The following is a 57671-nucleotide window of genomic DNA, read 5'->3' as shown; positions in this document are numbered from 1 at the left end:
ATTGTTCTAATTAAAGATGGGTTTATTTGACTAACTTCAGTTCAAGTGATTTCAGCTTTTATTTTATTCTTTTTATTCTTTTTTAATCAACCTTCAAATAATCCAAATTTAGAAGTGGTTTCACCATATCATGATTTTTGAAAGTCTTTATGATTTGCTGTTTTTCATTCTACAAGTGCTGTAAATAATGCTGGGTTTGATATTATTTCACCAAACTCATTACAACCATATAATGTAGATAATCATAGAGTTTATGCTATTCAAGTAATTTTTATGCTTGAGTGAATAATTGGTGGATTAGGTTATCCTACTTTTCATGATATTAAACGTAAACTAAAAGCTAGAAAAACTAAAGAAAAAATTAATTTTAGTTTATTTACAAAAATTAATTTCTGAGTGTATTTAGTATTATTTATCTTTGGTCCTTTAGCTGTTTTTGCAACAGAATATTCAAATTACAATCATTCATTAATTTTTCATTATTATGATGAAAACTTTACTGTTTTAAATGCTAAATCTAATATTGTTGTTTTTATGGATATTTTATTTAATACAACAGCTTCAAGAAATGCTGGGTTTTCAACAATTGATATTTCAACTTTTAATTCAGGATCAAAAGCTATATTATCAATTTTAATGTTTATTGGATCAGCACCAAGTTCAACTGCTGGAGGAATTAGAACTACAACTTTTGGAATACTGCTTTTATCAACCTTTAAAATTATTAAAAACCAAAAATTCACAAGTGCTTTTAGAAAAACTATACCTAGTGAAACTGTTAATAGAAGTTATGCAGCATTCTTTATTTCAACATTTTTAATTTTTGTTGCTTTATTTATTATTTATGTTGATTCAAATAGTGTTTTTCATACTTTAAAAAACCATAACAGTGCTTCAATTAATACTATTTTATTAATTACTAGTGCATTTGGGACTGTTGGATTATCTCCATTAGCTCATTTTCAAATGTATCAATTAGGAGTTGTTACTAAAATATCAATTATTTTAATTATGTTTATTGGTCAATTAGGAGTTTCAAATACTTTATTAATCTTTTTAAAACCTGCAAGAGATAAAGCTTATAAATATCTTGAAGAAGATATAACTATAGGATAGGTGATAGTATGGTTATTTTAGATGGTAAGTTAGTTTCAAAACAAATTAAAGAAGCTTTAAAAAAACAAATTGACACATATTTAAATAAAAACTATAAAAAACCTAAATTAGCTGTAATTTTAATTGGAAATGATCCAGCAAGTGAATTATATGTTTCAAATAAAATAAAAGCTTGTAACTTAGTAGGAATTGAATCAGTGTTATTAAGATTTGATCAAAATATCACTAGTGAAATGTTATCTGATCAAATTAATCAATTAAATAATGATAATAGTGTTGATGCAATTTTATTACAATTACCATTACCAAAACATTTAAATGAACAAGAGTTTTTACAAGCAATTGATCCTTTAAAAGATGTAGATGGGTTTCACTATATTAATCAAGGAAAAATGTTAGAAGGTTATAATACTATTTATCCTTGTACACCAATTGGAATTATTAATTTATTAAAAGCTTATAATATTGATGTTAGATCAAAAGATATAACTATTATTGGAACTTCAAATATTGTTGGAAAACCTTTAGCAATAATGTTATCTAATATGGGTGCAACAATTAGTATGTGTAATAAAAATACAAAGAGTTTAAAAAAATATACTAAAAGATCTGATATAGTAATTTCAGCTACTGGAAAACAAGCGCTTATTAAAAAAGATATGATTAAAAAAAATGCTATTGTAATTGATGTTGGAATTATAAAAGATCCAATTACTAATAAAATAGTTGGTGATGTTGATTTTGAAAATGTTAAAGAACTTTGTTCATATATTACTCCAGTTCCAGGTGGTGTTGGACCTATGACTGTTAGTATGTTATTAGAAAATACATTCAAATTATACAAACTACATATAAAGGAAAATTATGAAAACTAGTTTTAAAAATAATCGTCCTAAAAGACATTATATATATAATGATATTTTTAAAAAAGCTAATTTAATTATTAAAATATCAAGTGCTATATTTATGTTATTAGCAACTATTGGATTTATGTTTGGAATAGTTGGGATTACTTTAGGAACTGTTGTTAATACTACAAATATTAAATTAAATACAATTAGTGGAATTAGTTTAATTACAATTAGTAGTTATGTGTTTTTAATGTGTGCTATTAGTTTGTGTTTATCAGTTATTAGTAATTATCATAAAACAACAATTTATTTAGAAATTCTAGCTATTTTTAGTATAGTTTCAATAGTATGTATGATTGGTGGATTTTTAATTATTTTTAGTAGTAATAAATATAAAGATGAACAAGAAAAAAACACTGATAATCAATTAGAAAATCAAATTGATAATAAACAAAAAACTGAATCTAAAGAACAAGATCAAATTGAAAATCAAACTAATAATCAGTCTAAAGATCAATTTATATCTAATATAAATCAAACTGATAATCCAAACCAACAAATAGTTGGAGATCATTATCATGCAAATATAAGTAGAATAAATAATAATCAAATTAATAATCAAAAATTAGAACAAGATAAAAAAACTGAAAAATACCAACAAGTAAAAAGAACTTATCAACTAGTAAAAGAAGACAAACTAAGTGAAGATAAACTACAATCTATTTTTAACTCTGATCCTGAATTTAAACAAATGTATGATGAGTTAAAAAAAATTTAAATGAAGTTATTTTATTTGATGAAAATCAAAAAGATAAACATTTAGTTTTAGATAATAATGCTAATAAGAACTCTGTTAAGATCAGAGTTTTTGGTAATGTTTTTGAATTTAAGCCAAAAACTGTAAAAGAGTATGTAGAAACTAAATATAGTGATGATACTAAAACTAAAGTAACTTAATTAGGTTATAAAAAGAAACAATAAAAAATGTAGATTATTATGTTTTAAATAGATTAGATAAAAATACAAAAGAAGTTCCAATTGATCTGCCATTAAAAATTAATTCATTAAGTGATTCTTTTTTTGAAAAAAAAAAAAAAATGAAAAAATCACTAATATTGACAAATAAGATACTAAAAACATTATTTCTTTAAAAAACATGTTTTATTCAGCAAAAAGTTTTAATCAAAATATTTCTAGTTGAAATATTTCTAATGTTGTAAATATGTCAGCTATGTTTTTTGAAGCTGAAAAATTTAATCAACCAATAGATAACTGAAATGTTTCAAAGGTTACTGATATGGATTTTTTGTTTGATGGAGCAATAACATTTAATCAAAATATAAATGATTGAAAGACTGATAGTTTAACAGATCTAACTTATACTTTTAGAAGCGCTATAAGTTTTAATCAGCCATTAAATAAATGAGATGTTTCAAAAGTTAAAAGTATGGATGGTATGTTTACTGAAGCTACTAGTTTTAATCAAGATATTAGTTCGTGAAATACAAGTAATGTTTAATCGATGAATGGAATGTTTTATTCAGCAGATAAATTCAATCAAAATTTAAGTTCTTGAGATGTTAAAAAAGTTGGAAATGCTCAAAATTTTGCAAATGCTTTAAAATCAGTTATGACTAAAGATAAACTTTCAAAATCTAATCAAAAGTACTCAGATGATAAATACATTTATGGTAGTTAAAAAATAATTTATAAAAATAAAAAAATATTAAGTAAAATCTTGAAAATGATAATCAGTAATGGTATTATTTTTAGTGTCTTAGATAAATATGACCAATTAAAAGATATGGCTTTTTAGCTCAGCAGGTAGAGCAACCGGCTGTTAACCGGTTTGTCACAGGTTCGAGCCCTGTAAAAGCCGCCATTATCTTGGCCTGTTGGTGAAGCGGTTAACACACACGGTTTTCATCCGTGGACACACGGGTTCGAACCCCGTACAGGCTACCATATTTTCGGAGTGTTAGCTCAGCTGGGAGAGCTCCTGCCTTACAAGCAGGCGGTCATAGGTTCAAGTCCTATACACTCCACCATTTTTTATTTATGCTGACTTAGCTCAGCAGGCAGAGCAACTGACTTGTAATCAGTAGGTCGTAGGTTCGATTCCTATAGTCAGCACCATTAGAAAACTCGAGCACTACTGTGCTCTTTATTTTTAAAATTTAAACAACCAAATATCTTACAAATTGTTCTATTTGACATTCATATTACTAATAAGATAAATTAATTATTTATATAAGAATTTAATTTACATAATTTAAGAAGATCATTTTGATCTTCTTTTTTTGTTTTACAGTAAATAAAAATAAAAAAAGTAAGTTTTAAAACTTACATTGTTATATATTTAATTAAATTATTATGACTTATTTTGTAATTTTTTGAATAATTTCTTCTTTTTGCTCAATTATCTTTTTAATAATTACACCTACTAAAATTAGTATTCCACCAAATGAATTTATAAATATTGGATTAAATAATGGGATTGCTATAGCTACTATAAATATTAAAAGAATATCTTTATTCTTTTTAAGAGTTGATAAACCTACAATACTCATAATTAAAAGTGTAAATAAACCTATTGAATTAAGAGTTGAAAATGACGTTTCGATTATTAATGACCCAAGATATCTATATATCTCACGTCGTCTGGTGTATATGTGTAACTGATTTAAATCAAATGTATAAAAAACATTTATCAAAAATCCGATGACTGCCCCTATTAAACTTAAAATTAATCCAGCTAAAATTAGTTTTTTTATATTTAAATTGTTTTTTAGTAATTTTTAGTGAGTCTAGATTTTGTTCTGATTTTTTAATATGAATATTTTTTTCTTCTATTTCCGGATTTATTATTTCTTTATTCATTGGTTCAGTACTAATTATTTGAGTAGTTGTATTTGTAGTACTTATAACTGCTGAACTTGATATGTTATTAGCTCCAATTATTAATAAAACTCCCCCAGCAATAAATCCAAAAGCAACACCAAACACATTAGTTACCAAAACTAATTTTTTATTATTTTTAAATTTAGGAACAAGACATAAAATACTTAAAATTACAGAACTAATTGCTAATCCTAATCCTATGAAATTAAAAAAAGATTTTAAAAATAGCACCAAAAATTGAAAATAATCATCCAAATAAAATATTTATATAAAACATATAACCAATTAAAAATACTGAAATAACAGAACCGATTATTGAAATAATAGCTCCAGCTAAAATCAGATTATTTGTTTTATTTTGATCCATAATTCACCTATTAAAATTAAAAATTGTTTAAAAAAGTGGTAGTGTTTTGTAATATATCAACTAATAAAAGTATTATTTTTTTAAATGATAAAATAATTTTAGAAACTTAGATTTATGAGACTAAAAGTATGAATGAATTTAATTTAGCAAAAGATAAAACAATGATCTCTAAAATATTTAAAAAAATTCCTTGATTTTATCATTTAATATTTTTTTTGATTGGACTAGTAGTTGGATTATTATTTCAATTTTTACGAGTAAAAACTTTTGCTTTTCCTTATTTTTTTATATTATTTTTTGCTGTTTTACTTACTTATTGTGTTTTATTTATAATTATTAGTCCAATGATTAAACAAAATTGATTTATTAAAAGAGTTAAAAATGAAAAATAAAAAAATTTCAATAAGTACAATAGCAAAAGAATGTAATGTTGGAGTTGGAACAGTTTCACGTTATTGTAATAATGGTTATGTTAGTGATCAAAAAAAAGAACTAATTAAAAAAGTAGTTGAAAAATATAATTTTTCACCTAATTTTGCAGCTCATTCAATTAAAAGAAAAATTCAAGAAGTTTATTTTTTAATTCCAGATTTAACTAAAAGTAATACTTTTGTCATTAAAAAAATCTTAAAGTACCTACAATTAGAATTTTCTGAAACAATGGTATTTGTAATTCAAACTACTTATAATCAAGAAACTTATTTAAAATACTTAAAAAAAGTAGTAGCAAGAAAACCGGCTGCTTTAGTTTTATTTGCTATTAGTGATGATTTAAAAATTAGAGATTATTTAAAAAAAATTACTATTCCTTTTATTAGTTATGGAAAGGATTGAGGAAAGTTTTATTTTATTAATAATGATCAAGAAATGATGATCTCGTTACTAGAAACTATGAATAATCAAAATGAATTTGATCATCAAAAACAAATTTTATATATTGGTGAAAAACCTGAAACTAATAAATCAACTGGATATGATCGTTTTTATAGTTTAAATAATTGATTTAAAAATAAAAATATTAAATTTGATTATTTATTTTTTGAACATAATAGTGAAACTAGTATTTATAATTTAATAAAAGAATTAAATCTAAATAACAAAATCATTATTTGTGGAACTCATACTTGTCATAAAATTTTATTAAAATATATAGTTAATCAAAAGTTTAAAAACATTACTTTAACTGATATTTATCAAAAAAATAGTTTGTTATTACCGATTTTTGAAAAACAATACTGTATAGCTATTGATTATCAAAATCTAGTACAAAGAATAAATGAGAGTATTAATAAAATTTTAAATAACAAACCTATAGATGAACAAAATGAAAAATACTTAAATTATGAAATTAAAGTTTTAGATAGATAAAATTTTTAGTTTCATTTTTTATTATATAATTGTAGTATGGAAACAATTCCATATTATGAGGTCTTTATGGCAAAAAAATCATATACAGAAGAAGTTAAAGAACTAGTTAGTTTACTTGGTGGAGCTGACAACATTATTTCATATACTCACTGTATATCTCGCCTTAGATTAGTTTTAAAAGATAATTCTAAGGCAGATACTAAAGCAATTGAAGCTTTAGATAATGTTAAAGGAGTAGTTAAACCTGTTGGTGTTTATCATATTGTGATTGGTGTTGATGTAATAAATTATTACAAAGAATTTAAAAATTATTTAACTAATCAACAACCACAAACAAGTGATTCAAACTCTCAAAGTATAACTGCAAAACAAAAATCAAATCAAAAATTTTATCAACGTTTATTACGTCATTTTTCAGAAATATTTATTCCTTTAATTCCAGCACTAGTAGCTGGTGGGTTAATTTTAGGATTTAGAAACATTTTAGAAACTGATTGAACTGGTGAAGGTAAATCATTAGTTGCTTTATCAGCATTTGCAAAAGGTTTAAATGAATTTTTATGAATTCCTGCTCAAGCAGTCTTTTGATATTTACCAGTAGCAATTTGCTGGTCAATATTTAAAAAAATGGATGGTTCTCCAGTATTAGGAATTATTATTGGATTAACTTTATTATTACCACCATTAGAAAATATTTATGCTATTTCAGCATTAGCAAAAGATAGCATTTGAATATTTAAAGATGCCCCTGCTTTTGATTTTGGTGTATTTAAATTCCCTTGAAAACTTCAATATACTGCTCAAGTAATACCAGCAATTGGTGTAGCATTTTTTGGAGTTTATTTAGAAAAAGGATTAAATAAAATTATTCCTGCTATTTTAAAACAAATCTTTGTTCCATTATTAGTTATTGTATTATCATATACTGTTGGATTAGCAATTATTGGTCCTATTGGATTTGTAATTGGTTCTGCAATTTCAGTTGCTTCAAGTTGAGCATTAACTCATCCAATTGCAAAATATTTCTTTGCTCCAATATTTGGATTATTATATGCTCCAACTGTTGTTATTGGATTACATACAATGTATAATGCTGTAATGATTCAAAATACAGCTTCAATTGGTGGTTCATTTATTTTTCCAATTTTATGTATGTCAAATATTGCACAAGGTAGTGCGTCATTAATGTTTACTATTTTAAATAGAAAACATCAAAAAGTAAAAGATGCTGGAGCTTCAGCTACTGTTTCAGCTTATCTAGCAGTAACTGAACCAGCAATGTATGGAATTAATTTACGTTTCTTATATCCTTTTATAGCAGCAATTATTGGATCTGCAACAGGTGCTTTATTATTAATAATTTCGGGAGTAACTTCAAATGGTATTGGAGTTGGTGCTTGATTAGGAGTTTTATCAATTCAAGCTACTTCAAAAGTTAATGGAGTTACAACTTGAATTGGGTCTGGATATACTTGATTTATGATAAGTGCAATATTAACAACTATTGTTACTATGATATTAACTTGATTTTTAGGAACTCTACCTAACTTTGTTAAATTACGTAATGATTTATTAGATGTTAAAACCGATCCCATCATTAAAATTAAAAAATAATATTTAAATGAAAAAAATTAATTATAAAGAAGCGATTGTGTATGAAATTCATCCACAATCTTTTTATGATACTAATAATGATGGAATTGGTGATCTACAAGGAATTATTAAAAAACTAGATTATTTAAAAAAACTAGGTGTAAATTTTTTATGATTAAATCCAATTTATTTATCTCCTAAAAAAGATAATGGATATGATGTTAGTGATTATAAAAAAATTGATCCAATGTTTGGTAGTATGACTGATTTTAATAACTTAGTTAAAGAAGCTAAAAAAAGAAATATCTATATTATGATGGATATGATTTTTAATCATTGTTCAACTGAACATGAGTGGTTCAAAAAAGCTTTAATTAATAAAAAGTATCAAAATCGTTTTATATTTGTAGAAAATAAAAATAAACTACCTAATAATTGAAAAAGCAAATTCGGTGGTTCTGCTTGAGAATATAATAAAACATTAGATAAATACTATTTACACTTATTTGATAAAACTCAAATTGATTTAAATTGAAGAAATAAAGATCTAAGAAATGATATTTATGAAATTATTAATTATTGATTAGATAAAGATGTTAAAGGGTTAAGATTTGATGTTATTAATTTAATTTCAAAACCAAAAACTTTTAAAGATGATTTGATTGGTGATGGTAGAAAATATTATACTGATAGACCACTAGTTCATAAATACCTAAAAGAAATGGCTAGTAAAACTTATAGTTTAAAAAATGATGTAATAACAGTTGGAGAATTATCTTCAACTTCATTAAAACAAGCAATTTTATATACTAAAAAAGAATCTAAAGAACTAGATATGGTATTTATGTTTCATCATTTAAAAGTTGATTATTTAAATAATGATAAATGACAACTAGATAAATATGATCCAAAAAAATTAGTTAAAGTTCTTAAAACTCAACAAATAGTTTTTGATAAACATAACGCTTGATGTGCTAATTTTTTAAACAATCATGATCAACCAAGAGCTATTAGCAGGTTTGGTGATTATAAAAATTATTATTATCAATCAGCAACAAGTTTAGCTAGTGTAGTTTTGTTATTAAAAGGTACGCCTTATTTATATCAAGGTGAAGAGTTTGGAATGTTAAATAATAATTATTCAAATATTAATCAATTAAAAGATGTTGAATCAATTAACTATTATAAGATCTTAAAAAATAAAGGTTTAAAAAAAGAAGAAATTTTAAATATTATTAGTAATAGATCAAGAGATAATGCAAGAACTGTTATGCAATGAGATGATAGTTTATATGCCGGATTTTCTTCTCATAAACCTTGAATAGATGTAAATAATAATTATTTAGATATTAACTTTAAAAAAGATTATTCAAAGTCTCAATCAATTTTTAAAGCTTATCAAAAACTAATTAGATTACGTAAAAAACATTTAGCTTTTAGTTATGGAGATATTGAATTTATTAATTTGAACCCTAATGTTTTAAGTTTTTATAGAACTTATTTAAACGAAAAATATTTAGTAATTATTAATTTATCTGATTTAAAAATTAGTTCTAATAAATTAAATCAATTTTTAAATTTAAAAGTTATTTTTAATAATTATAAAAGCTTTAAACAAATTAAACCTTATCAAGTAGTAGTTTTAAAGTGCAATTAGTTAAAACATATTTCAGTATGTGAAATTTGTAAAATTCATATCAATTTTATTAAATAGTATAATTTAAGTAAGTCTAATAAACAAAATTCAAAAATGAAAGGTAGATATGAAAAAGTTAATAAATAGTCCCGAAACATTAGTTAATGAAATGTTAGAAGGTTTAGTTAAAGCTTATCCAAATAAATTAAAAAGAGTTGAAGGTTTTGATGTAATTATTAGAAATGATGATATTAAAAAAGATAAAGTAGCTTTAGTTAGTGGTGGAGGTTCTGGTCATGAACCAGCACATGCTGGTTATGTTGGATATGGAATGTTAGATGCAGCTGTTGCTGGAGCTGTATTTACTTCACCAACTCCAGATCAAGTTTATCAAGCAATTAAAAGTTGTAATGCTAATAAAGGAGTATTATTAATTATTAAAAACTATACTGGAGATATTTTAAACTTTGAAATGGCTCAAGATATGGCAAGTATGGAAGGAATTGAAGTTGATAGTGTAGTTGTTAATGATGATGTAGCTGTTGAAGATAGTTTATATACTGCTGGAAGAAGAGGAGTAGCTGGTACTGTTTTTGTTCATAAAATAGCTGGAGCAAAAGCTGAAATGGGAGCTAGTTTACAAGAAGTAAAAAATACAGCTTTAAAAGTTATTAAAAACGTTAGAACTATGGGAATGGCAATTTCTCCATGTATTGTTCCTGCTGCTGGTAAATCTAATTTCTCATTAAATGAAGATGAAATGGAAATTGGAATTGGAATTCATGGTGAACCTGGAGTTTATAGGGATAAATTAAAACCAGTAGATCAAATTGTAGATACTTTAACTGATAAAATTTTAAATGATATACAAATTAATAAAGATGAACAAGTAGCAGTTATGATTAATGGAATGGGTGCTACTCCTGAAATGGAATTACTTCTTATTAATAATCATTTAAATGATTTACTAGTACAAAAAGATATTAAGATTTATAAAACTTTTGTTGGAAATTTTATGACTTCTATTGAAATGGGTGGGTTTTCAATTTCAATTTTAAAATTAGATCAAGAACTAAAAGCATTATTAGATAAAAAAGCTGATACTCCAGGTTTTAAAGTTTTTTAATAAATGTTTAAAATAATTAATTAGTGTTAATTAAAAAATATAAATTAAAGGATATATAATGTTAGAATTACATCAAATTGATGTAATTTTTTTGTTTTTTAGTTAAAATTTTAGTCTTTAGATTATTAAAAGTAATTAAAGTATTTAGCTTATTAAATAATTAAAAAATAATTGAAGTCTATCTAGTATTTTTATATAAAAAAGTATAGAATATTAATTGCATGTATATTTTGTGTGCTTTTTTACAACACACCCATAGGGGTTGTTGATTAAATTAGTAAATTTAGGAGGTTAGTATGGCAGAAAACAAGATGAGAATTAAGTTAAAAGGTTATGATCACGCTATTGTTGATCAAAGCATTACTAAAATCATTCAAGCTGCTGAAGGTACTGGAGCTAAAGTTAGAGGACCAATCCCACTACCAACAGAAAAACAAGTTATTACCATTTTAAGAGCTGTTCATAAATACAAAGACTCTCGTGAACAATTTGAAATGAGAACACATAAAAGATTATTAGAAATTTTAAATCCAACTGCAGCAACAATGGATGTTCTAAAAAGAGTTCAATTGCCAAGTGGTGTTGATATTGAAATTAAATTATAATCTTCTATTTATTTAAAAAACAACAAAATATCAAATAGCAGAATATACGTGATTATCAATTAGGAGGAAATAAAATGAAAGGAATCTTAGGTCGTAAGGTAGAAATGACTCAAGTATTTACTAATTCTGGTCAATTAGTTCCAGTAACAGTAGTTGAAGTTCTACCAAACACAGTTTTACAAGTTAAAACTATTGACAGTGATGGTTATGTTGCTGTGCAATTAGGTACTACTGATAAAAGAGTTAACTTAGTAAATAAACCTGAATTAGGACACTTTAAAAAAGCTAATTCAAATCCTAAGCGCTTCGTAAAAGAAATCAGAAATATGCAAGGATATGAAATTGGACAAGTTATTAATGTTAGTGATATCTTTGTTTCTGGTGAATACGTTGATGTTACAGGAATTTCAAAAGGTAAAGGATTTGCTGGAGGAATTAAAAGACATAATTACTCAAGAGGACCAATGGCTCATGGTTCAGGATATCATAGAGGAATTGGTTCAATGGGAGCAATCATTAACCGTATTTTTAAATCAAAAAAAATGCCAGGGCACATGGGTAATGCAAAAAGAACTATTCAAAATTTAGAAATTATTGCCATTGATCAAACTAATAATATTATGTTGATCAAAGGATCAATTCCTGGACCTAAAAATAGTTTTGTACAAATTAAGCAAAATGTAAAAGGTATGAGTTCTAAACAAGCAGTTGAATTATTAAATAGAAATGCATCAGTTCAAGCATAGTTGAGGTAAGAAATGAAATTACAAGTTTTAGACACTAAAGGTAATGAAATTAAAGAAATTGCCTTAAATGATTATGTGTGGGGAATTGAACCTCATCAACAAGCTATTTATGATACTGTAATAAGTCAACAAGCTGCTTTAAGACAAGGAACTAAAAAAGTTAAAACCCGTGCTGAAGTATCTGGAGGAGGACGTAAACCTTGAAAACAAAAAGGAACAGGTCGTGCTCGTCAAGGATCAATTAGAGCTCCACAATGAAAAGGTGGGGGAGTTACATTTGGACCAACACCAGATATTAACTATAAAAAATCTGTTAATAAAAAAGTAAGAGCTTTAGCTTTTAGATCAGTTTTATCTTTAAAAGTTAAAGAAAATAATCTTGTAATCGTTGACAAATTTGACTTTGCTAAGCCATCAACAAAAGAAATGGTTTTAGTAATGAAAAATTTAAAAATTGATGATCAAAAAACATTAATTGTTACAAAAGAAAAAGAAGAATTAGTAGTTAAATCTTCAAATAATATTACTGGAGTTAAAACAATTTCTGCTAACCAACTAAATGTGTTTGATTTATTAAATGCTACTAAATTACTAATTACAGAAGAAGCTGCTGTTGCAGTTGAGGAGGTATACGCATAATGCACATAACTGAAGTATTAAAAAAACCAGTATTGACTGAAAAAACATTTGCTGGTCATAAAGATAATGTGTATACATTCTTAGTTGACAAAAAAGCTAATAAAGTTCAAATTAAAAAAACTTTTGAAGAAATCTTTGAAGTAAAAGTTGAATCAGTTAGAACTATTAATTATGATGCTAAAGAAAAAAGATTAGGAAAATATGTTGGTAAAAAACCATCATATAAAAAAGCAATCATTACATTAAAAGAAGGTCAAAAATTAGACGTGCTAAGCGACTTATAGAAAAATCGACCCGGATAAATTATTATAAGCGCATCAAAACAGAAAGGGAAAAATATGGCAATTAAAAAGTATAAGTCAACAACTAATGGTCGTAGAAATATGACTACAATTGACTATTCAGCTGTTTTAACAACAAAAAATAATCCTGAAAAGTCATTAGTTGTTTCTAAAAGCTCTAAAGCCGGAAGAAATAATCGCGGATTAATTACTACTCGCCATAAAGGTGGAGGACACAAACAAAAATACCGTATTATTGATTTTAAAAGAAATAAAAGAGATATTTTTGGAACAATTTCAACAATTGAATATGATCCAAATAGAAATGCATTTATTTGTTTAGTAAATTATGTAGATGGAGAAAAACGTTATATCTTATTTGCAAAAGGAATGCAAGTAGGAATGAAAGTGGTTGCTAGTGAAAATGCTGATATTAAAGTTGGTAATTCAGCACCATTAAAAAATATTCCTGAAGGAACTTTACTTCATAATGTAGAACTAAAACCTGGAAAAGGTGGACAAATTGCAAGAAGTGCTGGTTCATCAGTTCAACTTTTAGGAAAAGATGATGATGGAAGATATGTAACTTTACGTTTATCATCTGGAGAAGTTAGAAAAGTTTTATCTGAATGTTATGCAACAATCGGTGAAGTAGGAAACGAAGAATACAATTTAGTTAACTGAGGAAAAGCAGGACGTAATAGATGAAGAGGTATTCGTCCAACTGTTAGAGGTTCTGTAATGAATCCAAACGATCACCCACATGGTGGAGGAGAAGGACGTGCTCCAATTGGTCGTAAGTCTCCAGTTACTCCATGAGGTAAGAAAGCTTTAGGTGTAAAAACAAGAAACACTAAAAAAACTTCAGAAAAACTAATTGTAAGAAAACGTAGTAATAAAAAATAAGAAAGGAGAATAGAAGATAATATGGCAAGATCATTAAAAAAAGGACCTTTTGTTGATGAAAGTTTGTTTAAAAAAGTTACAGCAGCAAAAGATGGTGAAGTAATTAAAACTTGATCACGTAGATCAACTATTTTCCCTGAATTCATCGGTAAAACATTTGGTGTTTATAATGGAAAAGAATTTATTCCAGTTTATATTACTGAAGATATGGTTGGAAATAAATTAGGTGAATTTGCTCCAACTCGTAAATTCGGTGGTCATGGTGATGACAAAGGTAAGAAAAAATAATAGGAAGGATAAGAATTAAACAATGGAAGCAAAAGCAAAATTAAGTATGATTCGTATCTCTCCTAGAAAAATGAGATTAGTTGCAGATACAATCAGAAACAAAGCTGTATCAGTTGCAGTTGCTACTTTAAAAAATCTAAACAAAGATGCTGCTGAACCAATTTTAAAATTATTAAATTCAGCAGTTGCTAATGCTGTTAATAATAATGGTATGGAAGCAGATAAGTTATATGTTAAAACAATTTTTGTTAATGAAGGACCAACTTTAAAACGTTTTAGACCTAGAGCTCATGGTAGAGCATATGAAATTTTTAAAAGAACTAGTCATGTTGTGATTGTAGTTAGTGATGAAAAATAAGAAAGGATAGTTAGGAAATGGGACAAAAAGTATCACCAAACGTTTTACGTTTAGGAATCGTTAGAGATTGAGAAAACAGATGATATGCTGAAAAAGATCAATATGTTAAATGATTAGATCAAGATATCAAAATTCGTACTGCTTTATTTAAATTATTAAAAGATGCAGCTGTTTCAAAAATTGATATTGAGAGAACTACAAAAGATCTAACCTTATTTATCAAAACTGCTCGTCCAGCTATCGTTTTAGGTCAAGAAGGTAAAAACATCGAAAAAATTGTTTTAGCTGTTAGAAAAACTGTTAAAAATAAAAAATTAATTGTTAATGTTAGAGTTATTGAAATTAAAAGTCCTGATGCAGATGCAACTTTAGTTGCTAGATGAATTGGTGAACAAATTTCAAACCGTGCTTCATTTAGAACAGTTCAAAAATTAGCTATTAAAAAAGCTTTAAAAGCTGGAGTTAAAGGAATTAAAACTGCTGTAAGTGGAAGATTAGGTGGAGTTGAAATGGCTCGTACTGAAGGATATTTAGAAGGTTCAGTACCACTTTCAACTTTAAGAAATAATATTGATTATGCTTTATATGAAGCTCCAACAACATATGGTCAAATTGGAGTTAAAGTATGAATTAATCATGGTGAAGTATTTAAAAAAGAAAGAATGAATAATTCACAAATAATGGCAAAACCAAGAACTAATAAAGGAGGAAAAAGATAGTTATGTTACAACCAAAAAGAACAAAATATCGTAAACCTCATAGAGTTAGTTATGAAGGAAAAGCAAAAGGAGCTAAAGAAATTAACTTTGGTGAATTTGGTTTAATGGCTTTAGATGGTGCGTGAATTGATAATCATCAAATAGAAGCCGCACGTATTGCTATGACACGTTATATGAAACGTGATGGAAAAATTTGAATGAGAATTTTCCCACATATGGCAATGACTAAAAAACCTGCTGAAGTTCGTATGGGATCAGGAAAAGGAAATCCTGAAAAGTGAGTAGCAGTAGTTAAAAAAGGAACAATTATGTTTGAAATTGCTCAAGTTAATGAGCAAGTAGCTAGAGAAGCTTTAAGACTAGCAATGCATAAATTACCAATTCGTTGTAAATTTGTTAAAAGAGGTGAAAATTAATGTCTAAATCAAAAATGTTAGATCTAAGAAATCTATCTGTTGATGAGTTAATTAAAACAAATGAATCAAAAAGAGCTGAATTATTTGCTTTAAAATTCCAAGCAGCAGTTGGAAGTTTAGAACAAACTCACCGTATTAAAGAAATTAAAAAAGAAATTGCAAGAATTGAATTAGCATTATCAGAAAAACGTTTAAGTGGAGAAAACACTAATAAAGTTATTAAAGCAGATTACAACAAAGCTGTTGAAGAAGCAGAAAAAGCTGGAAAAGAAGTTAGAGCAAAACAAAGAAAATTCTTAGAAGAGCAATATGGTCAACAAAACCAAACTGAGTTAAATGAAGCTGATATTCAAAAAGCAATGCAAGCAGCTGAACAAGAAACTGTTGAACCTGATACTAAAGGAGAAACTAAATAATGCAAAGAAATAGTAGAAGAGTACTAATTGGTAAGGTTGTATCAGATAAAATGGATAAAACTATTACTGTATTAGTTGAAACTTACAAAAACCACCCAATTTATAAAAAAAGAGTTAAATATTCTAAAAAATATAAAGCACATGATGAAAACCAAGTTGCTCAAATGGGTGATAAAGTTGAAATTATGGAAACACGTCCTTTATCAAAAACTAAAAACTTTAGATTAGTTAGAGTTATTGAAAAAGCAACTTTATAATAGGAGATAAAAAATATGATTCAAACATTATCTAAATTAAAAGTAGCAGATAACTCAGGTGCTAAAGAAGTTCGTGTTATTCGTAATCTAGGTGGTTCAGTTAGAAAATTTTCAGGCATTGGTGATATTATTATTTGCTCAGTAATTTCTGCAACTCCAGGTGCAATTATTAAAAAAGGTCAAGTTGTAAAAGCAGTAATTGTTAGAACTACTCGTGAATTAAGAAGAGAAGATGGTACTTATATTAAATTCTCAGAAAATGCAGCAGTATTAATTAAAGAAGATAAAACACCACGTGGAACTCGTATTTTTGGTCCAATTGCACGTGAAATTAAAGAAGCTGGATTTGCAAAAATTGCATCTTTAGCTCCAGAAGTATTATAGGAGGAACCAGTTTATGGCAAAGTCAAGAATTTTAAAAGGTGATGTAGTTAAAGTAATCGCTGGTTCACACAAAGGACAAATTGGACCAATTACTTCAATTACAAAAGATAAACAATGAGTTTCAGTTCAAGGTATAACAGTTAAAAAACACGTTAAGCCAACTAATGAAGATAGTGAAGGTGGAATAAAAGATATTCCTGCAAAACTTCATATATCAAATGTTGCATTACAAGACCCAAAAAATAAAGATCAAGTTACAAAAGTCGGATTTGAAATTATTGATGGTAAAAAAGTTCGTATAGCTAGAAAATCTAAAACTCAAATTAAAACAGCTAAATAAGAAAGGAAATAAATTAGTATGAAATCAAGATTAGAAATTAAATACAAAGATCAAATTGTTCCTGAATTATTTAAAGAATTAAATTACAAATCAATAATGCAAGTTCCAAAAATCCAAAAAATTGTAATTAACATGGGAATAGGAGATGCTACAACAGATCCTAAAAAATTAGATGCAGCTATATCTGAACTAGAAAAATTATCTGGACAAAAACCAATTGTTACAAAAGCTAAAAAATCATTAGCTGTATTTAAATTAAGAGAAGGTATGGCAATTGGTGCTAAAGTTACTTTAAGAGGTAAAAAGATGTATGACTTTTTAGATAAGTTAATTAATGTTGCTTTACCAAGAGTACGTGACTTTAGAGGAGTTTCAAAAACTTCATTTGATGGGTTTGGAAACTTTACAACTGGAATTAAAGAACAAATTATTTTTCCAGAAGTAGATTATGATAAAGTTATTAGATTACGTGGTATGGATATTACTATTGTAACTTCTGCTAAAACAAATAAAGAAGCATTTGCATTACTACAAAAAATAGGAATGCCATTTGAAAAATAGAACAAGGGAGATATTATAATGGCTAAAAAATCATTAAAAGTTAAACAAGCTAAACATCAAAAGTTTAATGTTAGAAATTATACACGTTGTAATCATTGTGGAAGACCTCATGCTGTGTTAAAGAAATTTGGAATCTGCCGTTTATGTTTTAGAAAATTTGCTTATGAAGGACAAATTCCTGGTATTAAAAAAGCTTCATGATAGAAAGAGAGAAGATTCAAAAGTATGACAACAGATGTTATTGCAGATATGCTAACTAGAATTAGAAATGCTAATCAAAGATACTTAAAAACTGTAAGTGTTCCATCTAGCAAAGTAAAATTAGAAATAGCAAGAATTTTAAAAGAAGAAGGATTTATCTCAGACTTCACTGTTGAAGGTGATGTTAAAAAAACTATTAATATTGAATTAAAGTACCAAGGAAAAACTAGAGTAATTCAAGGATTAAAGAAAATTTCTAAACCAGGTTTAAGAGTTTATGCACAAGCTAATGAAATTCCACAAGTATTAAACGGATTAGGTATCTCAATTGTTTCAACATCACAAGGAATAATGACTGGTAAAAAAGCTCGACTAGCTAATGCTGGTGGAGAAGTTCTAGCATTCATTTGATAATAGGAGTTTAATATGTCTCGTATAGGTAATAGATTATTGCAAATTCCAAATGGTGTTGAAGTTAAAATAGCAGAAAACAATTTAGTAACAATTACAGGATCTAAAGGAACTTTATCAAAACAATTTTCACCTTTAATCAAAATTGAAGTTGAAGAAAACAAATTAATCACTAAAAGATTAAATGAACAAAAACATACAAAACAATTACACGGAACTACTAATTCATTACTACAAGGTATGTTGACTGGAGTTAGTGAAGGATTTAAAAAAGAATTACAAATTACTGGGGTTGGGTATAAAGCTGCAGTTAATGGTTCTAAATTAAATTTAAGTTTAGGTTATTCACATCCTGTTGAATTTGAAATTCCTGATGGTGTAGTGATTCAAGCAGTTAAACCAACTGAATTAGCTATTACTGGAATCGATAAACAATTAGTTGGTCAAGTAGCAGCAAATATTAGAGCATATAGAAAACCTGAACCATACAAAGGTAAAGGAATTAAATACAAAAATGAAACTATTATTAGAAAAGAAGGGAAAGCAGCTGGTAAATAGTACCAGAGCTTAGGGATTACTAAGTATGAAATTTACTAAAACTGAAGCTAGAAAACGTAGACATTTCAGAGTAAGACATAAAGTTGTTGGTACTGCTGAAAGACCTAGATTAAATGTATTTAAATCAAATACTAATTTCTATGCTCAAATTATTGATGATACTAAAGGAGTTACATTAGTATCTGCTTCTACATTAAAAATGGATTTAAAGAGTAAATCTAATATTCAAGCTGCTGAAAAAGTTGCTGAAGAATTAACTAAAAAAGCTTTAGCAGCTAACATTAATCAAGTAGTATTTGACCGTAATGGTTATTTATATCATGGAAAAATAAAAGCTTTTGCTCAAAAAGCAAGAGAAAATGGGTTAAAATTTTAAGAAAGGGTAGAAGAGATTATGACTGAAGAAATGAATGTAGTAGAAACATCATCAGAAATGAATTCTAATGTTGAAAAAGCTTCTACTCCAAAACAAGAAAATAATAAAAGATTTGAAAGAAAATCAAGACCTTCATCTAGACAAAAAGTAGTAAAAGATGAATTTGAAGAAAAAGTTGTAACAATTAGACGTGTTACAAAGGTAACTAAAGGTGGTCGTCACTTTAGATTTGCAGCAGTTGTAGTTGTTGGAAATAAAAAAGGTTTAGTTGGAATGGGAACTGGAAAAGCTAATGAAGTTCCAGAAGCAATTAAAAAAGCAATTAAAGAAGCTAAGAAAAACTTAGTAAGTGTAACTTTAAGAAATACAACTGTTCCACATGAAGTTTTAGGAACTTTTGGAGCAGGTAAGATTTTAATTAAACCAGCTAAAGTTGGTACTGGTATTATTGCTGGTGGACCAGCTCGTGCAGTTATTGAATTATCAGGAATTTCAGATGTTTATGCTAAATCATTAGGAAGCAATAATGCAATTAATATGATTAGAGCTACTTTTGAAGGACTAAGTTCAATGCAAACTTTAAAAAGAGTTCAAGAGTTAAGATATGGTAAAACTTTTGATAAACAAAAAGTTGTGTTAGTTGAAAAAACTGCTGAAACTAAAAATTTTGAAAAAAAACCAGCTAAATCAACAACTAAAAAAATGGCTTCTAAAAAAATTGAAAAAGAAGATGTAATAGCTGAACCGATGGTTAAAAATGAAGCTGAAAATTCAGCTGAGTAGTAGAAAGGAGTCATAATTAATGAAATTAAATGAATTAAAATACACACCAGGTAGTAAAAAAGAAGCTACTAGAGTGGGTAGAGGTATGGCTTCTGGAAAAGGAAAAACAGCTACTAGAGGACATAAAGGTCAAAATTCTCGTTCAGGTGGAGGGGTTCGCCCTGGATTTGAAGGTGGTCAAACACCATTATTTAGAAGACTTCCAAAAGTTGGATTTACTTCATTAAATCAAAAACAATATACAATTTTAAATTTAAGTGATTTAGAAACTTTAGGATTAGAAGTAATTAATCATGAAAGTTTAATTGATCATAAAATTATTAAAAATAGTTCAGTATTAGTTAAAATATTAGCTAATGGTACATTAACTAAAAAAGTTGATGTAAAAGTTAACAAAATCTCAAAGGCAGCTAAAAGTGCAATTGAGAAATTGGGAGGAAAAGTAGAGGTGATTTAATGGTTATTAAAAAACCTGCTAATAAAGTTGATAAAAAAAGTACTTTTAAATCATCTAATAAAAAGAAAAATCCTTTTAAATCAAGTTTTCTTACAAAAAATAAAGACTTAATTTACAGAATTCTTTTTACATTATTAGCTCTTATTATTATTAGACTTGGTGTTTATATAACTGTTCCTGGAGTAACTTTAGATAAAAGATTTGCAACTGATTCTAGCAGAATTCAATTTTTTCAATTACTTTCAACATTAGGTGGAGGAAGTATTGGTAGATTTTCAATATTAGCTTTAGGAGTTTCTCCTTATATTACTGCTTCAATTATTGTGCAACTTTTATCAACAGATGTCATTCCTGTTTTAACAAGATGATCAAAATCTGGTGAAAGAGGAAGAAAAAAACTTGATAAATTAACAAAAATTATTATGATCCCATTTGCATTAATGCAAGCTGAAGCAACAATTTTTACTTTATCAAGTCAAGGATTAATTATTCCTGGTTGAGATAATACGAATGCTATAGCAAATTCAGCATTTTATTACATTTTAATTCCTTTAGTAATGTTAGGTGGTTCATTTTTTATGCTATGAATTGCTGATCAGATAACTATAAAGGGTATTGGTAATGGAATTTCAATAGTAATTTTTATAGGTATTATTATTTCAATGCCATCAAATTTAAAATCTACATTTGAATATTGAGTATCAAATTCTGGTGAAGAAGCAAATATCTTTTTTTCAGGATTATTGAACTTTATGATTTATATTAGTGTGTTTTTATTAGTAATTCTATCAGTTGTAATTATGAATGAAGCTGAAAGAAAAATTCCAATTCAACAAACTGGATCAGGATTAACAGATTCTAGTGAACACACCCCATATTTACCATTAAAGTTAAATAATGCTGGAGTTATTCCTGTTATTTTTGCATCAGCAATTATCTCAACTCCAATTACAATTTCTCAAATTATAGAAGCAGTTAACCCAGATAGTGGATTTGTTATATTTACAAGAGATTATTTATCATTTAATACTTGGTGAGGTATTTCAATATTTGGAATCCTAATCGTTTTATTTACATTTTTATATTCTCAAGTGCAAATTAACCCAGAAAAAATTGCTGAAAACTTCCAAAAATCTGGAACATTTATTCCAGGTATTAAACCAGGAAAAGATACTACAAAATATTTAACTGGTATTATTAATAGGTTATCAGTTGTTGGGTCAGTATTTTTAGCAATAATTGCACTATTACCTTATGTAATTTCAAAATTAACTCAACTTCCATCAAATCTTGCGATTGGTGGAACTGGATTAATTATTTGTATTTCAGTTGCTATTCAAACTGTTCAACAATTAAAAGGAAGAATTATTCAGCAAAACTTTATTGAGAAGAAAAAAGAAAAATTCACTAATAATATTAATAAGAATAAAACATCTCATATTTGATAAAAAGGCAATATGCCTTTTTTACTTTATTGTTATTTTATATAAACTAAAGTATTTTATTATCTTATTTTGTTTAGAATATAGATTATTATAAAATACATTTATAGTGCTATTAAAAAGGAATTTTATATATGAACATTATGTTATTAGGAGCACCTGGTTGTGGGAAAGGAACACAAGCAGAACAATTAGTCAATAAATTAAATTTTATTCAAGTGTCAACTGGTGATTTAATGAGAAAAGAGATTTCATTAAACACTACATTGGGTTTAAAGTGTCAAGAATATATGAATGCTGGTAAATATGTTCCAGATCAAATTGTTAATCAAATTGTTAATCAATTTTTACAATATAATAATGACAAGTTGATATTTGATGGATATCCAAGAACTTTAGAACAAGCTAAATCATTAGAAAAAATGTTAGATTTATATAATAAAAAAATTGATTATGTATTTTATATAGATGTAAATGAACAAATTTTAATTAAAAGAATTACAAATAGATTAGTTTGCCCATTATGTAAGGCTAGTTTTAATTTAGAAACTAGAAAACCAAAACAAGAAGGTCTTTGTGATTTTGATAATACTAAATTAGTTAAAAGAAGTGATGATAGTTTAGATAAAGTTAAAATAAGACTACAAACTTATAAAGAACAAACTTTACCTTTAATTGATTATTTTAAAACTAATTCTAAATTTATTGAAATTAAAGCAGATAATTTATCAGCAGAACAAGTTTTTAATCAAATTAAAGGAGAATTAAAAATTTAATGATAACAATTAAAAATCAAGAACAAATTCAAAAGATGAAAATAGCAGGCCAAGTTTTAGCAAAAGGTTTAAATTTGTTAAAATCAATGATTAAGCCTGGTGTTAATTGTTTAGATCTAGATAAAGCTTTTGAAGAATTTATTAAACAAAACGGATGTGAATCTAATTTTAAAAATTATCAAGGATTTCCAAAAACTATTTGCATTTCAATTAATGATCAACTGATTCATGGTATTCCAAGAGATCGAGTATTACTTGATGGAGATGTTGTAAGTATTGATGCTGGTTGCATGTATCAAAAATGACATGCAGATAGTGCTTTTACTATGGTTTGTGGAATTGCAAAAAATAAAAAAAATGATATACTTATAAGGGTCACTGAACAGGCACTAGAATTAGCAATAGCTGAATTAAAACCAGGAATAAGAGTTGGAACAATTGGTTCGATTATTCAAAATTATGTTGAATCGTTTAATTTTAGTGTTCCTAGAGATTATACTGGTCATGGAATTGGTTTAGCTTTGCATGAAGATCCTTATATTCCAAATTATGGAATACCAAATACAGGAATTAGATTGCAAGAAGGTATGGTTATTTGTATTGAACCAATGGTTCAAATAGGTACTTATAAAACTAAAATTGCAGATGATAAATGAACAGTGTATTCAGCTGATCATAGTACAACAGCTCATTTTGAACATACAATTTTAATTACAAAAGATGGTTGTGAAGTACTAACTAAAACAGAAAGATAGGTGCATTATCGATGGCTAAAGAAACAGAAATGGAATTTGAAGGCACTGTTGTTGAAGTATTGCCTAATGCCCAATTTAAAGTGAAATTAGAAAATGGTGTAGTTATTAATGCCCACGTGTCAGGTAAAATCCGCATGCATTACATCCGCATTTTACCTGGAGATAAAGTAACTATTGTAATTTCACCATATGATATGACACGTGGAAGAATTACTTATAGAAAAATTGGTAAGTAATTATTTTAAAACAATTGAAGTCATTTAAATGATTATTGTTTTATTTTAAAAAATACGGAGGTTTTAAAGATGAAAGTTAGATCATCAGTCAAGCAAATTTGTGACAAATGCCGTGTAATTAGACGTAAAGGCCGTGTAATGATCATTTGTGTTACACCAAAACACAAACAAAGACAAGGATAATTGTTTAATTAATAAATTAGAAAGGATACCCTAGAATATGGCTCGTATTAGTGGAGTAGAAATCCCAAATAATAAAAGAGTTGTTGTTTCTTTAACTTATATTTATGGAATAGGGCTACCAACTGCTCAAAGTGTTTTAAAAACTTTAAACATTTCTGAAGATATCAGAGTAAAAGATTTAACAGAAGAACAAATCAAAAATATCTCTATTGAAATTTCAAAATACAAAACTGAAGGTGAATTACGTAGAGAAGTATCATTAAACATTAAACGTTTAATGGAAATTGGAAGTTACAGAGGACTAAGACACCGTAAAGGTTTACCTGTTAGAGGACAATCTTCAAAAACTAATGCAAGAACTGTTAAAGGTCCAAGAAAAACTGTAGCTAATAAGAAAAAATAGAAAGTAGAAAGAAGGGAAAATAATCATGGCAAATCCAAAATCACAAGCTAAGAAAAAAATTAAAAAAAATATTCCTAAAGGTATTGCGCATATTCATTCTACTTTTAACAACACAATTGTTACAGTTAGTGATGAAAAAGGAAATGTTCTTTCTTGATCTAGTGCAGGAGCAATAGGATTTAAAGGTTCTAAAAAATCTACACCTTATGCAGCTCAATTAATTTCAGAAGCAGCAGCTAAAGGTGCTATGGATAACGGTGTTAAAACTGTATCTGTTGAAGTTAAAGGCCCAGGCCCAGGACGTGATGCTGCAATTAGAGCATTACAAATGGCTGGTTTAGAAATTACATCAATTAAAGACACAACACCAATTCCACATAACGGAGTGCGTCCAAGAAAACGCCCAAGAGGTTAATTTATGAAACAATTTGTGAGACCAGAATTTATTCTTTTAAAAGAAGGACAAGATAAAAATTACGGAAAATTTAGTGTATCGCCTCTAGAAAGAGGATTTGGTATAACTTTAGGTAATGCGATTAGAAGAACTTTATTAGCAGCAACTCCCGGAGCAAGTGTTTATGCGATAAAAATTGCTGGGGCAACTCATGAATTTACTTCAATTCCAGGAATTATTGAAAATGTTACTAAAATTATTTTAAATATTAAACAATTAGTTTTAAGAATTGATACTTCTATATATGGTGATGATGAAGTTGTACAATTAAAAATTCGCTCTGATATTCAAGGTCCTGTATATGCTGGTGATTTAGAATTACCAGCTGGTGTAGAAGTTTTAAATCAAGATTTATTAATAGCAACTATTAGTGAGGGTGGAATTTTAGATTTAGTTTTATATGCTAAAAATTCACGTGGTTATAAGACTTTTAAAGATAATAAAAATGAAAAAAATATTGAACCAGGAATGATTACAATTGATTCAAACTACTCACCAATTATTAAAGTTGCATATAGTGTAGATTCAGCAAAAATTGGAAGAGCTATTGATCTTGAAAAATTAGAATTAGAAGTTACAACTGATGGTTCAATTACTGCAATTGATGCAATTAGTATTGCTTCTAAAATTTTAGTTGCTCATCTAGAATTCTTTATTGATCTAAATCGCGAAATCAGTGTATTAGAAGTTATTGGTGTAAATCAAACTGATGATAAAGAATTAGATAGAACAGTTGAAGAATTAGATTTTACACAAAGAAGTTTAAATTGTTTAAAACGTGCTGGAATAAATACATTAAGAGAATTAGTTACTAAAAATGAAGACGAAATAGGTTCAATAAGAAATCTAGGACGTAAATCATTAAAAGAAATTAAAGATAAAGTTGCTTCATTAGGATTAGCATTTAGACAATCATAATTATAGGAGGTAAAAACTTATGTCATACATTCAAAAACGTGGCCAAAATACTGCTTGAAGAACTGCTTTAATGCGTAATTTAACTACTGAATTAATCATTAATGAAAGTTTAGAAGTTACTCAAACAAGAGCAAAAAAATTAAGAAGACATTTTGATCATATGATTACATTAGCTAAACGTGGTGATTTACATTCAAGACGTCAAGCTGCTAGTTGATTAAGAGATATTGACGCTGATAAAAAAGAAACAGCATTACAAAAATTGTTTAATAAATTAGCAAAAAAATATGAAAATCGAAATGGTGGTTACACAAGTATTTTAAAATTAGATAACCGTAAAGGTGATAATGCACCTATGGTTATTATTAAATTAATCTAGTCTCAAAATTATAAGGTCTTTTTGTACCTTATTTTTTTATTTCTATTATTTTTTTAGATACTTTTTAATTTATAATTATTATAATGAACAAATAGAATCGGGGCTTTTAAATGGATAATTTAGCAATATTTGAAGAATTTAATTCTAAAAAAATATCTCAAGATGATCTAGAAGCAACTATTATTTCTCTTAATAATTATTTTGTTAAATTAAACGATTTAAATAACCAATATTTGAATTTAATTCGTCAAGATAATATTGATAAATCAAAAAAACAAAATATTAAAATTCAAAGAAAAAATACAAAAATTGAAATTAATAAAATAATAGCAACTACTAAGCTTTTTAAACAAAATATCAAACTAGCTGAGAGTATGTATAAAAAAATTAAATCATCTAATAATCAAGACGATATTAAAAAAGCCCAACTTGAAGTTGAGAATGCTAAAAGTATGTTAATACAATTTAAAGAAGCTATTAATGGTCAAGGTAAAAGTATTAAACTTAAAAAACTTAATGATATTGCTATTGAAATAAAAAATTTATCTTTTAAGTATGGACCTGAATTTCCTAATGCAATAGATGATGTTTCATTTACTATTAACCAAGGTGAGTATGTAACTATTATTGGTCATAATGGTTCTGGAAAATCAACTATTTCTAAAATTTTAATTGGTGTTTTAAATGCTCAACAAGGTGAAATTAGAATTTTTGGAAATATTGTTCATGATCATAACATTGAACAGGCTAGAAAATTTTTAGGGATTGTTTTTCAAAATCCTGACAATCAATTTATTGGTTCAACTGTTGAAGCTGATATTGCATTTGGATTAGAAAATAAAAGAGTAGATCCTAAAAAAATGCCAGATATTATTTTAGATTCAGCAAAAAAAGTTGGTATGGAGTGAGCTTTAAAAAAAGAGCCACTAAATTTAAGTGGTGGTCAAAAACAAAGAGTGGCAATTGCTTCAACTTTGGCTTTAGATCCAGATATTATGATTTTTGATGAAGCTACTAGTATGTTAGATCCAAAAGGAAAAAGAGAAATTAAAGAAATTATGGTTCAATTAAGAGAAACTAGAACTAAAACTATTCTTTCAATTACTCATGATATGGATGAAATTTTAAATGCTGATAAAGTAATTGTTTTAGATCATGGAAAACTAGTTAGAGTTGCTAAACCATTAGATATAGTTGAAGATAAAGAATTTTTAAGAAATATTCAATTAGATGTGCCTTTTGTTGGTTTGGTTAGAGAAGAGTTAGAAAAAAAAGGAATTAAAATTGCAAGTACACAAAATATAGATGAGCTGGTAGAACAAATATGCAAAAAATAAATAATAAAAATCAAAAGCAACAAAAAATGGATTTTTCAAAAGATATTATTTTAGATAATGTTTCATATACTTATGCAAAAAAAACTCCTTTTGAATTTAAAGCTTTAAATAATACTAGTTTAAAATTTAAAAAAAATAAAGTTACTTGTGTAATTGGAACTACTGGTTCTGGTAAATCAACAATGATCCAATTAACAAACGGACTAATAATTACTGAAACTGGACAAACAATCGTTGGTGATTATGCTATTCCTGCAAATATTAAAAAAATTAAAGAAGTTAAGCGTTTAAGAAAAGAAATAGGTTTAGTTTTTCAGTTTCCTGAATATCAATTATTTCAAGAAACTATTGAAAAAGATATCGCTTTTGGTCCTGTTAATTTAGGTGAAAATAAGCAAGAAGCCTATAAAAAGGTTCCTGAACTTTTAAAACTAGTTCAACTACCTGAAGATTATGTTAAACGTTCTCCTTTTGAATTATCTGGTGGTCAAAAAAGACGTGTAGCTTTAGCTGGAATTATTGCTATGGATGGTAACACACTTGTTTTAGATGAACCAACTGGAGGTTTAGATCCTAAAGGTGAAGAAGACTTTATTAATTTATTTGAAAGATTAAATAAAGAATATAAAAAACGTATTATTATGGTTACTCATAATATGGATCAAGTACTAAGAATCGCTGATGAAGTAATTGTTATGCACGAGGGAAAAGTAATTGATATTGGTTCACCATTTGAGATTTTTTCAAACATTGAACTATTAACAAAAATTGAAATAGATCCACCAAAGCTTTATCAATTAATGTATAAATTAAAGAACAAAGGGATTGACTTATTAAACAAAAATATTAGAACAATTGAAGAATTTGCTAGTGAATTAGCTAAAGTATTAAAATAGAAAGGCCAAATTATGAGAATTACTTTTGGTAGATATATTCCTAAAAACTCAGTCATTCATAAAATGGATCCTAGAATGAAACTATTTATGATTATAGTTTTAATTGTTTCTGTTTTTTTTCCTATTGGTCTTACTGGATATTTGATTATTAGTGTAGTTATTATTAGTGTTTTTGCATTAAGTCAATTAAGTTTTAAAATGTTAATTAGATTATTTGTTCCTGTTAGTTTTATTTTTGTAATTATTGTAATTATGAACTTTTTTTTCATTCACCCTTCAAATCAAACAATTGAAGAAATTTCAAAATGAACTACAAGTAATACTAATAAGATTTTTTGAACAAAAACTAGTAATTCATTAATTGGACAATTAGATGTTAATGCTGTTAATATTTTACAAAACGATAAGTTAGAAAATATTAAAAACTTGCAACCTATTGGATATTTTTTTAATTGAAAAGTTTTTTGATTTAGTGAAAAAGCTTTATATAGTGCTTTAGTAATGGGAATGAGAATTTATTTAATGATTACATTAACTTGTATTTTAACAGGTACAACTCCTTCATTACAATTAACATTAGCTATTGAAGATTTGCTATCACCACTAAGATTAATTAAAGCTCCAGTTTATATTTTGTCAATGATTATTTCAATTGCTTTACGTATGATTCCAACTTTAATTGATGAAGCAGGAAGAATTATGAAAGCTCAAGCAAGTAGAGGAATTGATATTAAAAATGGAAAATTTAAAGATAAAGTTAAGAGTTTAACCTCATTAATTATTCCTTTATTAGTTTCATCATTTCAAAAAGCTGAAGATTTAGCTTATGCAATGGATGCTAGAGGTTATGATCCAAACGCTTCAAGAACTAGATTTGTTCAATTTAAACCAAGACTAATTGATTTTATTTTATTTGTATTAGGTATTAGTTTTGCTGTTTTTATGATGGTTTATGGTTTGAATCCAAGTGGAGTATTTACTAACTGACATATTAATCACATTGATTCACTAGTAACATATTAAAATGAAAATAGGTATTTTATTAACTTTGTGCTATGATGGAAGTAATTATCATGGATGAATTAATCAAATTAATTCTATAAGTATTCAAACTGTTTTAAATAAAGCTATTAAAAAAGTAATTAAAACTAGTGAGTTTAAAACAATTGGAGCTAGCAAAACTGATGCTAATGTTCATGCTTTAGATCAAAAAGTTTTATTAATAATTTATTTTACTCCAATTTTAGAAAAGTTTATTAAAGCTATAAATAAAGCTTTACCTAAAGATATTAGAATTTTAAATGCTAAATTTGTAAATTCTGATTTTAATATAAGAGAAGTTGAGTATAAAATTTATAATTATTATATTAATGATTATAAATTTGATATTTTTACTAATCGATATGAATATTTTTGAAAACACTCAAAAATAGATATTTTAAAATTGCAAGAAATCTTTAACCTTTTTGTTGGTGAACATGAATTTAAATTATTTTCTGGTTTAAAAGAAAATGAGTGAGATAATTATCAAACAAAAAGAATTATTGATGATATTAAAGTATTAAGAATTAATAATAAAGTTGTGATTCAATTTAAAGCAACAGGTTTTATTAGATATCAAATAAGAATTATTATTGCAAATTGTTTAAATGCTTATTTAAATTATAAAATTAATGTTAATACTTTGATTGAAATGTTGCAAGGCATTGGTAAAAAAACACCTTTTATTATTGAAGCAAAGGGTTTAGTTTTGCAACAAATTAAATTTAAATAAATGTTTTTATAAATCACCTAATTTGTTACTTGTAACAAAAATGGTGTTTTTTTACTATATTGATATAATAAAAAAGAACGACTGTTTAAATTATCATATTAAAAAATCAGATTAAAAAGGAATAATTATGAAAACTAAATATCAAAAAAGAGATAAATGACTGGGTCTTATTTTAAAAAACTCTTTAAAAAACTCTTTTAAATATAAATCGCAATTACTTGGTTTAGTTTTATTAGTAATGATTATGAGTTTAATTATGTCTTTAATATCAGCAATTAACTCAAGAGTTTTAAATAGATATGATAATTTGATTACTAATTCTAATCAACATAATTTAGTTTTAAAATTAGATCCATATGAAAATTTACCAACTAGTTTAATTACTTCTAATAATCAAATTCAAGCTCAACAACAATATATTAATCGTTTAAATGAAAAACTATATTCTAGATACAATTTTAAATTTGATTGATCAAGAACTGAATCACGTGAATTTAAACAAGTTAAATCTTTAAATAATTTACAAACATTAAAAGCTATTTCAAAACAATATTTAACTAATAATAAAGTTGATCAAATAGTAATTGTTAAAGGTAGAAATATTAATTCAAACAAAGAAGTTGTAATTGATCCAATTTATGCTAAAAAACATAATATAAAAATTAATGATATTATTAGATTTCAAAAAGATGTTTTAGGCGATCAATTATTAGTAAATTCATTAAATAATAAACAAACTAGTCAAGAACAATTTAATGATATTAATAAAATTACAAAACAAGGATTAACTGATGTTAATGGTGTTTATCAGATTAAATATGCAAGTAGTTTTGATTGATACCAAGTAGTTGGATTTGCAAATTCTGCTGATTTTATTTTTCCAACAATTAATGCTTATTCACCAATTCCTAATCGTTTAAATGAAGGAATTATTTATGTTGATCCATCAAGATTTGGCTTAATTAAACAAGATGATGGTTTTTATAGGTATGATTCGACTAGTTCTAAGTTAGTTGTGAGTTCAAATAATGAATGAGAATCATTTTATTCATTAAAAACAGAACATAAATTAAATGATCAGATTATTGATTGAATGAATCAATATTTTAATGAATTAATTAATAAAAGAACACAAAGCAAATGAATTTATAAATTAGAAGATTCAAATTATAGATTTAATTCAAGAACTAGTGTTATTAAAAAAACTATTAGTGCTTATAATATTTATTCTGCTGCTGTTTTACTAGCTGTTATTAGTGTTGTTTTATATACTACTTTTTTAATCACTAAAAAACAAATTTTAAATTCTCGTGGTCAAATAGGAACAATGAGAGCAATTGGGTATAAAAAGCGTCAAATGGTATTTAATTATGTGATGATGCCATTTTTTACAAGCATTGTAGGTGGAATTTTAGGATATATTTTATCTTGTTTAATTTCAATTATTATTATTAATAAATTTGCTAATTACTTTAGTTTAGATTATGGGGTTTTTAGCTTTGATTGAATTGGATTTTTAAATAATTTAATTTTTATGTGATTAATTATTTCAGCAATTTCATTTTTAATTGCTTATTTAATTATGAAAAAAGGAGCAATTAATTTATTAGAAAATAGAAGTGCTAAAAAAATTACAAAACTAGGTAGTTTAGTTAAAAGTTTATCTAATAAAAGAAAGTTTAATCATCGTTTAAGAGCTGCTTTATTAGTTGATTCTGGTTCTAAACTAACTGGAGTTGGGTTTGTTGTTTTAATTGCTACAATTTTATTTACTATTTCTTTTGTTTCACCAAATTTATTAAAAAATAACAAGATTTATTCTTATAATGGAGTTAAGTATAATCAAGTTGTTGAATATAGCCAACCAACTTATAATAATCCTTTTTCTTTTATAAGAGTATTTAATCCAGATATCAAATCTAAAAATTCTTATGATATTATTAAAAACAACGATTCTTATTTAGCCACTTCTTTACCTAGTAAAAATCAAAGTTATGATTTAGAAACTATTATTAAAGATTATTTAGATCAAACTTTTAATAATGCTTATTATAGTTTAGATATTGATTTAAAATATAAACAAGAAGTTGATTCAATTAACTTGGCTTTAGCAAATATGAAATTATTACAAGCTCAAGACATTGCTTTAACAAAACAATATTTTAAATATATTGCTAGTTTATCAGCTTCTCCTAGTTCAATAAACTTTATTTTATTAAAAAACTGACCTGATTATATTAATTTAATTAGTAATTTAAAACAAACAAAATCAAGTGAATTTGAAACATTATTAAATCAATTTAAATATTTACAACAATTTTATGCAACTTATACTAATAGTATTGGTTTAGCTATTAATAAAAACTATGTTAATAGTTTTGATTTAAAAGACAATGAAAATTTAAAAATTAATAAGTTTAATCAAATTAAAAATGAGCAAATTACTTTAAAAACTAAAGCTTATGAAGATATTTTGAATTCTGATTTATTATCAATAAGCAAATCTAGTTTATCAAATGATAGTTTTAAAGCTAACATATTAAAAGAGTTTAAACTAACAGATAGTAAATCTAGATTGGGGCTTTATCATATTTTAGATAATAAGTGAAATAAATCTAATTCTATATCAGATCAATTTTTAGATATTTCAGCTTCTGATTTTATTAATAAAAAATATAAATTAGATGATTTAAAAGATTTGGTTGCAAAACTATTTTTATGATTTAGTATAATGTTTTATAAAAGAGATGATCAAGCTTTAATTCAAGCAGCTTATTCACGTGCTCCTTATTTTGTAAAACAAAACTTAAAGATTTCATACAATAGTAATAAAGATTACACTTTAGGATTTAACTTAGCTCCTTTTAATAAAAATTATGAGCAACTAGGAACTTTATTAAATGTAAAAACATTAGATAATAAACATTCATTTAAAATTTATGGAATTTTAAACAATCATGATTATATTGATTTATATGATGAAAATAAAAATGATTTAATTAAAAAATTATTTGATTCAGATAAAAATAGTATTATCATTAATCAAACTATAGCAAAAAGATTGAACTTAAATACTAATGATAAAATTTCACTAAATGTTTTACAAAATGAACTACAATATGTAGAAAATAATAAAACTACTGTTTTTAAAACTAGTGATTGATCTATGAAACAAGATAATAAATTTAATAGTTTTGTTCAAAGATCTCAAATTACTACAGATAATTTAAAAGTTAAAACTAATGATAATTATTTGTCTTTAAATAATTTTTCAGATATTACTAGTTATTATCAAAGTTATTTAGAAAATAAACTTAAAATTGCAAATAAAAGTCAAACTAAAGAATTTAAAATAGTTGGTATTCATAATGGTTATAATGAAAGCATGGCTTGAATTAAAGAAGATGATGCTCAAAATATTTTAAATTATAAACAAAATAAACAAATTTGATGAAGAGATATTTTTGCTCCTCAGTGAAATAAGACTTTTTCAACAACTCAAGCAAAACAAGTTTTAAAAAATACTTTAGATTTAAATAATAAGTCTTTAACTGATTATAGTTATGATCAATTTGTTGAACAATTTATTAATGATTCTAAAAACCCTAATCATAATGTAGCTAAAAAAGTTTTACAAATCTTTGATAATCAATTTCCGATTTTTAATTATAAATATTCAAAAAGTAATGATATTGGTAATTTAGATACAATAGTTTCAACTTATTCAAAAATTGCTGATTATAATCCTATTAGTTTAAATGGACAACATTTAGAAAATAAAATTGTTTATGATGGAATTGGACAAGGAGTTATTAAAACTATTACTCCAATTCAAATTACAAAACAAATTCTAGATCAAATTTCTAGTTTAGTAATGTTAACGTTAGTTTTAGCAATTATTACAATATTAATGATTGTATTTATAATTATTTTATTAACTACTTCTTTAATTATTTCAGACAATGTTAGGTTTATTGCTACTTTAAAAGTTTTAGGTTATTCAAATAAATATATTACAGAAAACATTTTAGGAATGTATTTTATAGTTATTGCTAATATGTTAGTAATTGGATTTGTTAGTGGTTGGTTTATTTTTGATTCAACTATTAAATCATTATATTCATTTATAGTTCTTCCGATTATTTTTCCAATTTGACTACCTTTTGTTGTAATTTTTGCAGTTAGTGGAATTTATTTAATTACTTTAATTGTTGGATTTAATTCAATTTATAAAACTGATGCAACTTTAACTTTAAAAGATAATGATATTTAAAATAATTAATTGCTTGTATTTTAGGTTGTTATGTTGATAAACACTATAAGTTTATATATAATAAATTAATGCTTATCACACTTTAAAGACCCCGGACAAGTCAATTAAAGGAAGTTAGCAAAAATGAAACAAACTACTATGATTTCTGCAAAAGACATTAATAAAAAATGATACATTGTTGATGCAGAAAATAAAACTGTGGGTAGATTAGCAACTCAAGTTGCTCTTATTTTAAGAGGAAAACATAAAGTTGATTTTACTCCACATATTAATAATGGAGATCACGTTATTGTAATTAATGCTGAAAAAGCAATTTTTTCTGGTAAAAAAGAATCTAATAAATTTTACTACCATCATTCAATGCATCCTGGTGGATTGAAAAAAAGAAGTGTTTCAGTTCAAAGAGAACTAGATCCTACTAAGATTTTAGAAAGAGCTATTAGATTAATGCTTCCAAAAAATGTTCAAGGTTCAAATCAATATAGAGCTTTACATGTATTTAAAGGATCTGAACATCCATATGCTGCACAAAAACCTGAAGTTTTAGAAATTTCAACTAAAAAAGGAGATGTTAAATAATGTTTAAAGATAAAGTTATTTACAGAGGAACTGGTAGAAGAAAATCTTCAATTGCTCAAGTTATTTTAACTCCTGGTTCAGGTTTGATTACAGTAAATGGAAAACCAGCATTAGAATTTTTCCCATATGCTACTTTAGTTCAAGATTTAGAACAACCATTAGTAGCAACTAATACTTTAAAAGATTTTGATATTATTGTTAAAGTAATTGGTGGTGGGTTTACAGGTCAAGCAGGTGCAACTAGATTAGGTATTGCTAGAGCTTTATTACAAGCTAGTGAAGATTATAGAAAATTATTAAGAGATCAAGGGTTATTAACTCGTGATGCTCGTATTAAAGAACGTAAAAAATATGGTTTACGTGGAGCACGTAGAGCACCTCAATACTCAAAACGTTAATCTCTTTTAAGCAACATAAAAATGTTGCTTTTTATTTTTTTAAGATAAAATTAATATGTCATAGAACTTATAGTTATTTTGCCAAGAATATACTATCACAAGTAAGATATTTCTAATATGTTATAATTTTTATAATTGTCAATATTAAATAAGGAGTTTTTATGAGAAAAATACTTGCTATTTTTAGTTCGTTAACTTTAGTAAGTACTGGTGTATTTTCTACAGTTTTAGCTTGTAAAAAAACTATAACTCCATCTATAAATACAAATAATAACAATAATAATAAGGTTACAATTACAAATAATTCATTAAATAATATTAAAACAGTTTCAGCAACACTTTTAAAACAAGTTGCTATAGCTGATTATTATGGCTATAATTTTGAGTTTTTAAAATCTTATTTTAATAATAAAAACTTTTTTCAACAAGCAAAAAACTATAATATAAACGCTGAAGTTAAAGACAAAATTACTTTATCAACTGATTTTGAAGATGCTCTTGAAAATTATTTTGGCAAATCTTTAATTATTAAAAAAAATGAAAATATTAATTTAGATGGCATTAAAGGAACTGACACTGATTTTTTAACTTCTGTATTACCAAAAACTTTATTTGGATTAACTAGTGAACAAATTAGTGGTGCTATTTCTCTTATTTTAGAAAATTTAAGTAGTGCTGGTATTGTTGGTATACTTGATTTAGGTAAAAATTTTGATATTAACAATAAGTTTGCTGATATTATTAACAATTTAAAAATAAGTAAAGACATTATAACAACTATTTTAAATGCTATTTTTTCTAATCCTAAATTTTTAGAAGAGTTAAATAAAGAAATTGAAACATTTGATGCTTTAACTTTATATAAAGATTTTGAATTATCTGAGTTAAATAACTTAGCTCTTTTAAATATTTTAGATGGTATTAATGGTATTTTAGATAAAGATTATAATTTAGTGTCTGCAGAAGTTAAACCTAATAATGGTTTGAATGTTAAGTTATGAGAAACATCAAAAACATTTATAAGAAAAATAAGAAAATTTGATAATAAAACAAGTGTAATTCCATCAGTAAATATAATTTCTAATAATACTAATAATAATCAACCAATTATTCCAGATAATATTAAAAGACATATTAAAGTAGCTGCAAGTTTAATTAGAGGATTAGAATTATTCCAATATCTTTTTAGTTTGTTTGATGAAACTAGAAAAGAAAAATTTAATATATCAAGTGATAATATATTTAATAAAAGCAAAAAAAATACTGATTTTATTAAAGAACTATATGGAATAAATAATATTAATGGTTCTAGTTCATCTGCAAGTTCTACTTCTAGTAAAAAAATATCTAGTCTTAATAATAACGGATCATCTGGTTCTAATTCTAAAACAACTTTAAATTTAAAATATTTAATAGATACACTAAATTATTATCTAGGTAGTGTAAACAAAAAAGGAAATGCGTACAGATTAAGACAATTTGCTGCTATTTTATTTTCTGGAAAATATATAGAAAACAAATATAAAAATGAAAATAGTACTACTAGTTCTGGAAGCGAAAATAGTGGAACAAATGTTGGTCAAAATTATAATAGTTTATTTTTTGAGTTTAATGGAAGTCAAAATAATACTATAAAAGAAATTAAATTAAATGGATTTCAAACATTTTTAGTTGCTATATTATTTGAATCACTTTCAAATATTAAGCTTAAAAATCTGAAATTTGATAGTCCAATTTTTAGTATTGCTAAAACATATATAGAAAAAATAGATCTTAAAAATTTCTTTGAAAGCGAATTATTTTTAAAAAAAGGACTTGCAGATGTTTTTATTTCATTATTAAATTTAATCATTGATTCTTTTGTATCAAATAAACCAATTATTGATGATAACTTTGTTAAAGTTATAGAAAATATTTCTATAATATTAAAAAATTTAAAGCTAGATGAACTATTAAAAAGTTTACTTAAAGATAATAATGAAACAATCAATTTTATTAAGACATTATTAGAAAAATTTGTTAAATTTGATGATATTTCAACAAAAATAGATAATTTTATTAAAAATGAACCTACTTTTTCTTTAGTCAAATCAGGTATTAAAAGTTTAATTCCAATTCTTGGTGAAAATTTCTTTGAGTATATATATGATAAAAATGTTGAACAAACATTTGATACTATTGCAGCACTAACAAATGATTCTGTAACAAAACTAGTTTTAGAAAAATTTAATATTAAAATTCCAGCAGCCTTAAATTTTATATTCCCCTATTTTAAAAAAGTTGCCATTAGTTTAAGAAATATATTTCCAAATAATATTCACTTAAATCTTCAAAATTTATTTAGTATAAAATTATCAGATTTTATTAGAGTAGATACTTATCCTAATTTTGGTAGTTATTATCTAGATAAATCTATAACTGAAATTTTAAATGAAATTTCTAACTCAGATTCATCTGATTTAAAACTAAAAGATCTTGACAAAGCTTATGGGTTTAGTATAATTTCTTTAAAGAATTTTGTAAAAGGTATTTTTGAGTACAAATATAAATGAAATAATGGAAAAGAAGGCAAAAAAAATTTATTTTCTATTATTTTAGAAAATCCCAATAAATTTAAAGAAGTTATAGGTTTAACTGATGAAGGGATGAAAGAAAATTCAAATTCATTAATAGATCTTTTATTTAATAAGCTAATTCCAAGTGATAAAGCAAAAAATCAAGATAGCTTGAAATGATTTGCTGGACTTTTAAACAATGTTATTATAAACTTAAATAAGAAACCAAACTTTACAACTAGTCTAGAAAAACATTTTAGTGATCAAAGATTTAATAAATTTGAATTTAGTGAAACTAAAAAAGAAAATTCAGGTTTAATTATTTCTCAAAGTGTTTCAATTACTATAAACGATCAAAAATATGCTATAATTGTTAGAAGAGATTTAAAGCAATCGACATTTATAGTTGAAACTATTAAAAAAGAAACAATACAAAATAATATTTAAAAATTTAAATAACATCTTGAATTTATAACAAAAAAAATATAATATTATCTTGTTATCCGGAATATAGCTCAGCTGGTTAGAGCACTCCGCTGATAACGGAGAGGTCGTTGGTTCAAGTCCAATTATTCCGACCATATGAATATTAATTTTGACACCAATTGGTGTTTTTTTTTTTTTACTTTTTTATATAATTAATAAATAGTTATTCATTTTCTTACTTAAACATTTTAATAACAATTTTAATTAATTATAGTAAAGGAGTTAACATATGGATTTTTCACACAAAGCCATTGAAAAAAAATGACAAAAATATTGAAAAGAAAATAATGTTTATAAAACTACTGATAGTAATCACAAAAAAGCTTATGTCTTAGATATGTTTCCTTATCCAAGTGGAGCTGGATTACATGTTGGTCACATTAAAGGATATACAGCAACTGATGTTTATAGTAGATTTAAAAGAATGCAAGGTTATGATGTTTTACACCCAATTGGTTGAGATGCATTTGGTTTGCCAGCTGAACAATATGCTTTAAAAACAGGAAATGACCCAAGAGACTTTACTTTAAAAAATATTGAAAATTTTAAAGCTCAACTTGTTAAAATGGGTTTTAGTTATGATTATGATAAAGAAATTAACACAGCTGATCCAAATTACTATAAAGTTACACAATGAATATTTAAAGAACTTTATAAAAAGGGTTTAGCTGAAAATAGAAATATTGATGTTAATTGATGTCAAGAACTAGGGACTGTTTTAGCAAATGATGAAATTATTGAAAAAGACGGTTTAATGGTTAGTGAAAGAGGAGAACATCCTGTAGTTAAGAGAAAAATGCGTCAGTGAGTTTTAAAAATTACTGATTATGCAGACAAACTTTTAAAAGGTCTAGATAATTTAGATTGACCAAATTCTGTAAAAGAATTGCAAAGAAATTGAATTGGTAAATCTGAAGGATGTGAAATAAACTTTAAATCAAATGATATAAACATTCCAGTTTTTACTACTAGAGCTGATACTGTTTTTGGAGCAACTTATATTGTTTTAGCTCCAGAAAATGAACTTGTTTTAAAACTAACAACACCAAATAAATTAAATGAAGTTAAAAAATATATTGAACTAACTGCAAATAAATCTGAAATTGAAAGAAAAGATGAATCAAAAACTAAAACAGGTGTATTTATTGGTAGTTATGCTATTAATCCATTAACTAAAGAACAAATTCAAATTTGAATTAGTGACTATGTTTTAAATGATTATGGTTCAGGAGCTATTATGGCTGTTCCTGCTCATGATAAAAGAGATTGGGATTTTGCTACTAAGTTTAACTTACCAATTAGATTTGTAATTAGTACAAAAGATCAATCTAAAGCTTTTGTTGGTGAAGGAAAACACATTAATTCAGACTTTTTAAATGATCTTGATAGAATTCAAAGTTTGCAAGTAATTCATAATTATATTGAAAAAAATAATTTAGGTAAGAAAAAAACTAATTACAAATTAAGAGATTGGTTATTTTCAAGACAAAGATTTTATGGTGAACCATTCCCAGTTTTATATGATAAAGATAACAATATTATCTTAGTTGAAGATAACAATTTACCAATTACTTTACCAAAGACTGATTATATAAAACCAACTAATACTGGTGAAAGTCCTTTAGCTAATGTTAAAAATTGAGTAAATGTAAAAATTGGTGATAGAGAATATAAAAGAGAAACTAATACTATGCCTCAATCAGCAGGATCAAGTTGATACTTTATTGCTTATGTTTTAGCTAATTCAAAAAATAACTTAATTGATTTAATTGGTGATGAATCTAAAAAAAGACTAGAAAAATGATTACCAGTTGATTTGTATATTGGTGGTCAAGAACATGCTGTTGGTCACTTGCTATATTCTAGATTTTGAACCCATTTTTTATATGATTTAGGATTATTACCAACAAGTGAACCATTTCAACGATTATTCAACCAAGGAATGATATTAGGGTCTGATAATAGAAAAATGTCTAAATCTTGAGGAAATGTTATTAATCCAGATGATGTAATAGATACACATGGTGCTGATGCTTTAAGATTGTATGAAATGTTTATGGGTCCATTAGATGCTAGCTTACCTTGAAGTTTTGACGGATTAGATGCTAGTTTGAAATGATTAAATCGTTGTTATAGAATGATTAATAAAGTTGAGTTTAGTAATACTAATAATCATAAGTTAGATTATGTTTATAATGATGTAGTTAAAAAAGTAACTCAAATGATTAAAGAATTGAAATTTAATACAGCAATTAGTCAGTTAATGGTTTTAGTAAATGCAATTTATAAAGAAGAATTATCTACAGTTTATAAACCATATATTGAAGGTTTTGTAAAAATGTTAAGTTTATTTTCTCCACATTTAGCTGAAGAATTATGAGAAAAATTAGGAAATAGAACTAGTGTAACTTTACAAACTTGACCAGAATTTGATGAAACTAAAATAGTTAAAAATACTGTTGTTATTGCTTTACAAGTTAATGGAAAATTAAGATCAACAATTGAAGTTGAAAAAGGAACAGATAAAGAAATTTTAATAAAATTAGCACAAGAAAACGAAAATATTATCAGATTTATTAAAGATCATAAAAATTTAAAATATATAGCAGTTGTTGATCGAATTGTCAATATTGTAATTGAGTAAAAAGGTAGAAAATACCTTTTTTATTTTACAAAATTATATAATCATTTTTGTAGAAAAGGAGTTTAAATGAAAAAAACCGTTAAATTAACAATCATTTTATTAGTTGTTGCAGTAATTTATTTTGGTTATTCAGCTTGACTTGACGGGGTTGCTATTTATGCAATTAGAGGTGTAAAAAATGATGGTAAAGATTCATTTTTCTCACTAATGACTTCAACTTCTGCATGAGTTAATAATTGAAAGACTATTTTAATTGAAAAATTAGGTGAAAGTAGTGAATGAGGAAAAAAAGTAGCTGCTTTTAATGGATCAACATCATGAACAGATTGAGTTAACGCCATTAATCAGTCTGGTTATAAATTAACTGGATTTATGGCTCCAGACTCATTATTATATACATTACTAAGTCCTTTTAAACTTATTTTAGTTGGAGGGGTTTTTGCAATGTTTATACCTTTATTAAAACAATTATTATTTAATACAATTATTGGCATTAAATCATATTTAAAAAATAGAAATATGAATGTTTTATTTAACTATAGTAAAACTATTGAATTTGTTGAAAATTTAAAAACAAAAATTAGTGAAGGTGATTTTGAAGGAGTTAAAACAGCTTACTCATCATATTCATCACTAGCATTTAAACCTGTATTTTTAACTAATTTAATGAATGAAATTTATAAAACACTAATTAAATTTGGTGATGTCACAGTATTTAAAAATGGTTGTATTTCAGTACTAGAATCAATTCAAGAAATGTATCTTAAAGAAAAAAGACGTGCAATGAATAATGGAAGAGGAGATGAAATGTTTTATGACATAAAACGTGGATTTGAATACTCTTCTTATAGTTCAAGATATTTTGTTAAATATTATGAAGCAATGTCTAAAGATTCTAAGAAGTTGGGATGAAAAATCTTTAGTATAGAGATTTCCCGTTTTTCATTATTCTTACTATTTGCTTTACTTCCAAGTATCTTATTATCTGGAATAATTAGTGGTATTTTATTACAACTAATTACTGAAAACTCTTCAAACATTACTGCTTTAGTTACAATTGGTTCATTTATTATGTTGTGAGTAATTTTTGCAATCATTTTTCATGGATTTTATATTTTCTTTAAAAAAGATTACAAAATTAATAAACATATATTAATTAAGCCTGCAATTACTTATTATTCATTATTATTATTAGCATTTATGACATTAACTGCTGGTTGTGTTGGAATTGCTCAAGTTGGAAATATTGCTCAACCTTTTACAGCCCCATTAATGACTAAATGATTTGGTGCTTTAGCTTATTTAGTGTTAACAACTTGTTTAGTAATGTATGCGTTAGCAACTTTAGTTGATAACTATAGATCAGGAAAACAACTATCAGTAAAACTAATAGTTAATAACATAGTTTTACCTGGATTTATTTGAACAATTACAACTGGAGCTAATTTTGTTGCATTATTTGCTAAATCTGAACAAGTAATAGAATATAGTAGTTTAATTTCTGGTATTAACACTTTAGTAATGGTAATATTTTGAATTTATTTATTTACAGCTCAATTTTTAATTAATAATTTAATTACTTCAAAAACATCAAAAATTTTAAAGCAAACTAAAGTAATTCAAAAATAAAATAACCTTAAAATATAAATTGATTTTCTATAGTTTGTGAATATAAAATAATAATTAAGAAAATTATTTTAAAAATAGAGGTGATTTTTTGAAAAAAATATTAAGTTTTCTAGCTATCTTAGTATCAATTTCTACTAGTATGTTTTTAAGTTCTAGTTTGATTATTAATAATGATATTAATAGTATTGTTTTAAAATCTGAAGCTAAAAAAGAAGAAAAAAACAATTCTAAAACACTAGCTAATTTAATAAAAAATACAAAACTTGGTAGTTTTAATAAAACACCAACAGCTAGTGAAATTATTAAAAGAGTTAATGAAGTTAATAAACTAGAAAATGATAAAAAACTTAAAGAAACTGATGTTGATATTAAAATTGGAAGTAAAAAAGCAACAATTATTTTAAAAACAAATAAAAGTGATACTGTTGTTATAGAATACAAAAATACTCATAAAATTGCTGAAACAGTTGGAGGAGTTCTAGCTGGAGTTGTAGTTTTAATTGGAGCTGGTTTTTTATCTTATAAACTTATTAAAAAACAAAAAGCATCTAGAAAACAAGATTGATAAAAAAAGAGAAGATGACAAATTCTCCCGAACCCCATATTCCGGACTAAAATCCAGGAAATGGGGTTTTTATATGTCTAAATTAAATTTAGAAAAAAAGTTAAAAATTGTTAAAGAAGCTAAAAAACTTAATATAAAAAAGAGTATTTATTTAGCAAATAAATATGATGTTTCAGTTTGGACTGTAGAAAGTTTAGTTAATAGATTTGAAACGTTTGGAATAGAAGGACTAATTAATAAGGAAAAAAAGCCTTATTATAGTGCAAAGCTAAAACTAGAAGTTGTATTATATAAACTTGAAACTAATCACTCATATGATGAGGTCGCAAAAAAGTTTAATATTATTTATTCATCAACTATAGCTGGTTGAGTTAAAAAATATAGAGAATATGGATTTTTAGGGTTAAATAATAATATAGGAAGACCTAAGAAAATTATGAAAAACCCTAATAAAAAACCAGCTAAAATAAAGAAATCACAAGTAAAAATCAATAATGAACAACAAATTAAAGAATTAAAAGAAAAAGTGGAATACTATAAGTTGGAGGCTGAATTCTGAAAAAAGTTCCACACCTTGTTGACAAAAGAAAAATCAACAAGGAAAAAACAAAAGTAGTTTTAGAATTACTAAAAACACATAAAAAAGTTAAAATTTCTATTCTCTTAAAAATAGCCGAGCTGCCTAAATCTTCTTTTTATGAATGAAAATATAAGTTAGAAAACACAATAGATAAAGACAAAGAATTAAAGGAAATGATTGTTGATATTTTTAGCAAATCATTTGAAACATATGGGTATAGAAGGCTAAAAATAGCTTTAGAATCAAAAGGATATATTGTTAATCACAAAAAAATTTTAAGGTTAACTAAAGAGCTTGGTGTTCAGTGTATCAAATTTAGAACAAAAAATGGAAGATATAGTTCTTATAAAGGAACTGTTGGAAAAATTGCAGATAATGTTTTAAAAAGAAATTTTCATTCTTTACAAGCAAACAAACTTTGATGCACTGATGTAACAGAGTTTAAAGTTAATGGTCAAAAGTTATATTTATCACCAATTATTGATCTTTACAATGATGAAATTATTTCATATTCAATTCAAACTAATCCTAACTTAAACCTAACAAATTTAATGCTAGACAAAGCACTTAAAAAGGTTAAAAATACAAATGGTTTGTTGATTCATTCTGATCAGGGATTTCATTATCAGCACATTAGTTGAGCTAAAAAACTAGAAGAAAATAACATAACACAAAGTATGTCTAGAAAAGGTAATTGCTTAGATAATGCTATTATAGAAAACTTCTTTGGTTTATTAAAGCAAGAAATTTATTATGGTGAAAAATATAATTCAGTAGAAGAGTTAACTAAAAGAATTCATAAATATATTTATTGATATAACAACATAAGAATAAAGGAAAAATTAAAAGGATTGTCTCCTGTACAATTCAGAAAACAATCCTGTTATAATATTGAAAAATTTTAGTCCGTGTTTATGGTAGCGGGGGGGGGAATCTTCTCTTTTTTTATAATGTTAAATCTTTTTTAGTAAAGCTAGTAATTCCAATACTAGAAGATAAAAATATAATTCCTATTAATATTGCATAACTAATATAAAATTCAGAAACAGTTTTAATAGAAAGCCTATTAAAATCTATCAAACTTAATATAGTAAAATTTTTAAAATCAATTAGAAATTGTTTATCTAAAACTTTACCAACTTGACTAATTACATCACTACCAACAAAGATTGTAAAAATAGCTCCATTAAAAATTAATACTCAAGTTCCTTTATTAAAAATACAACTAAACATAAAACAAATTGAACCAATTGCACATACCATTATTCAAAATGAAAAACATTGTAAAGCTCAGTTTTTTAAATTAATTTCTTCTGTATTTATATGATTAATTTTCATAAAAACTGCATTTATTAAAAAAACAATAAAAACATAAATTGTAATACTAAATAAAAAATATAACAATCTACTTAAAACAATATTAGTTCTAGATAAATTAGATGAAAGTATATAAGTTAAATGACCTTTTTCAATTGGTCTTGTCATTAAAGAAATAGTTCCTGAAATTAAAAAAGTAGAAATAATTAAAATACCATATTGATCAAAAAGAATTCTTAAAATAGTTTGATAAGCAGTGACACTTATTGAATTATCATTTGATTTTATAGAAATTAATAAAATAATAGATATAAAACTAAAAAAAGGAATACAAAACAATCAAACTATTAAAGTATTTTTAAAGGAGTTCTTTCATAATTGAAAATTAAACATACTATTCAGTTTCCCCTTCTTTTTTATAAAATTTTAAAAAGTAGTTTTCTAATGAAAAAGGAACCTCTTCAAGTAGATTAATTTCATATAATTTTAATTGATTAAAAAAGTAATTCACTTTATCAATAGGAACTTTATAAGTTGCTAGTAAACCAGTTGTACTTATTAAAAATTCGTCTCTATAAATATTTTGATCTTTAAAAGTAACTTTATATTCTCTATCATTAGTGTTTTTTATTTGGTCTAAATCTAATTTATTAATTATTCTACCATTTTTAATTATTGCTACTTTGTTACATAATTTTTCAACTTCTTCAAAAACATGAGAACTTAAAAAAATAGTAGTGTTATTTTGTTTTAATTTTAAAATTAAATGAATAAATTTATTTTTAATTAAAGGATCTAATCCAGTTGTTGGTTCATCTAAAATTAAAACTTTTGGCTGATGCATTAAACATAAAACTAAACCTAGTTTTTGTTTCATTCCTTTAGACATTTTTTTTATTTTAATATTTGGATTAAATTCTCAATACTTAATTAGTCTTTCAACATAATCTCAATTATTTTGTTTTCTTAATTTATAAATAAATTTAATATAGCTTAAACCATTTTCTTGTTCTGGAAAATTGATTTCTCCAGGTAAATAACCAATACTTGGTTGAATCTTATGAGATTGTTTTCAACAATCTTTATTAAAAATTAAAGCTTTACCTTTGCTTTGTTTAATATAGCCCATTAAGTGTCTAATTGTTGTAGATTTACCTGCTCCATTTGGCCCTAAATAACCATAGATTTCACCTTTATTAACTTCTAAGTTAATATCAAAAATCCCATAACCATTATTATATTGTTTAGTTAAATTTTTAATTTCTATAATTTTTTCTTGCATACTTTTCCTTTTACTATAGGTTAATTATAAAGATAAATTTAATTATAAAAAGACTTAAATCCTAAAAGATTAATTAAAATAGCAATTAATAATTTATAAAATATTAAAATTTTAATATAAATCAAGCTTATTTTTTAAGTAGTTTTTAAAAGGACTTAAATCTTTTGTAATTTAAAAAAAAAAAAAAAAAACAATAGTGCTAAAATAAATATTAAGAAAGGAATTTTTATATGAATAAAGTTAGACATTTTATAGATACTCAAGATTTGAGTAAAAAAGAAATTTTTGAAATATTTCGATTAATGAAAATGTTAAAAGAAGCTCGTTATTGTGGTGCAGTACCTGAATTGTTAAAAAACAAAACTCTAGCCATGATATTTGAAGAACCTTCAACTAGAACTCGTGTTTCATTTGAAGCAGCTATGACACTTTTAGGAGGTCATGCTCAATATTTAAAACCAGGTGAATTACATCTTGGAGTTCGTGAAAGTTTATATGATACAACTAAAGTTTTATCACATATGTGTGATGGAATTATGTGTAGAGCTTTAAAACATGAAACAGTTTTAAACTTAGCAAAATATGCTGATGTTCCAGTTTTAAATGGTCTAACAGATTATAATCATCCAACCCAAGCAATTTGTGATGTATTTACAATGTTAGAATATATGCCGGCAACTAAAAACTTGGAATATGAAGACATTAAATTTGAAGATATTAAAGTTGTATTTATTGGAGATAGAACTAATGTGTGTTCGTCAACAATGCATATTACTACAAAGCTAGGTATGAATTTTGTACATATTTCACCAAAAAGATACCAAAGTCCACAAGAATGAGTTGATATTGCTAATGAAAACATCAAACAAGCTAATAGTGGATCTGTATTAGTAACTGATGATTTAGAACAAGTTAAAGATGCTGATATTGTTTATACTGACTTATGATGATGAGTAGATCAAGAAGATGAAGCTGAAGAAAGAGTAAAAGCCTTTAAACCAACTTATCAAGTTACTCCTGAACTAATGAAAAAAGCAGGACAACAAGCATTATTTATGCACTGTCTACCTGCTTCAAGAAATGTAGAAGTTTATGATGAAGTAATAGATTCAGATCAATCAATTGCTTTTGAACAAGCAGAAAACAGATTAACAGCTCAAATGGGTCTGTTAGTTTACTATTTATACCCACAAATTGATAAATCATCAAATGCTGTTAAAGATTATTATAGAGGTAAAGTTGAAGCTTTTATGGAACATCAAGATCGTTCATGAAAACAACGCTACACATATAATAATGATTATGCTGAAACAAAAAACAAAAAATAAAATAAAAAATAATTTTTAAATATGTCTAAAACAAAAAAAGGTCTAAGACTGTTTGACATAATTGCTTTTACATTTAGTGCAGTTTTTGTCTTAGACTCATTTGCTTCAGCAGCAGCAATTGGTTGACAATCAATAATTTATTGAATTTTATTAGCTTTCTTATACTTTTTACCTTATGGATTAATTACAGCTGAACTAGGTGCAGCATATAGTGATAATGGTGGGATTTATACATGAGTTAAAAATGCTTGTGGTAACAAGTGAGCAGCTAGAAGTAATTGATTTTATTGATTAAATGTTGGTTTATGAATGTCTTCAGTTTATATTGCATTCTCATCAACATTATCAAAAATCTTTTTTCCAAGTGCTCCACTATCATTATGAACTCAAATAGGTATAGCTATTGGTATAACTTGAGTAACTGTTTTAGTTGGATTATTAAATTTTAAATATACTAAGTGATTACCTAACTTTTCTTCTATTTCAAAACTTGTTGTAACTATTGGTTTAATTGCAGCAGCAATTACTTGATTAGCTCAAGGAAATGTAGTATCTACAAAAATAGATGATGCTGAATATGGTATTCTTCCATCATTTAGCAAAGGTGTTATATTTTTACCAGTAATTATTTATAACCTTTCTGGTTTTGAATTGGGTTCAAATACTGCAAGCGAAATGAAAAACCCTAAACGCGACATTCCATTATCAACTATTTTAGCTGGAGTGACAATTGTGATTTCTTATATCATTGGAACTATTGCAGTTAATGTAATATTAGATGTTAAAACTTTAGATGTTTCTAATGGTATTATTCAAACAATTGAAAAAGTCTTTCCACAATGGCTAACTAAAATTTTAGGTGTATTTTTACTATTTACTTTTTTTGGAAATATGATTACTTGAAGTACAGGTGCTAATAAAGCAATTCAAGAAGCAGCAAGTGATGGAGAATTTCCAAAAATCTTTGGTACAGTTTTAAAAAATGACTCTCCATTATGAGCAACTATTATTACTGGAAGTGTATGTACAGTGTTATTAATTATTGCAGGTTTATTATCTCCAAGTGGAGAAATTTCTGAAATCTTTTGACAATTATATGCATTTTCATCAATTATATTTTTATTACCTTACTTATTAATATTTCCAAGTTTTATCATTATTAGATACAAATATCCAGATTTAAAAAGACCATTTAAAATCCCAGGACCTAAGTGATTCCAATGAGTTGTTGTAATTACTCCTATGATAATTTTATGTTTAAGTATAATCTTATTCTTATTTGGTGAAATTATGGTAGGTGCAAAAACTTGAGAATTAAATTCTGGTGGAGGATATGTATTATTTGCTTTAGTTGGAACTGTGATTTGTATTGGTATTGGTGAACTATTAATATGATGATCTAGTTATAAAAATAAAAAAAACTTAGTCAAAGGAGAATAAATTAATATGAGCAAAAAAATGAATTCAACTCCTAAAAAAGATGGTTTTTGAATGCCAGGTGAATGAGAAAAACATGATCAATGTTGAATGATTTGACCAGAACGTTCTGATAATTGAAGACTTGGTGCAAAACCAGCTCAACGTGTATTTGCAAATGTAGCTAATGCTATTGCAAAATATGAAAAAGTAACAATGCTAGTTTCTCATCAACAGTTTGAAAATGCTCGCAACCTTTTAGATCAAAATGTTAGAGTAATTGAATGTTCAAATGATGATTCTTGAATGAGAGATGTAGGACCAACTATTGTTAAAAATAAAGATGGTGAAATTCGTGGTGTTGACTGAGTCTTTAATGCTTGAGGAGGATTTAAAGGCGGATTATATTTTCCTTGAGATAAAGATGATGCTATTGCTAGAAAAGTTTGTGAAATTTCTAATATAGATTATTATAGAACTGATTTTGTTTTAGAAGGCGGAAGTATTCATACTGATGGAGATGGAACATTATATACAACTGAAGAGTGTTTATTAAATGAAAACCGTAATCCAGATTTAAGTAAAGAACAAATTGAAGAAAATCTAAAAGAATATTGTGGTGTTGAAAAAGTAATTTGATTACCACTAGGAGTTTATAATGATGAAACTAATGGACATGTTGATAACTTATTACATGTTGTTAGTCCAGGTCATGTTGTTTTAACTTGAACAGATGATACAACTGACCCTCAATATGAACGTTCTAAATTGGCTTATGATATTTTAACAAATACTTTAGATGCTAAAGGTCGTAAAATTAAAGTAACTAAATTACATCAACCAGGACCATTATTTATTACAAAAGAAGAAGCAGAAGGTATAGATGTTTGTGATACTATGTCAAGAGAACCAGAACAAAGAATGCCAGCAAGTTATGCTAATTTCTATATTGCAAATAATGCTATTATTCTACCTATTTTTGGTGATAAATATGATGATTTAGCAGTTAAAACACTTCAATCAGTTTATCCAAATCATAAAATTGAAACTGTAATGGCTCGTGAAATTCTATTAGGTGGTGGTAATATTCACTGTATTACTCAACAACAACCAACAACTAAATAAAACTATCTTATATACAAATTTTATTAATAAACTACCACTCATTAAAATAAAAACATTTTATAATGAGTGGTTATTTTTTAAAAAATGAAAAAAATTCTTAGAGAAAGGAGAAGTTAAAATGTCAAAAATTGTAATTGCAATTGGTGGAAATGCTTTAGGTAATTCACCAAGCGAACAATTAGAAATTGTTAAAAAAACAGCTAAGTCATTAGTTGATTTTATTCAACAAGGAAATGATATTGTAATTGTTCATGGTAATGGTCCTCAAGTTGGAATGATTAATAATGCTTTTGATATTGCTAATAAAAATGAATCAAAATCTCCAATTTTAGACTTTCCTGAATGTGGGTCTATGAGTCAAGGTTATATTGGATATCACTTACAACAAGCTATTGATAATGAGTTAAAACTAAGAAAAATAGATAAACAAACAGCTACAATTGTTACTCAAACTCTAGTTGATAAAAATGATCCAGCGTTTTTAAAACCAACTAAACCAATTGGTTCTTTTATGAGTGAAGATGAAGCTAAAAAAATGGCTAAAGAAAATAATTGAAATGTTGCTGAAGATGCAGGTCGTGGTTGAAGAAGAGTAATTGCCTCACCAAAACCTATTGATATTGTTGAAAAACAAGCAGTTTTACAATTAGTAAATAATTCATTTATTGTTATTGCTGGAGGTGGTGGTGGAATTCCAGTTTATCAAGAAAATGATAAATTAGTAGGAATTGCTGCTGTTATTGACAAAGATTTTGCCGCTGCAAAAATAGCTGAAATTATTGGCGCAGAAAGTTTAATTATTTTAACAGCTGTTGATAAAGTGATGATTAATTATAAAAAAGAAAATGAACAAGCTTTAGATCAGCTAACTTTAGATAAAGCTCAAGAATATATTGATCAAAATCAATTTGCATCAGGTTCAATGCTTCCAAAAATTCAAGCTGTAATGTCATTTGTTAAAAAGACAAACGGTAAACCAGCTTATATTGGCTCATTAGAACAAGCTGAAAAAGTTTTACAAAATTTAAGTGGAACTAAATTTGTTAAATAAAAATATTTTAATAAATTATTTAAATACAATAATTAAAAGTAGTTAAGTTTAACTACTTTTTTAGATTAAAAAGTTTAATTATATTGACTTTAGGTGATAAATTTTAGATAATAAAATAGTTAATGGCGTAGGTGGTGAAGTGGTTAACACATCAGGTTGTGGCTCTGACATACGCGGGTTCGATCCCCGTTCTACGCCCCATTTTGAAAAAAACAAACAACACTTAGGTGTTGTTTTTTTTATTTTTCTAATCAATAATAAATATTTTCTATTTTTTTCTAATACTTATATGAGGTGTAATCATGAATGCTGAGTTTAAAGAAATAGAAATTAAAAACACTAGAGTAACACAAAAACCTAAATATTTAGTTGATGTAATTTTTTCAAAACAAAAGTATCAAGAAGATAAAAAAGAATTTTATAAACTTTATTTAATAGTTTCTAAGAATTTACGCTATTTTAATCAAGAAAAACTTTCAAGCTATTTAAGTGATTTTGTTTATTCTATTAGTTATAAAAATGAAAATAAACTAGTTAATTTATTTAGTAATACAAAAGAAGCCATTGATTATAAAATTAGTAACACTAATGAAAAACAGCTTATTTTAATAAATTTACCTACTAATTTATTTAATGATAATAAATTAGAATTAATTTTTAATGCTAAATTTAAAGCAAATAATTTAAACGAAGAATTTAGTAATATTATTTTATTAAACAACAAGGCTATTAAAACTAAAAATAGTTATTTAAACAATCTAGTTACTTATTATAAAAACTTTGAACAAAATAAAACTAATATTTTATATAATCTTTTAACTTATGAATTAAATTACAAACCACTAGAATTTACAATCAATCAAAAATATCAAAAAATTATGGATTTTGATCATAATTTCAAAGTTAGTTTACATAAAGATTTTGATAGAAATTGAGAAATAAACTATTTAATTAATAACTTTTTAAATCTAAAAGCTAATAATTTTATTCAAATAAATAAATTACAAATTAATGATTATTTAAAAACTAATAAATTTTATAAAGATTTACCTAAAGGTCAAATAAAAGATGATGGTATTTATTTTAATAATAATTCAATAATTAAAGATAAAACTGTTATAAATAATTCTAATGAAAAAGGTTTTATTTTTAATGGATTAGTTGAAAATACATTTTATTATGATTTGAAGATTTTTAATGATCTGTTAAATTTTCAAACTAAGGTTAATAGTATTAAATTTATAGATTGTAATGATTGTAAATTTATAAATCCAATAATTTCTAAATATCTTTTATCAAAAGAGTTTTTTCAATCATTAGAAATTAATCCTAATTTAGAAAGTGATTTAAATAAATATGAAGTGAAGTAAAAATATTAAACTTTTTATTATGTTTGTTTTAATAGCTTCTTGTATTTTATCAACAATAGCTTCGATTTATTTTTCAAATATTTTTTCATTAGATAAAAATAATTTATTAAAACAATCTATAAAAATTAATAAACCTATAATTGATAGTGAAAAATATCTAAATAAATTATTAACATCAGATAATAAATTAAATATTACTCAGTTTAAAACTATCTTTTTAAAAGAGTTAAAAAAACAAAATAAAGATCTTTTAACACTAGATGAACTAATTACCTTTCAACATGACAATACTAGTGTTAGTGTTGCTTATCAAAACTATAAATGGTCATATAAAATTGTATATAATAATAAATAGAAGAAAGCTTAGGTGAAATAATGACTATTTATAATCAAATTATTAAAGAGTTAAAAAGCAAGGGTGCTAAGGGTAATATTACTAAAGATAGCGAATTTAAATCTCTAGGCTTAGATTCTTTAGATTTAATGGATATGGTAGTTACATTAGAAGAAAAATTAAATATTAGAATTAATGATGATCAACTACTAAGTCTACGTACTATTGATGATTTGTTAAAAGTAATAGAGGAATTAAAATAAAATGATTGTTTTATCTAAAACTCAAAAACAAAAATACAATCAAATAGTTCAAAGGTTAAAAGATAAAAAAATCAGATTAACTGATATAAGAAATATTGTAATTAAAATGCTAATTATTTCTGATCATTTAACTATTCAAGAAATTATTAATAATTTAGAATCTGAAATTAATAATATTAATGTAATGAGTGTTTATAATACCATTGATTTACTATTAAAAGAGCATATTGTCTTTGCTAATACTTTTAATGGCAAAGATATTTCTTATGAAATAGCAGCTGATAAGTCTGTTCATTTAAAATGTGATGAATGCTTAAAAGTCATTCATTTAGATGACAAGAATATAAAAAATTATCATTTCTTAGAATTATTAGATTTATGTGAAAAAAATAATATTAAGCTAACCCATTTTAAAATTGAAGGACATGGATATTGTTTAAAGTGTTCAAATAAAGAAATAAATAAGTAGATGAGTTGGCTAATGATATGTATTTGCCTTGAAAAACTCATTAATTGATTTTATAATTATAGGTGAGTTTTATAGGGGCATAGTTCAGTAGGTAGAACATCGGTCTTCAAAACCGAGTGTCACGAGTTCGAGTCTTGTTGCCCCTGCCATTTTGAAAGTAAATCACACCTCGTGTGATTTTTTTATAGGAGAGTAGTTCAATGGTAGAACGTCGGTCTCCAAAACCGAGCGTTGAGGGTTCGATTCCTTTCTCTCCTGCCATAAGAAATAAAAAAAACTGGAAATCCAGTTTTTTTATTCTTCAATTGCAACAAAACCTATAGTCTCAATCCCTGCATGAATAGTGTAAATATTTGGCACATATCCGTGAATAAATTTTACTTTTCCATCATTAAGAATTTGTTTAATAATTTCAACAGTTTTGCTTGAGGTTAGTGGAGTTGATAAAAAGTATAGTTTATATTTATTCTTTTTAAACTTTTTAGAAAGATTTTTTATTAATTTTTCAATAAGACCATTATAAGTTCTTCCAATGGCCTCTTTTTTAGGTTCTTTTGCTCAAACAATTAGTAATTTAGTTTTTAAAAGATTTAAAACAGTTGTAATAACTCCTTTAGCTCTGCCACCACTTGATAGTTTTTTTAGATCTCCTGGAATTATAGCTATTAGAACTTTTTCTTTAAAGTTGTCTATAAATTTAATAGCTTGTTCTACAGTTTTAACTTTATTACTTTTAATAGCTTTTGCAAGACTTAAGGCAGTATAAGCAATAGCTTGAGCAGCTAAATCATTGTTTTGATAAACTGTTACTTTATCTTTGTATTTTTCATCTTGACTAACTAAAGTAGCTGTTTGTAACATAGAAGATAAGTTATTAGTAATTGGAATATGAATAATATGATCATATTTTTCTAATAATTCATCATATTTTTGTTCTAATTCTCCAGGACTTGCCTGGCTAGTTTTTATGTTAATTCCTTCTGAAACTTTTTCTAAAATTTTTTCTTGGATTACAGTACTATTGATGTCTAAGTACTCATCATTGTTTGGAAAAACTATATGAAGTGGAATTACATCAATAATTGTATCTTTAAATTCAATGGGATCATAAATAGCAGCACTATCAACTAATATACCAAATTTCATAATTGTCACCTCTATTTTTTTCAAGCTACTAATGCAATAGTATCAATTCCAGTATGTGATGCTATTACATTTGTTAATTCTGATTCTAGTCTTATTTCTAATTGTTCTTCTTTAATAATATTTTTAATCATTTCTAAAGTTTTTTCATCAGTTCTAGAATATGAAATATCTATGGTTTTTAAACCTTGAACTTGTTCTTTTAATAAGCTTAAAGCTTCTTTTAAAGCTTTTTTAAAAGTTCTAGCTGTTGATTGTTTATCAATGCTTCCATCATATTTTAGAATTGGAGTTATTTTTAAAATTTTAGCTAAAGCTGCTGCGGCTGGAGAAATTCTTCCACCTTGTTTTAAAGTATCTAAGTTTTTTGGAATAATATAAGTTACAAAATCATCTGCTATTTTTTCAATTAATTTTGAAATTTCTTGTGCAGTTTTATTTTCTTTTATTCACATAAATACTTTATTGACAACTTCTTGCATAACAACACTAACTGCATTAGTATCACATACAAAAACTTTATTTTCATATTTTTCTTCAGTTTGTTGAAGCATTTTAAAAGTGTTGTATTGCCCACTCAATCCTTTTGAAATTGGTAAAAAAATGACTTGATCATATTTAGTTAATAGTTCATCTCATATTTTCAACATATCTCCAGGAGTTGTTTGACTAGTTTTTAAAACCTGTGTGTTTAAGAGATTATAAAATTTATCTTTTGATAAATTTTCATCATCATAATATGTTTGATTGTCTTGAGTTACGATCATTAAAGGAATCACGTAAAGGTCTTGATAATCACTAACTTTTCCATCAAAAGATGAATCAGTAAGAACTGCTATTTTTATATTAACCACCCATTTCTATTTCTTTAATTAGATTATATAAATTGATATAATATAATACAATGGTAACAAGGGGGATATTGACTGTGAATAACATAAAATTTGGAATTTTTTATAGTAAACAGTTCAATAGTTTGTTGGTAAGTTTTTATAATAAAAAAGTTACATCAATCCAACAAATAAATAATATAACAATATTGAAAAATAATGATCAAATAATCGGTGCAAATATTTTTAATGTTGATCAAAATTTAGATTTGAAATCAAGATTTTGTTCTGAAGATCCAAAAGTAGTAAATTATGTTATTCAAACTTTAAAAGATATTATTTTAATTAATCAAGAACAACAATTTTTAATAGGAAGAATTATTGATTGTGAACCTATTGAGGGAACTCATCTAAATATTTGTAAAGTAGATATTAAAGATGAAATTTTGCAAATAATTTGTGGTGCAAGTAATGTTAGAAAAAAAATGATTTCTGTTGTAGCAACTTTAAATAGTTGATTACCAAATGGAACTCAAATCATTCAAAGTAAAATTAGAGGTGTTGACTCATTTGGAATGTTGTGTAGTTATAAGGAATTAAATATTGAAAATGAACAACAAGGAATTATTGATTTAGGTAGTGAATATAATAATAAAATTGGTGAAAGTTTCTGAAAGGAATATTATGCAAAATAAAATCAAGTTTAAATTTGATCCTAGAATAAAAGATGGTTATTTTATAGCTGATTACTTTAAAAAGACTGTAGAAATTCTAAAAAAATTTAAACCTGATCAAAAAGTTACGATGCAATTTTTTCAAAGAAATGATAACGTAGTTTTATGTGGAGTTAATGAAGTTATAGATCTTTTAAAATTTGCTTCTCCTAATTTTGATGATTTAGAGATATATGCATTAAATGATGGAGATATAATTAATAGTAAAGAACCAGTTTTAAAAATAACTGGAAGATATCAAGATTTTGGTTGATTAGAAGGAATGATTGATGGGATTTTGTCAAGAAATACTTCTATAGCTACTAATTCAAAACAAATTATCGATGCTGCTAATAATAAAAATGTTTTAAATATGTTAGATAGAGCAGATAATTATTTAACACTAGCAAGTGATGGTTATGCTTCTTATATTGGTGGATTTAGATTATTTGTAACTCAAGCTAGTTTAGAATATATTGATGATAAAACTGTTCCAATTCCATCAGGTACAATGCCTCATGCATTGATTCAAGCTTTTAATGGAGATACTTTAAAAGCAGCTGATGCATTTTATAAAACATATTCAAATAATAATTTAGTTGTTTTAATAGATTATGATAATGATTGTGTAAATATGGCAACTAAAATTGCAAAACATTTTAAAGATAAATTGTTTGCAGTTAGATTAGATACTTCTGAAAATTTAGTAGATAAATTTTTTATTAAAAATAAAGAATATGAAAATAAAACTAATTTAAATGGAGTAAGTGAACAATTAGTTAGAGAAGTAAGAAAAGCTTTAGATAATGCTGAATGTAATCATACAAAAATTATTGTTTCATCAGGTTTTTCAGCAAAAAAAATTAAAGAATTTGAAAACAACAAAGTTCCAGTAGATATTTATGGAGTTGGATCTGCTTTAGCCAAAATAAATATTCACTTTACAGGTGATGCTGTTTTAATCAACAATAAAAAACAAGCAAAATTTGGAAGAGAAAATATTAAAAATCTTAGATTAAAAAAAGTTAAATAGGAAGTTTTATGAAAAATAGTATATTAGAAGAATTGAAATGAAGAGGGTTAATTAAACAAATTACAAATGAATCTA

At 25.4% G+C, this 57671-nt stretch carries 69 protein-coding genes and 8 tRNA genes (2 of these 77 cut by a window edge); 70 read left to right on the top strand and 7 right to left on the bottom strand.

The annotated features are described in order from the left end of the window. From MSB_RS03565 to MSB_RS03530, 9 genes are all read left to right on the top strand, one after another. Nucleotides 1-1116: the 3' portion of a potassium transporter TrkG gene (locus MSB_RS03565; RefSeq protein WP_013447978.1), read on the top strand. The gene continues 486 nt to the left of window position 1, outside the view; the window shows 1116 of its 1602 coding nt (coding positions 487-1602); its start codon lies off the left edge, out of view; it ends in the stop codon at nucleotides 1114-1116. Between the two features lie 8 nt (nucleotides 1117-1124). Next, a complete protein-coding gene (gene folD, locus MSB_RS03560; RefSeq protein ID WP_013447977.1) occupies nucleotides 1125-1991 on the top strand; it encodes a bifunctional methylenetetrahydrofolate dehydrogenase/methenyltetrahydrofolate cyclohydrolase FolD in 867 nt (288 codons plus the stop codon). Beyond that, a complete protein-coding gene (locus MSB_RS03555) occupies nucleotides 1981-2745 on the top strand; it encodes a G protein-coupled receptor family protein (protein WP_013447976.1) in 765 nt (254 codons plus the stop codon). The genes folD and MSB_RS03555 overlap by 11 nt, the downstream gene beginning before the upstream one ends. A gap of 360 nt (nucleotides 2746-3105) precedes the next feature. Further along, complete coding sequence (locus MSB_RS03550) at nucleotides 3106-3486, top strand: BspA family leucine-rich repeat surface protein (RefSeq protein ID WP_408632430.1); 381 nt, start codon at nucleotides 3106-3108, stop codon at nucleotides 3484-3486. A gap of 3 nt (nucleotides 3487-3489) precedes the next feature. Then, nucleotides 3490-3666, top strand: coding sequence for a BspA family leucine-rich repeat surface protein (locus MSB_RS05245; protein ID WP_013447974.1), 177 nt, complete (start codon nucleotides 3490-3492; stop codon nucleotides 3664-3666). Between the two features lie 107 nt (nucleotides 3667-3773). Next, nucleotides 3774-3849, top strand: a tRNA-Asn gene (locus MSB_RS03545). Nucleotides 3850-3856: 7 nt separating this feature from the next. Further along, nucleotides 3857-3932: transfer RNA gene (locus MSB_RS03540), tRNA-Glu, on the top strand. 7 nt (nucleotides 3933-3939) lie between these two features. Then, a tRNA-Val gene (locus MSB_RS03535) sits at nucleotides 3940-4015 on the top strand. 12 nt (nucleotides 4016-4027) lie between these two features. After that, nucleotides 4028-4103 (top strand) — tRNA-Thr (locus MSB_RS03530). A 242-nt stretch (nucleotides 4104-4345) separates the two neighbouring features. Here MSB_RS03530 and MSB_RS05240 read toward each other — a convergent pair. From MSB_RS05240 to MSB_RS04995, 3 genes are all read right to left on the bottom strand, one after another. Further along, entirely contained in the window at nucleotides 4346-4537 is a 192-nt protein-coding gene (locus tag MSB_RS05240) for a hypothetical protein (RefSeq protein WP_013447973.1), read from the bottom strand. Nucleotides 4538-4610: 73 nt separating this feature from the next. Continuing rightward, on the bottom strand, nucleotides 4611-5102 hold the full coding sequence (locus MSB_RS05235) for a hypothetical protein (protein WP_231833539.1): 492 nt from the start codon (nucleotides 5100-5102) through the stop codon (nucleotides 4611-4613). Beyond that, complete coding sequence (locus MSB_RS04995; protein WP_013447970.1) at nucleotides 5074-5235, bottom strand: hypothetical protein; 162 nt, start codon at nucleotides 5233-5235, stop codon at nucleotides 5074-5076. Before MSB_RS04995 ends, MSB_RS05235 begins: the two co-directional genes overlap by 29 nt. A gap of 128 nt (nucleotides 5236-5363) precedes the next feature. On the opposite strand from MSB_RS04995, the gene MSB_RS03520 reads away from it, so the two are divergent. From MSB_RS03520 to MSB_RS04805, 47 genes are all read left to right on the top strand, one after another. Then, nucleotides 5364-5627 carry a TIGR04570 family membrane protein gene (locus MSB_RS03520; RefSeq protein WP_011166920.1) on the top strand — a complete coding sequence of 88 codons (264 nt, stop codon included), beginning with the start codon at nucleotides 5364-5366 and terminating at the stop codon, nucleotides 5625-5627. Beyond that, on the top strand, nucleotides 5617-6603 hold the full coding sequence (locus tag MSB_RS03515) for a LacI family DNA-binding transcriptional regulator (protein WP_013447969.1): 987 nt from the start codon (nucleotides 5617-5619) through the stop codon (nucleotides 6601-6603). The genes MSB_RS03520 and MSB_RS03515 overlap by 11 nt, the downstream gene beginning before the upstream one ends. A 66-nt stretch (nucleotides 6604-6669) precedes the next feature. Continuing rightward, complete coding sequence (locus tag MSB_RS03510; protein WP_013447968.1) at nucleotides 6670-8217, top strand: PTS transporter subunit EIIC; 1548 nt, start codon at nucleotides 6670-6672, stop codon at nucleotides 8215-8217. Between the two features lie 7 nt (nucleotides 8218-8224). Continuing rightward, nucleotides 8225-9853, top strand: coding sequence for an alpha,alpha-phosphotrehalase (locus tag MSB_RS03505; protein WP_013447967.1), 1629 nt, complete (start codon nucleotides 8225-8227; stop codon nucleotides 9851-9853). A gap of 106 nt (nucleotides 9854-9959) precedes the next feature. Further along, nucleotides 9960-10958, top strand: a complete 999-nt coding sequence (gene dhaK, locus MSB_RS03500; protein ID WP_013447966.1) for a dihydroxyacetone kinase subunit DhaK — start codon at nucleotides 9960-9962, stop codon at nucleotides 10956-10958. A 296-nt stretch (nucleotides 10959-11254) separates the two neighbouring features. Beyond that, a complete protein-coding gene (rpsJ, locus tag MSB_RS03495) occupies nucleotides 11255-11563 on the top strand; it encodes a 30S ribosomal protein S10 (protein ID WP_011387545.1) in 309 nt (102 codons plus the stop codon). A 74-nt stretch (nucleotides 11564-11637) separates the two neighbouring features. After that, entirely contained in the window at nucleotides 11638-12309 is a 672-nt protein-coding gene (gene rplC / locus MSB_RS03490) for a 50S ribosomal protein L3 (protein ID WP_013447965.1), read from the top strand. Nucleotides 12310-12321: 12 nt separating this feature from the next. Continuing rightward, nucleotides 12322-12948: a 50S ribosomal protein L4 gene (gene rplD, locus MSB_RS03485; RefSeq protein WP_013447964.1), complete on the top strand. Its 627-nt coding sequence runs from the start codon at nucleotides 12322-12324 to the stop codon at nucleotides 12946-12948. Further along, entirely contained in the window at nucleotides 12948-13232 is a 285-nt protein-coding gene (rplW, locus tag MSB_RS03480) for a 50S ribosomal protein L23 (protein WP_013447963.1), read from the top strand. The genes rplD and rplW overlap by 1 nt, the downstream gene beginning before the upstream one ends. A gap of 54 nt (nucleotides 13233-13286) precedes the next feature. Further along, nucleotides 13287-14135: a 50S ribosomal protein L2 gene (gene rplB / locus MSB_RS03475; RefSeq protein WP_013447962.1), complete on the top strand. Its 849-nt coding sequence runs from the start codon at nucleotides 13287-13289 to the stop codon at nucleotides 14133-14135. A gap of 21 nt (nucleotides 14136-14156) precedes the next feature. After that, entirely contained in the window at nucleotides 14157-14423 is a 267-nt protein-coding gene (gene rpsS, locus MSB_RS03470) for a 30S ribosomal protein S19 (RefSeq protein WP_011166909.1), read from the top strand. A 22-nt stretch (nucleotides 14424-14445) separates the two neighbouring features. Then, nucleotides 14446-14781 (top strand): 50S ribosomal protein L22, encoded by a 336-nt coding sequence (gene rplV, locus MSB_RS03465; protein WP_008362527.1) that lies wholly within the window; start codon nucleotides 14446-14448, stop codon nucleotides 14779-14781. Between the two features lie 17 nt (nucleotides 14782-14798). Next, entirely contained in the window at nucleotides 14799-15500 is a 702-nt protein-coding gene (rpsC, locus tag MSB_RS03460; protein WP_013447961.1) for a 30S ribosomal protein S3, read from the top strand. Between the two features lie 2 nt (nucleotides 15501-15502). Beyond that, the gene (gene rplP, locus MSB_RS03455; RefSeq protein ID WP_013447960.1) at nucleotides 15503-15916 is read left to right on the top strand and encodes a 50S ribosomal protein L16; all 414 of its coding nucleotides are present in this window, start codon (nucleotides 15503-15505) and stop codon (nucleotides 15914-15916) included. Next, nucleotides 15916-16332: a 50S ribosomal protein L29 gene (gene rpmC, locus MSB_RS03450; protein ID WP_013447959.1), complete on the top strand. Its 417-nt coding sequence runs from the start codon at nucleotides 15916-15918 to the stop codon at nucleotides 16330-16332. Before rplP ends, rpmC begins: the two co-directional genes overlap by 1 nt. After that, on the top strand, nucleotides 16332-16589 hold the full coding sequence (gene rpsQ / locus MSB_RS03445) for a 30S ribosomal protein S17 (protein WP_011166904.1): 258 nt from the start codon (nucleotides 16332-16334) through the stop codon (nucleotides 16587-16589). Before rpmC ends, rpsQ begins: the two co-directional genes overlap by 1 nt. A gap of 15 nt (nucleotides 16590-16604) precedes the next feature. Next, nucleotides 16605-16973: a 50S ribosomal protein L14 gene (rplN, locus tag MSB_RS03440; RefSeq protein ID WP_013447958.1), complete on the top strand. Its 369-nt coding sequence runs from the start codon at nucleotides 16605-16607 to the stop codon at nucleotides 16971-16973. Between the two features lie 13 nt (nucleotides 16974-16986). Next, nucleotides 16987-17313 carry a 50S ribosomal protein L24 gene (rplX, locus tag MSB_RS03435; protein ID WP_011387538.1) on the top strand — a complete coding sequence of 109 codons (327 nt, stop codon included), beginning with the start codon at nucleotides 16987-16989 and terminating at the stop codon, nucleotides 17311-17313. 18 nt (nucleotides 17314-17331) lie between these two features. Further along, entirely contained in the window at nucleotides 17332-17874 is a 543-nt protein-coding gene (gene rplE / locus MSB_RS03430) for a 50S ribosomal protein L5 (RefSeq protein ID WP_013447957.1), read from the top strand. A gap of 18 nt (nucleotides 17875-17892) precedes the next feature. Then, on the top strand, nucleotides 17893-18078 hold the full coding sequence (locus MSB_RS03425; protein ID WP_008362512.1) for a type Z 30S ribosomal protein S14: 186 nt from the start codon (nucleotides 17893-17895) through the stop codon (nucleotides 18076-18078). Nucleotides 18079-18099: 21 nt separating this feature from the next. Further along, entirely contained in the window at nucleotides 18100-18489 is a 390-nt protein-coding gene (gene rpsH, locus MSB_RS03420) for a 30S ribosomal protein S8 (RefSeq protein WP_008362508.1), read from the top strand. Nucleotides 18490-18501: 12 nt separating this feature from the next. After that, entirely contained in the window at nucleotides 18502-19044 is a 543-nt protein-coding gene (gene rplF, locus MSB_RS03415; RefSeq protein WP_011387536.1) for a 50S ribosomal protein L6, read from the top strand. A 25-nt stretch (nucleotides 19045-19069) separates the two neighbouring features. After that, on the top strand, nucleotides 19070-19420 hold the full coding sequence (rplR, locus tag MSB_RS03410) for a 50S ribosomal protein L18 (protein WP_011387535.1): 351 nt from the start codon (nucleotides 19070-19072) through the stop codon (nucleotides 19418-19420). Between the two features lie 18 nt (nucleotides 19421-19438). Continuing rightward, nucleotides 19439-20203, top strand: coding sequence for a 30S ribosomal protein S5 (rpsE, locus tag MSB_RS05435; RefSeq protein WP_013447956.1), 765 nt, complete (start codon nucleotides 19439-19441; stop codon nucleotides 20201-20203). 19 nt (nucleotides 20204-20222) lie between these two features. After that, nucleotides 20223-20660 (top strand): 50S ribosomal protein L15, encoded by a 438-nt coding sequence (gene rplO / locus MSB_RS03400; protein WP_011387533.1) that lies wholly within the window; start codon nucleotides 20223-20225, stop codon nucleotides 20658-20660. Further along, entirely contained in the window at nucleotides 20660-22108 is a 1449-nt protein-coding gene (secY, locus tag MSB_RS03395) for a preprotein translocase subunit SecY (protein WP_011387532.1), read from the top strand. The genes rplO and secY overlap by 1 nt, the downstream gene beginning before the upstream one ends. Before the next feature lie 128 nt (nucleotides 22109-22236). Next, nucleotides 22237-22878 (top strand): adenylate kinase, encoded by a 642-nt coding sequence (locus tag MSB_RS03390; protein ID WP_011387531.1) that lies wholly within the window; start codon nucleotides 22237-22239, stop codon nucleotides 22876-22878. Further along, entirely contained in the window at nucleotides 22878-23633 is a 756-nt protein-coding gene (map, locus tag MSB_RS03385; RefSeq protein WP_013447955.1) for a type I methionyl aminopeptidase, read from the top strand. The genes MSB_RS03390 and map overlap by 1 nt, the downstream gene beginning before the upstream one ends. Nucleotides 23634-23644: 11 nt before the next feature. Then, nucleotides 23645-23869, top strand: coding sequence for a translation initiation factor IF-1 (gene infA / locus MSB_RS03380; protein ID WP_011167188.1), 225 nt, complete (start codon nucleotides 23645-23647; stop codon nucleotides 23867-23869). A 69-nt stretch (nucleotides 23870-23938) separates the two neighbouring features. Beyond that, nucleotides 23939-24052, top strand: a complete 114-nt coding sequence (rpmJ, locus tag MSB_RS04615; RefSeq protein WP_004429078.1) for a 50S ribosomal protein L36 — start codon at nucleotides 23939-23941, stop codon at nucleotides 24050-24052. Between the two features lie 37 nt (nucleotides 24053-24089). Next, a complete protein-coding gene (rpsM, locus tag MSB_RS03375; RefSeq protein ID WP_011387529.1) occupies nucleotides 24090-24455 on the top strand; it encodes a 30S ribosomal protein S13 in 366 nt (121 codons plus the stop codon). A gap of 25 nt (nucleotides 24456-24480) precedes the next feature. Then, the gene (gene rpsK, locus MSB_RS03370; protein ID WP_013447954.1) at nucleotides 24481-24870 is read left to right on the top strand and encodes a 30S ribosomal protein S11; all 390 of its coding nucleotides are present in this window, start codon (nucleotides 24481-24483) and stop codon (nucleotides 24868-24870) included. 3 nt (nucleotides 24871-24873) lie between these two features. Continuing rightward, on the top strand, nucleotides 24874-25827 hold the full coding sequence (locus MSB_RS03365) for a DNA-directed RNA polymerase subunit alpha (protein ID WP_013447953.1): 954 nt from the start codon (nucleotides 24874-24876) through the stop codon (nucleotides 25825-25827). Nucleotides 25828-25846: 19 nt separating this feature from the next. Then, a complete protein-coding gene (rplQ, locus tag MSB_RS03360) occupies nucleotides 25847-26206 on the top strand; it encodes a 50S ribosomal protein L17 (protein ID WP_013447952.1) in 360 nt (119 codons plus the stop codon). Between the two features lie 110 nt (nucleotides 26207-26316). Further along, nucleotides 26317-27543, top strand: coding sequence for an energy-coupling factor transporter ATPase (locus MSB_RS03355; protein WP_013447951.1), 1227 nt, complete (start codon nucleotides 26317-26319; stop codon nucleotides 27541-27543). Next, nucleotides 27531-28439 carry an energy-coupling factor transporter ATPase gene (locus MSB_RS03350; RefSeq protein WP_013447950.1) on the top strand — a complete coding sequence of 303 codons (909 nt, stop codon included), beginning with the start codon at nucleotides 27531-27533 and terminating at the stop codon, nucleotides 28437-28439. The genes MSB_RS03355 and MSB_RS03350 overlap by 13 nt, the downstream gene beginning before the upstream one ends. A 12-nt stretch (nucleotides 28440-28451) precedes the next feature. Next, entirely contained in the window at nucleotides 28452-29462 is a 1011-nt protein-coding gene (locus MSB_RS03345; RefSeq protein ID WP_013447949.1) for an energy-coupling factor transporter transmembrane component T family protein, read from the top strand. A 1-nt stretch (nucleotide 29463) separates the two neighbouring features. Beyond that, a complete protein-coding gene (locus MSB_RS03340) occupies nucleotides 29464-30213 on the top strand; it encodes a tRNA pseudouridine synthase A (protein WP_013447948.1) in 750 nt (249 codons plus the stop codon). Nucleotides 30214-30340: 127 nt separating this feature from the next. Continuing rightward, the gene (locus tag MSB_RS03335) at nucleotides 30341-34486 is read left to right on the top strand and encodes an ABC transporter permease (protein ID WP_013447947.1); all 4146 of its coding nucleotides are present in this window, start codon (nucleotides 30341-30343) and stop codon (nucleotides 34484-34486) included. 123 nt (nucleotides 34487-34609) lie between these two features. After that, the gene (gene rplM / locus MSB_RS03330) at nucleotides 34610-35065 is read left to right on the top strand and encodes a 50S ribosomal protein L13 (protein ID WP_013447946.1); all 456 of its coding nucleotides are present in this window, start codon (nucleotides 34610-34612) and stop codon (nucleotides 35063-35065) included. Next, on the top strand, nucleotides 35065-35463 hold the full coding sequence (gene rpsI / locus MSB_RS03325) for a 30S ribosomal protein S9 (protein WP_011166882.1): 399 nt from the start codon (nucleotides 35065-35067) through the stop codon (nucleotides 35461-35463). The genes rplM and rpsI overlap by 1 nt, the downstream gene beginning before the upstream one ends. Before the next feature lie 161 nt (nucleotides 35464-35624). Then, on the top strand, nucleotides 35625-38465 hold the full coding sequence (locus tag MSB_RS03320; protein ID WP_013447945.1) for an MOLPALP family lipoprotein: 2841 nt from the start codon (nucleotides 35625-35627) through the stop codon (nucleotides 38463-38465). Between the two features lie 57 nt (nucleotides 38466-38522). Continuing rightward, a tRNA-Ile gene (locus MSB_RS03315) sits at nucleotides 38523-38599 on the top strand. 134 nt (nucleotides 38600-38733) lie between these two features. After that, nucleotides 38734-41148, top strand: a complete 2415-nt coding sequence (gene leuS / locus MSB_RS03310; RefSeq protein WP_013447944.1) for a leucine--tRNA ligase — start codon at nucleotides 38734-38736, stop codon at nucleotides 41146-41148. Nucleotides 41149-41214: 66 nt separating this feature from the next. Then, nucleotides 41215-42777: a hypothetical protein gene (locus MSB_RS03305; protein ID WP_013447943.1), complete on the top strand. Its 1563-nt coding sequence runs from the start codon at nucleotides 41215-41217 to the stop codon at nucleotides 42775-42777. 88 nt (nucleotides 42778-42865) lie between these two features. Further along, nucleotides 42866-43345, top strand: coding sequence for a hypothetical protein (locus MSB_RS03300; protein ID WP_013447942.1), 480 nt, complete (start codon nucleotides 42866-42868; stop codon nucleotides 43343-43345). A 70-nt stretch (nucleotides 43346-43415) separates the two neighbouring features. Continuing rightward, nucleotides 43416-44827 (top strand): IS3 family transposase gene (locus MSB_RS04805; protein ID WP_129619794.1). Its coding sequence is split into 2 segments (ribosomal slippage): nucleotides 43416-43908 and nucleotides 43908-44827, totalling 1413 coding nucleotides; the frame shifts between segments, so codons are not numbered across the junction. Nucleotides 44828-44867: 40 nt separating this feature from the next. Here the strand turns inward: MSB_RS04805 and MSB_RS04940 are convergent. Beyond that, nucleotides 44868-45632, bottom strand: a complete 765-nt coding sequence (locus tag MSB_RS04940) for an ABC transporter permease (RefSeq protein WP_013447939.1) — start codon at nucleotides 45630-45632, stop codon at nucleotides 44868-44870. A gap of 1 nt (nucleotide 45633) precedes the next feature. Then, complete coding sequence (locus MSB_RS03280) at nucleotides 45634-46521, bottom strand: ABC transporter ATP-binding protein (protein WP_013447938.1); 888 nt, start codon at nucleotides 46519-46521, stop codon at nucleotides 45634-45636. A 230-nt stretch (nucleotides 46522-46751) separates the two neighbouring features. Between MSB_RS03280 and ptcA the strand changes: the two genes are divergently transcribed. The 11 genes from ptcA (at nucleotide 46752) to MSB_RS03225 (ending at nucleotide 54138) form a co-directional block, all read left to right on the top strand. Continuing rightward, nucleotides 46752-47849, top strand: a complete 1098-nt coding sequence (gene ptcA, locus MSB_RS03275; protein WP_011387515.1) for a putrescine carbamoyltransferase — start codon at nucleotides 46752-46754, stop codon at nucleotides 47847-47849. A gap of 21 nt (nucleotides 47850-47870) precedes the next feature. Then, on the top strand, nucleotides 47871-49289 hold the full coding sequence (locus MSB_RS03270; protein WP_013447937.1) for an APC family permease: 1419 nt from the start codon (nucleotides 47871-47873) through the stop codon (nucleotides 49287-49289). Nucleotides 49290-49295: 6 nt separating this feature from the next. Continuing rightward, nucleotides 49296-50390, top strand: coding sequence for an agmatine deiminase (gene aguA, locus MSB_RS03265; protein WP_011387513.1), 1095 nt, complete (start codon nucleotides 49296-49298; stop codon nucleotides 50388-50390). A gap of 118 nt (nucleotides 50391-50508) precedes the next feature. Next, nucleotides 50509-51441 (top strand): carbamate kinase, encoded by a 933-nt coding sequence (arcC, locus tag MSB_RS03260; RefSeq protein WP_011387512.1) that lies wholly within the window; start codon nucleotides 50509-50511, stop codon nucleotides 51439-51441. A 125-nt stretch (nucleotides 51442-51566) separates the two neighbouring features. Continuing rightward, a tRNA-His gene (locus MSB_RS03255) sits at nucleotides 51567-51642 on the top strand. Nucleotides 51643-51743: 101 nt separating this feature from the next. Then, nucleotides 51744-52811: a hypothetical protein gene (locus tag MSB_RS04935; protein ID WP_013447936.1), complete on the top strand. Its 1068-nt coding sequence runs from the start codon at nucleotides 51744-51746 to the stop codon at nucleotides 52809-52811. Next, nucleotides 52798-53166 carry a hypothetical protein gene (locus MSB_RS03245; RefSeq protein ID WP_013447935.1) on the top strand — a complete coding sequence of 123 codons (369 nt, stop codon included), beginning with the start codon at nucleotides 52798-52800 and terminating at the stop codon, nucleotides 53164-53166. The genes MSB_RS04935 and MSB_RS03245 overlap by 14 nt, the downstream gene beginning before the upstream one ends. Before the next feature lie 20 nt (nucleotides 53167-53186). Further along, nucleotides 53187-53408 (top strand): acyl carrier protein, encoded by a 222-nt coding sequence (locus MSB_RS03240; RefSeq protein WP_013447934.1) that lies wholly within the window; start codon nucleotides 53187-53189, stop codon nucleotides 53406-53408. Between the two features lies 1 nt (nucleotide 53409). Next, nucleotides 53410-53877, top strand: coding sequence for a Fur family transcriptional regulator (locus MSB_RS03235; RefSeq protein WP_013447933.1), 468 nt, complete (start codon nucleotides 53410-53412; stop codon nucleotides 53875-53877). A 73-nt stretch (nucleotides 53878-53950) separates the two neighbouring features. Beyond that, nucleotides 53951-54026 (top strand) — tRNA-Trp (locus MSB_RS03230). A 37-nt stretch (nucleotides 54027-54063) separates the two neighbouring features. Further along, a tRNA-Trp gene (locus tag MSB_RS03225) sits at nucleotides 54064-54138 on the top strand. Nucleotides 54139-54171: 33 nt separating this feature from the next. Here MSB_RS03225 and MSB_RS03220 read toward each other — a convergent pair. Together MSB_RS03220 and MSB_RS03215 are read right to left on the bottom strand one after the other, a co-directional pair. After that, a complete protein-coding gene (locus MSB_RS03220; RefSeq protein ID WP_014584489.1) occupies nucleotides 54172-55023 on the bottom strand; it encodes a DegV family protein in 852 nt (283 codons plus the stop codon). An 11-nt stretch (nucleotides 55024-55034) separates the two neighbouring features. Continuing rightward, entirely contained in the window at nucleotides 55035-55874 is an 840-nt protein-coding gene (locus MSB_RS03215) for a DegV family protein (protein WP_013447931.1), read from the bottom strand. Between the two features lie 74 nt (nucleotides 55875-55948). On the opposite strand from MSB_RS03215, the gene ytpR reads away from it, so the two are divergent. The 3 genes in view from ytpR to tyrS are tightly spaced (at most 8 nt apart) and all read left to right on the top strand, a layout consistent with a single transcriptional unit that may run on beyond the window. Beyond that, nucleotides 55949-56545 carry a YtpR family tRNA-binding protein gene (gene ytpR, locus MSB_RS03210; RefSeq protein WP_041362258.1) on the top strand — a complete coding sequence of 199 codons (597 nt, stop codon included), beginning with the start codon at nucleotides 55949-55951 and terminating at the stop codon, nucleotides 56543-56545. Beyond that, a complete protein-coding gene (locus MSB_RS03205) occupies nucleotides 56535-57596 on the top strand; it encodes a nicotinate phosphoribosyltransferase (protein ID WP_013447929.1) in 1062 nt (353 codons plus the stop codon). The genes ytpR and MSB_RS03205 overlap by 11 nt, the downstream gene beginning before the upstream one ends. Before the next feature lie 8 nt (nucleotides 57597-57604). Next, on the top strand, nucleotides 57605-57671 hold the 5' end (the start) of the coding sequence (tyrS, locus tag MSB_RS03200; RefSeq protein WP_013447928.1) for a tyrosine--tRNA ligase. 1178 nt of this gene lie beyond the right edge of the window; only the first 67 of its 1245 coding nucleotides appear in the window; its start codon is at nucleotides 57605-57607; its stop codon lies off the right edge, out of view.

It is taken from the genome of Mycoplasma leachii PG50 (assembly GCF_000183365.1).
Lineage (GTDB): Bacteria > Bacillota_I > Bacilli_A > Mycoplasmatales > Mycoplasmataceae > Mycoplasma > Mycoplasma leachii.
This window is presented reverse-complemented; position numbering and strand designations above follow the sequence as displayed.